Source organism: Tabrizicola thermarum, assembly GCF_003574395.1.
Classification (GTDB): domain Bacteria; phylum Pseudomonadota; class Alphaproteobacteria; order Rhodobacterales; family Rhodobacteraceae; genus Tabrizicola; species Tabrizicola thermarum.
In genome coordinates this window covers 1-55398 of sequence record NZ_QMJY01000078.1, presented here as the reverse complement: position 1 = coordinate 55398, position 55398 = coordinate 1, and the positions used below count along the sequence as shown (strand labels likewise).

The 55398-nt window shown below is 66.9% G+C and carries 60 protein-coding genes (1 of these 60 only partly in view); 26 read left to right on the top strand and 34 right to left on the bottom strand.

Annotation, left to right across the window (positions count from 1 at the left end; all coding sequences use genetic code 11):
• The 6 genes in view from D5084_RS12495 to D5084_RS12470 are tightly spaced (at most 47 nt apart) and all read left to right on the top strand, a layout consistent with a single transcriptional unit that may run on beyond the window.
• Positions 1–1174, top strand: the 3' portion of a protein-coding gene (locus D5084_RS12495) for a sensor histidine kinase (RefSeq protein ID WP_128515825.1). It extends 521 nt beyond the left edge of the window; the window shows 1174 of its 1695 coding nt (coding positions 522–1695); the start codon falls outside the window, past its left edge; it ends in the stop codon at positions 1172–1174.
• Positions 1171–1599 carry an HPr kinase/phosphorylase gene (locus D5084_RS12490; protein WP_128515824.1) on the top strand — a complete coding sequence of 143 codons (429 nt, stop codon included), beginning with the start codon at positions 1171–1173 and terminating at the stop codon, positions 1597–1599. Before D5084_RS12495 ends, D5084_RS12490 begins: the two co-directional genes overlap by 4 nt.
• Positions 1600–1619: 20 nt before the next feature.
• On the top strand, positions 1620–2531 hold the full coding sequence (gene rapZ, locus D5084_RS12485) for an RNase adapter RapZ (RefSeq protein WP_128515823.1): 912 nt from the start codon (positions 1620–1622) through the stop codon (positions 2529–2531).
• Entirely contained in the window at positions 2528–2923 is a 396-nt protein-coding gene (locus tag D5084_RS12480) for a PTS sugar transporter subunit IIA (RefSeq protein WP_128515822.1), read from the top strand. Before rapZ ends, D5084_RS12480 begins: the two co-directional genes overlap by 4 nt.
• A gap of 9 nt (positions 2924–2932) precedes the next feature.
• On the top strand, positions 2933–3202 hold the full coding sequence (locus D5084_RS12475) for an HPr family phosphocarrier protein (protein WP_128515821.1): 270 nt from the start codon (positions 2933–2935) through the stop codon (positions 3200–3202).
• A 47-nt stretch (positions 3203–3249) separates the two neighbouring features.
• Positions 3250–4134: a lysophospholipid acyltransferase family protein gene (locus D5084_RS12470; RefSeq protein ID WP_238382637.1), complete on the top strand. Its 885-nt coding sequence runs from the start codon at positions 3250–3252 to the stop codon at positions 4132–4134.
• A gap of 24 nt (positions 4135–4158) precedes the next feature.
• On the opposite strand, the gene D5084_RS12465 is transcribed toward D5084_RS12470, so the two are convergent.
• Entirely contained in the window at positions 4159–5034 is an 876-nt protein-coding gene (locus tag D5084_RS12465) for a 3-hydroxybutyryl-CoA dehydrogenase (RefSeq protein ID WP_128515820.1), read from the bottom strand.
• A 160-nt stretch (positions 5035–5194) separates the two neighbouring features.
• Between D5084_RS12465 and D5084_RS12460 the strand changes: the two genes are divergently transcribed.
• A complete protein-coding gene (locus D5084_RS12460; protein WP_128515819.1) occupies positions 5195–6049 on the top strand; it encodes a DUF6473 family protein in 855 nt (284 codons plus the stop codon).
• A gap of 36 nt (positions 6050–6085) precedes the next feature.
• Here the strand turns inward: D5084_RS12460 and D5084_RS12455 are convergent, their stop codons facing one another.
• The 5 genes from D5084_RS12455 to D5084_RS12435 form a co-directional block, all read right to left on the bottom strand.
• Entirely contained in the window at positions 6086–7012 is a 927-nt protein-coding gene (locus D5084_RS12455) for an electron transfer flavoprotein subunit alpha/FixB family protein (RefSeq protein WP_128515818.1), read from the bottom strand.
• A 1-nt stretch (position 7013) separates the two neighbouring features.
• Positions 7014–7775: an electron transfer flavoprotein subunit beta/FixA family protein gene (locus D5084_RS12450; protein WP_128515817.1), complete on the bottom strand. Its 762-nt coding sequence runs from the start codon at positions 7773–7775 to the stop codon at positions 7014–7016.
• Between the two features lie 148 nt (positions 7776–7923).
• The gene (locus D5084_RS12445; protein ID WP_128515816.1) at positions 7924–8496 is read right to left on the bottom strand and encodes a cob(I)yrinic acid a,c-diamide adenosyltransferase; all 573 of its coding nucleotides are present in this window, start codon (positions 8494–8496) and stop codon (positions 7924–7926) included.
• Positions 8497–8498: 2 nt separating this feature from the next.
• Positions 8499–8705, bottom strand: a complete 207-nt coding sequence (locus D5084_RS12440; protein ID WP_128515815.1) for a twin transmembrane helix small protein — start codon at positions 8703–8705, stop codon at positions 8499–8501.
• A gap of 90 nt (positions 8706–8795) precedes the next feature.
• Positions 8796–9542 carry a class II aldolase and adducin N-terminal domain-containing protein gene (locus tag D5084_RS12435; RefSeq protein WP_128515814.1) on the bottom strand — a complete coding sequence of 249 codons (747 nt, stop codon included), beginning with the start codon at positions 9540–9542 and terminating at the stop codon, positions 8796–8798.
• Between the two features lie 261 nt (positions 9543–9803).
• On the opposite strand from D5084_RS12435, the gene D5084_RS12430 reads away from it, so the two are divergent.
• Complete coding sequence (locus D5084_RS12430) at positions 9804–10235, top strand: hypothetical protein (protein WP_128515813.1); 432 nt, start codon at positions 9804–9806, stop codon at positions 10233–10235.
• 51 nt (positions 10236–10286) lie between these two features.
• On the opposite strand, the gene D5084_RS12425 is transcribed toward D5084_RS12430, so the two are convergent.
• A complete protein-coding gene (locus D5084_RS12425; RefSeq protein ID WP_103258321.1) occupies positions 10287–10493 on the bottom strand; it encodes a cold-shock protein in 207 nt (68 codons plus the stop codon).
• A 331-nt stretch (positions 10494–10824) separates the two neighbouring features.
• Here D5084_RS12425 and D5084_RS12420 point away from each other — a divergent pair, with 331 nt between their 5' ends.
• From D5084_RS12420 to D5084_RS12375, 10 genes are all read left to right on the top strand, one after another.
• Positions 10825–11415, top strand: coding sequence for a (d)CMP kinase (locus D5084_RS12420; RefSeq protein ID WP_128515812.1), 591 nt, complete (start codon positions 10825–10827; stop codon positions 11413–11415).
• Positions 11416–11449: 34 nt separating this feature from the next.
• Positions 11450–11986 (top strand): hypothetical protein, encoded by a 537-nt coding sequence (locus tag D5084_RS12415; protein WP_128515811.1) that lies wholly within the window; start codon positions 11450–11452, stop codon positions 11984–11986.
• A 175-nt stretch (positions 11987–12161) separates the two neighbouring features.
• On the top strand, positions 12162–13841 hold the full coding sequence (gene rpsA / locus D5084_RS12410; RefSeq protein ID WP_128515810.1) for a 30S ribosomal protein S1: 1680 nt from the start codon (positions 12162–12164) through the stop codon (positions 13839–13841).
• A 178-nt stretch (positions 13842–14019) separates the two neighbouring features.
• On the top strand, positions 14020–14301 hold the full coding sequence (gene ihfB / locus D5084_RS12405) for an integration host factor subunit beta (protein WP_128515809.1): 282 nt from the start codon (positions 14020–14022) through the stop codon (positions 14299–14301).
• 72 nt (positions 14302–14373) lie between these two features.
• A complete protein-coding gene (locus D5084_RS12400; protein ID WP_128515808.1) occupies positions 14374–14727 on the top strand; it encodes a LapA family protein in 354 nt (117 codons plus the stop codon).
• A complete protein-coding gene (locus D5084_RS12395; protein WP_128515807.1) occupies positions 14727–15395 on the top strand; it encodes a phosphoribosylanthranilate isomerase in 669 nt (222 codons plus the stop codon). The genes D5084_RS12400 and D5084_RS12395 overlap by 1 nt, the downstream gene beginning before the upstream one ends.
• A 124-nt stretch (positions 15396–15519) precedes the next feature.
• On the top strand, positions 15520–16752 hold the full coding sequence (trpB, locus tag D5084_RS12390) for a tryptophan synthase subunit beta (protein WP_128515806.1): 1233 nt from the start codon (positions 15520–15522) through the stop codon (positions 16750–16752).
• A gap of 252 nt (positions 16753–17004) precedes the next feature.
• On the top strand, positions 17005–17457 hold the full coding sequence (locus D5084_RS12385; protein WP_128515805.1) for a hypothetical protein: 453 nt from the start codon (positions 17005–17007) through the stop codon (positions 17455–17457).
• 90 nt (positions 17458–17547) lie between these two features.
• A complete protein-coding gene (locus D5084_RS12380) occupies positions 17548–17925 on the top strand; it encodes a hypothetical protein (RefSeq protein ID WP_128515804.1) in 378 nt (125 codons plus the stop codon).
• 27 nt (positions 17926–17952) lie between these two features.
• Positions 17953–18489: a helix-turn-helix transcriptional regulator gene (locus D5084_RS12375; RefSeq protein WP_128515803.1), complete on the top strand. Its 537-nt coding sequence runs from the start codon at positions 17953–17955 to the stop codon at positions 18487–18489.
• Here the strand turns inward: D5084_RS12375 and D5084_RS12370 are convergent.
• The 3 genes from D5084_RS12370 to D5084_RS12360 all read right to left on the bottom strand — a co-directional run bounded on the left by D5084_RS12370 (position 18478) and on the right by D5084_RS12360 (position 20240).
• A complete protein-coding gene (locus D5084_RS12370) occupies positions 18478–18870 on the bottom strand; it encodes a group III truncated hemoglobin (protein WP_128515802.1) in 393 nt (130 codons plus the stop codon). The genes D5084_RS12375 and D5084_RS12370 overlap by 12 nt on opposite strands.
• Before the next feature lie 83 nt (positions 18871–18953).
• On the bottom strand, positions 18954–19322 hold the full coding sequence (locus D5084_RS12365; RefSeq protein ID WP_128515801.1) for a DUF2237 family protein: 369 nt from the start codon (positions 19320–19322) through the stop codon (positions 18954–18956).
• Between the two features lie 108 nt (positions 19323–19430).
• Complete coding sequence (locus D5084_RS12360; protein WP_128515800.1) at positions 19431–20240, bottom strand: hypothetical protein; 810 nt, start codon at positions 20238–20240, stop codon at positions 19431–19433.
• A gap of 365 nt (positions 20241–20605) precedes the next feature.
• Between D5084_RS12360 and ileS the strand changes: the two genes are divergently transcribed.
• Positions 20606–23560 (top strand): isoleucine--tRNA ligase, encoded by a 2955-nt coding sequence (gene ileS / locus D5084_RS12355; protein ID WP_128515799.1) that lies wholly within the window; start codon positions 20606–20608, stop codon positions 23558–23560.
• Between the two features lie 63 nt (positions 23561–23623).
• Positions 23624–25138: an AMP-binding protein gene (locus D5084_RS12350; RefSeq protein ID WP_128515798.1), complete on the top strand. Its 1515-nt coding sequence runs from the start codon at positions 23624–23626 to the stop codon at positions 25136–25138.
• A 99-nt stretch (positions 25139–25237) separates the two neighbouring features.
• Here the strand turns inward: D5084_RS12350 and D5084_RS12345 are convergent, their stop codons facing one another.
• Complete coding sequence (locus D5084_RS12345) at positions 25238–25450, bottom strand: DUF1127 domain-containing protein (RefSeq protein ID WP_128515797.1); 213 nt, start codon at positions 25448–25450, stop codon at positions 25238–25240.
• Positions 25451–25552: 102 nt separating this feature from the next.
• On the opposite strand from D5084_RS12345, the gene D5084_RS12340 reads away from it, so the two are divergent.
• From D5084_RS12340 to D5084_RS12330, 3 genes are all read left to right on the top strand, one after another.
• Positions 25553–26422: a LysR family transcriptional regulator gene (locus D5084_RS12340; protein ID WP_128515796.1), complete on the top strand. Its 870-nt coding sequence runs from the start codon at positions 25553–25555 to the stop codon at positions 26420–26422.
• Positions 26419–26865 carry a methylated-DNA--[protein]-cysteine S-methyltransferase gene (locus tag D5084_RS12335; RefSeq protein ID WP_128515795.1) on the top strand — a complete coding sequence of 149 codons (447 nt, stop codon included), beginning with the start codon at positions 26419–26421 and terminating at the stop codon, positions 26863–26865. The genes D5084_RS12340 and D5084_RS12335 overlap by 4 nt, the downstream gene beginning before the upstream one ends.
• A 119-nt stretch (positions 26866–26984) precedes the next feature.
• Positions 26985–27821 carry an EamA family transporter gene (locus D5084_RS12330; RefSeq protein WP_128515794.1) on the top strand — a complete coding sequence of 279 codons (837 nt, stop codon included), beginning with the start codon at positions 26985–26987 and terminating at the stop codon, positions 27819–27821.
• Positions 27822–27829: 8 nt separating this feature from the next.
• Here the strand turns inward: D5084_RS12330 and D5084_RS12325 are convergent, their stop codons facing one another.
• The 4 genes from D5084_RS12325 to fsa form a co-directional block, all read right to left on the bottom strand.
• Positions 27830–28534 (bottom strand): CDP-alcohol phosphatidyltransferase family protein, encoded by a 705-nt coding sequence (locus tag D5084_RS12325; protein ID WP_128515793.1) that lies wholly within the window; start codon positions 28532–28534, stop codon positions 27830–27832.
• 67 nt (positions 28535–28601) lie between these two features.
• Entirely contained in the window at positions 28602–29540 is a 939-nt protein-coding gene (locus tag D5084_RS12320) for a tyrosine recombinase XerC (protein WP_238382636.1), read from the bottom strand.
• On the bottom strand, positions 29528–30226 hold the full coding sequence (locus tag D5084_RS12315; RefSeq protein WP_128515792.1) for a DUF484 family protein: 699 nt from the start codon (positions 30224–30226) through the stop codon (positions 29528–29530). Before D5084_RS12315 ends, D5084_RS12320 begins: the two co-directional genes overlap by 13 nt.
• Positions 30227–30413: 187 nt before the next feature.
• On the bottom strand, positions 30414–31067 hold the full coding sequence (gene fsa, locus D5084_RS12310) for a fructose-6-phosphate aldolase (RefSeq protein WP_128515791.1): 654 nt from the start codon (positions 31065–31067) through the stop codon (positions 30414–30416).
• A gap of 90 nt (positions 31068–31157) precedes the next feature.
• Here fsa and D5084_RS12305 point away from each other — a divergent pair, with 90 nt between their 5' ends.
• Positions 31158–33368, top strand: a complete 2211-nt coding sequence (locus D5084_RS12305; protein WP_128515790.1) for a primosomal protein N' — start codon at positions 31158–31160, stop codon at positions 33366–33368.
• Between the two features lie 31 nt (positions 33369–33399).
• On the opposite strand, the gene D5084_RS12300 is transcribed toward D5084_RS12305, so the two are convergent.
• The 4 genes from D5084_RS12300 to D5084_RS12285 are packed head-to-tail and all read right to left on the bottom strand — an operon-like array spanning position 33400 to position 37293.
• Entirely contained in the window at positions 33400–33756 is a 357-nt protein-coding gene (locus tag D5084_RS12300) for a hypothetical protein (RefSeq protein WP_128515789.1), read from the bottom strand.
• Positions 33757–33767: 11 nt separating this feature from the next.
• A complete protein-coding gene (locus tag D5084_RS12295) occupies positions 33768–35546 on the bottom strand; it encodes an SLC13 family permease (RefSeq protein WP_128515788.1) in 1779 nt (592 codons plus the stop codon).
• The gene (locus tag D5084_RS12290) at positions 35546–36484 is read right to left on the bottom strand and encodes a DMT family transporter (protein ID WP_238382635.1); all 939 of its coding nucleotides are present in this window, start codon (positions 36482–36484) and stop codon (positions 35546–35548) included. The genes D5084_RS12295 and D5084_RS12290 overlap by 1 nt, the downstream gene beginning before the upstream one ends.
• Positions 36481–37293, bottom strand: coding sequence for a TIGR00282 family metallophosphoesterase (locus D5084_RS12285; RefSeq protein WP_128515787.1), 813 nt, complete (start codon positions 37291–37293; stop codon positions 36481–36483). Before D5084_RS12285 ends, D5084_RS12290 begins: the two co-directional genes overlap by 4 nt.
• Positions 37294–37519: 226 nt before the next feature.
• Between D5084_RS12285 and D5084_RS12280 the strand changes: the two genes are divergently transcribed.
• Complete coding sequence (locus D5084_RS12280; RefSeq protein WP_128515786.1) at positions 37520–39907, top strand: ligase-associated DNA damage response DEXH box helicase; 2388 nt, start codon at positions 37520–37522, stop codon at positions 39905–39907.
• Between the two features lie 79 nt (positions 39908–39986).
• Positions 39987–40634 carry a ligase-associated DNA damage response endonuclease PdeM gene (gene pdeM, locus D5084_RS12275; RefSeq protein WP_128515785.1) on the top strand — a complete coding sequence of 216 codons (648 nt, stop codon included), beginning with the start codon at positions 39987–39989 and terminating at the stop codon, positions 40632–40634.
• Between the two features lie 18 nt (positions 40635–40652).
• On the opposite strand, the gene folD is transcribed toward pdeM, so the two are convergent.
• The 15 genes from folD to ybgC all read right to left on the bottom strand — a co-directional run bounded on the left by folD (position 40653) and on the right by ybgC (position 55251).
• Complete coding sequence (gene folD, locus D5084_RS12270; RefSeq protein ID WP_128515784.1) at positions 40653–41543, bottom strand: bifunctional methylenetetrahydrofolate dehydrogenase/methenyltetrahydrofolate cyclohydrolase FolD; 891 nt, start codon at positions 41541–41543, stop codon at positions 40653–40655.
• A 4-nt stretch (positions 41544–41547) separates the two neighbouring features.
• Positions 41548–41859 carry a chorismate mutase gene (locus tag D5084_RS12265; protein WP_128515783.1) on the bottom strand — a complete coding sequence of 104 codons (312 nt, stop codon included), beginning with the start codon at positions 41857–41859 and terminating at the stop codon, positions 41548–41550.
• Between the two features lie 60 nt (positions 41860–41919).
• Complete coding sequence (locus D5084_RS12260) at positions 41920–43596, bottom strand: formate--tetrahydrofolate ligase (protein WP_128515782.1); 1677 nt, start codon at positions 43594–43596, stop codon at positions 41920–41922.
• A gap of 177 nt (positions 43597–43773) precedes the next feature.
• The gene (locus tag D5084_RS12255; protein WP_128515781.1) at positions 43774–44361 is read right to left on the bottom strand and encodes an MOSC domain-containing protein; all 588 of its coding nucleotides are present in this window, start codon (positions 44359–44361) and stop codon (positions 43774–43776) included.
• Complete coding sequence (locus tag D5084_RS12250; RefSeq protein ID WP_354001224.1) at positions 44361–45128, bottom strand: methyltransferase domain-containing protein; 768 nt, start codon at positions 45126–45128, stop codon at positions 44361–44363. Before D5084_RS12250 ends, D5084_RS12255 begins: the two co-directional genes overlap by 1 nt.
• On the bottom strand, positions 45125–46102 hold the full coding sequence (locus D5084_RS12245) for a magnesium transporter CorA family protein (protein WP_128515779.1): 978 nt from the start codon (positions 46100–46102) through the stop codon (positions 45125–45127). Before D5084_RS12245 ends, D5084_RS12250 begins: the two co-directional genes overlap by 4 nt.
• Positions 46103–46201: 99 nt before the next feature.
• A complete protein-coding gene (ftsH, locus tag D5084_RS12240; protein WP_128515778.1) occupies positions 46202–48127 on the bottom strand; it encodes an ATP-dependent zinc metalloprotease FtsH in 1926 nt (641 codons plus the stop codon).
• 83 nt (positions 48128–48210) lie between these two features.
• A complete protein-coding gene (tilS, locus tag D5084_RS12235; RefSeq protein WP_238382634.1) occupies positions 48211–49410 on the bottom strand; it encodes a tRNA lysidine(34) synthetase TilS in 1200 nt (399 codons plus the stop codon).
• Positions 49401–50234 carry a tol-pal system protein YbgF gene (gene ybgF / locus D5084_RS12230; RefSeq protein ID WP_128515777.1) on the bottom strand — a complete coding sequence of 278 codons (834 nt, stop codon included), beginning with the start codon at positions 50232–50234 and terminating at the stop codon, positions 49401–49403. The genes tilS and ybgF overlap by 10 nt, the downstream gene beginning before the upstream one ends.
• 4 nt (positions 50235–50238) lie before the next feature.
• A complete protein-coding gene (pal, locus tag D5084_RS12225; RefSeq protein ID WP_128515776.1) occupies positions 50239–50769 on the bottom strand; it encodes a peptidoglycan-associated lipoprotein Pal in 531 nt (176 codons plus the stop codon).
• Positions 50770–50852: 83 nt separating this feature from the next.
• The gene (gene tolB / locus D5084_RS12220) at positions 50853–52184 is read right to left on the bottom strand and encodes a Tol-Pal system beta propeller repeat protein TolB (RefSeq protein ID WP_128515888.1); all 1332 of its coding nucleotides are present in this window, start codon (positions 52182–52184) and stop codon (positions 50853–50855) included.
• Positions 52185–52287: 103 nt separating this feature from the next.
• Positions 52288–53442, bottom strand: a complete 1155-nt coding sequence (locus D5084_RS18380) for a hypothetical protein (protein ID WP_155523135.1) — start codon at positions 53440–53442, stop codon at positions 52288–52290.
• Positions 53443–53447: 5 nt separating this feature from the next.
• A complete protein-coding gene (gene tolR / locus D5084_RS12205; protein ID WP_128515774.1) occupies positions 53448–53942 on the bottom strand; it encodes a protein TolR in 495 nt (164 codons plus the stop codon).
• A gap of 3 nt (positions 53943–53945) precedes the next feature.
• Positions 53946–54641 (bottom strand): protein TolQ, encoded by a 696-nt coding sequence (tolQ, locus tag D5084_RS12200; RefSeq protein WP_128515773.1) that lies wholly within the window; start codon positions 54639–54641, stop codon positions 53946–53948.
• 205 nt (positions 54642–54846) lie between these two features.
• On the bottom strand, positions 54847–55251 hold the full coding sequence (gene ybgC / locus D5084_RS12195; RefSeq protein ID WP_128515772.1) for a tol-pal system-associated acyl-CoA thioesterase: 405 nt from the start codon (positions 55249–55251) through the stop codon (positions 54847–54849).
• Positions 55252–55398 lie beyond the last annotated feature (147 nt).

Below are 55398 nucleotides of genomic sequence, written 5' to 3'. Positions count from 1 at the left end.
GTTCCGGCAGGGACAGCGGGACTGGACCGAGACCATTGATCCGGCCGACAATGCCCGCGCCGCCTTCGAGGGCGCGCGGGGAGGGGAGGTGGTGACCCGTGTCACGCGCAACGGCGAAGGCAGCATGTATTTCACTGTGGCGACGCCGATCACGGTCGACAACGACCTTGTGGGCGTGGTGGCGATCACCTCGAACAGCCAGGAGATCGACCGGCTGGTGCGCTATGAGCGCGAGCAGGTCTTGCAGATGTTCCTGCTGGCGGTGGTGCTGTCGATCAGCCTCAGCGTGATGCTGGCCTCGACCATCTCGAACCCGCTGTCGGACCTGGCCGCTGCCGCCGAAGTGGGCCGCGACCGCGACTCGCGCCGGGTGGCGCCGTCCCGGGTCCGCATCCCCGACCTTGCCGCGCGCCCCGACGAGATCGGGCGGCTGTCGGTGGCCATGCGGGGGATGGTCTCGGCGCTGTATGACCGGATCGACGCGAACGAGCAGTTTGCGGCGGATGTCGCGCATGAGATCAAGAACCCGCTGGCCAGCTTGCGGTCGGCGGTGGGCTCCTTGCGGTTCGTGAAGAAGGACGAACACCGCGACAAGCTGCTGGATGTGATCGAGCATGACGTGCGGCGTCTGGACCGGCTGGTCAGCGATATCTCGAACGCCTCGCGGCTGGATTCGGAGCTGGTGAAGGAGGAGGAGGAAGAGTTCAACCTGCTCAAGACCCTGTCCAACCTCTGCCAGTATCTGAGCCAGCAGGCGGGCGAGAAGGGGGTGGATTTCATCATCGACCTGCCGCCGGACCCGATCGTGATTCACGGGCTGGAGGCGCGGCTGGCGCAGGTCTTCGTGAACCTTGTCACCAACGCGATTTCGTTCTGCGAGGACGGCGATGCGGTCCGCGTCTGGGCGCGCAGGCGCGAGAACCGGGTGCTGATCGTGGTGGAAGACACCGGCCCGGGCATCCCGGAACAGGCGCTGACCAAGGTGTTCAAGCGGTTCTATTCCGAACGCCCGCAATCCGAGTTCGGCAAGCATTCCGGCCTTGGTCTGGCGATTTCCAAGCAGATCGTCGAGGCGCATGGCGGGGTGATCTGGGCCGAGAACATCCGCCCCACTGCCGCCGACCCGACCTCGGACCCGCTGGGCGCGCGGTTCGTCGTCGGTCTGCCGGTGTGACCACGGACAGCATCACCCTGCACGCAACCTGCGTGGCGGTCGAGACCCGGGGGCTCTTGATCCTTGGGCCTTCGGGGGCGGGGAAATCGTCGCTGGCGCTGCGGCTGATCGCGCTGGGCGCGGCGCTGGTGTCGGACGACCGGACCCGGGTGATGGCCGACGCCGGGCATCTGCGGGCCAGCTGTCCGAACCCGGATCTGACAGGCGTGATCGAGGCGCGGGGCGTGGGGCTTCTGCGCGTGCCGTCCGTGCGGTCAGCCGACATCGGCCTGGTGGCCGATCTGGGCCAGCCGGAGACCGAGCGCCTGCCGCCGCGCCGCACGGTCACGATTGCGGGAGTTCCCGTCGCCCTTGTGCTGCAAGTGCAGAATGACCATTTTCCAGACGCGCTGATGCTTTATCTTCGCCATGGACGTGAGGCATGACAGCCTCGGAACCCGACCCTATGCCCGACCTTTCGATGGATCATCACCTTGTCTTCGTGACCGGCCCTTCGGGTGCCGGGCGGACGACGGCTATCCGTGTGCTGGAGGACATGGGCTATGAGGGGATCGACAACATCCCGCTGTCGCTGGTCCCGCGTCTGGTCGAGGGGCCGCCGCTGGGCCGTCCCATCGCGCTGGGGCTGGACGTGCGCAACCGCGATTTCAACGCGACCGCGCTGATCGAGCTGATCGACAAGCTGACCCGCGACCCCAAGGTGGGGCTTGAGGTGCTGTATCTGGACTGTGCGCCCTCGGTGCTGATCCAGCGGTTTTCCGAAACCCGCCGCCGCCATCCGCTGGCCCCGGACGAGACCCCGGCCCAGGGGGTGGAGCGGGAGATCGACCTGCTGACGCCGATCCGGGTGCGGGCCGACCACCTTATCGACACGACCGAACTGACCCAGCACGACCTGAAGGCCGAGATCACCCGCCGCTTCGATGCGGGGACGGCGGGGCGGCTGTCGGTCTCGGTGCAGTCCTTCAGCTACAAGCGCGGGGTGCCGCGCGGGATGGACATGATCTTCGATTGCCGGTTCCTGGCGAATCCCCATTGGCAACCGGCGCTGCGCCCGCTGGATGGCCGCGATCCGGCGGTCGAAGCCTTTGTTCGCGCCGACCCGCGCTTTGCCGAATTCTTCCAGAAGGTGAGCGAACTCTTGCTGTTTCTTCTTCCGGCCCATCTGGACGAGGGCAAGGCGCATCTTGCCATCGGGTTCGGCTGTACCGGAGGGCAACATCGGTCGGTTGCCATGGCGGAAATGGTCGGTTCCGCGCTTGCGGAAGGCGGCTGGCCGGTGTCAAAACGACACCGGGAACTTGAACGCAAGGCCGCCGCGGGGCAGCCGGACGCAATGAAGGTATCACACGCGTGATCGGTATCGTGATCGTGGCGCATGGCGGACTGGCGCGGGAATACCTCTCGGCGGTGGAGCATGTCGTGGGCCGCCAGGACGGGGTCCGGGCGATTTCCATCGAGGACGACCATGACCGCAGCGCCAAGCAGGCGGAAATCTGCGCAGCCGCCGATGCCGTCGATCAGGGCCAGGGCGTGATCCTGGTGACGGACATGTTCGGCGGGTCGCCGTCCAACCTGTCGCTGCCGGCCTGTGCGGCCAGTGGCCGCCGGATTCTGTATGGCGCGAACCTGCCGATGCTTATCAAGCTTGCCAAGTCGCGCGACCTTGGTGTTCCTGAGGCTGTGGCGGCCGCACTGGATGCAGGCCGCAAGTATATCAACAGCCTGGACCTCGGCAGCGGGGCCTGAGGGACCAAGATGACCAGTCGTACCTTGCGGATCGTCAACGAAAAGGGCCTGCACGCCCGCGCCAGTGCCAAGTTCGTCGAAGTGGTCGAGGCGCATGACGCCCGGGCCACGGTGTCGAAGGACGGGATGGAGGTTTCGGGCGATTCGATCATGGGCCTGCTGATGCTGGGCGCATCGCGCGGAACCTCGATCGACGTGACCTGCTCGGGCGATGAGGCGGAGAAACTCGCCGATGCTCTGGAGGCGCTTGTTGCGGCGCGGTTCGGAGAGGATTATTGAGGCGGATGCCCTGACTCGTTCCGGGCAATGCCGGGGAAAGCCGCTTAGTGACAGAACAGAGCCAGATCGCCACCGAGACGCCCGTGTCTGCGGCCGGTCGGGGTGACCGCCAGTATGACATGCGGCGGCTGTCCTATGCGGGCACGTTCAAGAACCCGTTCAAGGCCGGAACCATCCGTGCGATCGAATGGCTGACCGCCAAGGTTCAGCTTCTGCGCCTGATCCGCAAGTTCGAGAAGTCCGGCGCGCCCTTCGGCTCGCCCTTCTGGCCCAAGGCGATCCGGCACATGGGGATCACGATCCAGACCCCGCCCGAAGAGATCGCGCTGATCCCGCCGACCGGCCCGCTGGTCGTGGTGTCGAACCACCCCTCGGGGCTGGTGGATGGCATGGTGCTGGCCGAGATGGTCAACCGCGTGCGGTCGGACTTCAAGATCCTGACCCGCAGCCTGCTGACCGGGATCCCCGAGGTCGAGGAGTTCATGATCCCCGTCCCCTTCCCGCACGAGGACAACGCCCGCGAGCTGGGCCTGCAGATGCGGGAACAGACGCTGGCGCATCTGAAGGCCGGGGGGGCCATCATCCTGTTCCCGGCCGGCAAGGTCGCGATGTCGGAAGGCTGGTGGGGCCCGGCGGTGGAGGGCGAGTGGAACGTCTTCACCCACAAGATCGTCAAGTCCACCGGGGCCACGATCCTGCCGATCTACTTCCCCGGCCAGAACAGCCGGCTCTTTCAGATCGCCAACCAGATTTCCGACACGCTGCGGCAGGGGTTGCTGCTGTATGAGATCAAGCGGTGCCTCTTCAAGCCCACGCGGCCCGTCATCGGCGCGCCGATCCCGGCGGAGGAGCTGAAGAAGTGGGAGGGGAACCCGCGCGGGTTCCTGGCCTGGCTGCGTGAGCATACGCTGGCGTTGAAGGACCGCGCGTAGGGCGCGCGACGGCACGCCATTGCCCTACCGTGTCGGCACCGGCACTTCGCCCCGGTAGTCGTAGAACCCCCGCTGCGTCTTGCGGCCCAGCCACCCCGCCTCGACATATTTCGTCAGCAGGGGACAGGGCCGGTATTTGGTATCCGCCAGCCCCTCGTGCAGCACGTTCATGATCGACAGGCAGGTGTCGAGCCCGATGAAATCCGCCAGTTCCAAGGGGCCCATCGGGTGGTTGGCGCCCAGCTTCATCGACTCGTCGATCGACTTCACGTTGCCCACGCCTTCGTAAAGGGTATAGACCGCCTCGTTGATCATCGGCATCAGGATGCGGTTGACGATGAAGCCCGGGAAATCCTCGGAGCTGGAGGCGGTCTTGCCCAGCTTGCGGACCACCTCGTGCAGCGTCTCCCAGGTCTCCTGATCGGTCGCGATGCCGCGGATCAGTTCGACCAGCTGCATCACCGGCACCGGGTTCATGAAGTGGAAGCCCATGAACTTTTCCGGCCGGTCGGTGCGGCTGGCCAGCCGGGTGATCGAGATCGACGAGGTGTTCGAGGTCAGGATCGTCGTCGGCTTCAGATGCGGGATCAGATCCTCGAAGATCGCCTGCTTCACCGTCTCGCGTTCGGTTGCGGCCTCGATGATGAGGTCGCACTGGCCAAGGTCCGCCAGTTTCAGCGTGGTCCGGATCCGCTCCATCGCCGCGCGCTTGTCGGCGGGCAGGACCTTGCCGCGCGCGACCTGGCGGTCGAGGTTCCTCTCGATGGTGGCCAGCGCCTTTTGCAGGCTTTCCTCCGAGATGTCGGTCATCAGCACATCGTATCCCGCCAGAGCGAAGACATGGGCGATGCCATTGCCCATCTGCCCGGCGCCCACGACGCCCACCAGCCTGATCTCCATTGCCCGAACCTCCATCTGTCGCCCCCGGTTATGCCCGGGCGATCCGGCCCGCGCAAGGACGGGCAAAATGCCGGGCCTTTTAGACAACCGCCCGATTTTAGCCATTCGGCAACCACTCTCGGCCACAGATTGCGACGGGTGACTGCAATCGGGTGGTGGGATGATGCATCATGATGCGGGCGCGGGGGCGCTTGACTATTTTCCGTGTCGCTATGGCGCGTCCCGGGCGGTGTTCCGGGGGCCGCAGCGCGAGCTGTCGCGTCCTTACGTCGCGGTGCTGGGCGGGTCGGCCAGCTTCGGCAGATATGTGGCCCAGCCCTGGCCCGCGCTGCTGGAGCGGGCGCTGGACTGTCCGGTGGTCAATCTTGCCGCGCAGAATGCGGGGCCGGACCTGTATCTGGGCGATCCGGCCACGCTGGAGATTGCCGCAGGCGCGGCGGTGGCCGTGGTCCAGATCACCGGGGCCGAAGGGATGAGCAATCCGCTTTACAGCGTTCATGCCCGACGGAATGACCGGTTCCTGGCCGCAACCCCGGCGCTGCGGGCGCTGTATCCGCAGGTCGACTTCACCGAGATCCATTTCACCCGGCACCTGCTGACGGCCCTGCGCCGCGCCGATCCGCTGCGCTTTGCCACGGTGCTGCGGGTGCTTCAGGACAACTGGGTCGACCGGATGCGCAGCCTTCTGGCGCAGCTGCCGGGGTCGCGGGTGCTGGTCTGGCTGTCCGAGACCCCGCCGCCGCCTTCTGCGACCGGGCCCGAGGCCGGGTTCGGCCCTTCGCTGGTCGACAGGCGGATGCTGGCGGCGGTGCAGGGCATGGCGACGCGCCTGGTCGAGATCGTGGCCTCACCCGCCGCGCTGACCGAAGGTGCGGCGGGGATGCTTTTTCCGCCGACCGAGGTAGAGCAGGCCCGCGCGCTGCCGGGGGCTGCCGTCCATGCCGAGGCGGCAGAGCGGCTTGCGCCGGAAATCGGGCGGCTGGTCGCCAAGGCAAAGGGGGCCACCCGGCGGTGACCCCCTCGTAGGGTGGGCAATACTGCCCACCTTGCCTTACAGCTTCTCGATCATCTCCGGCACGGCCTGGAACAGGTCGGCCACCAGCCCGTAATCGGCGACCTGGAAGATCGGCGCCTCTTCGTCCTTGTTGATCGCGACGATGACTTTCGAATCCTTCATCCCTGCCAGATGCTGGATCGCGCCCGAGATGCCGACTGCGACGTAGAGATCCGGCGCCACGACCTTGCCGGTCTGGCCGACCTGCCAGTCGTTCGGCGCATAGCCCGAGTCAACCGCCGCGCGGCTGGCGCCCACGGCGGCGTTCAGCTTGTCGGCCAGCTTTTCGATCAGCGCGAAGTCGGCCTGGCTGCCCACGCCGCGCCCGCCCGAGACGACGATGCCCGCGCTGGTCAGCTCGGGCCGGTCGGAGGAGGCCACCTTGTCCTCGACCCAGGCCGAGAGGCTGCCGTCCACGTTGGCCGAAACCTTCTCGACCGGCGCGTTGCCGCCCTTGCCCGCCGCGTCGAAGGTCGCGGTGCGGATCGTCAGGACCTTCTTCGCATCCGAAGTCTTGACCGTCTGGATCGCGTTGCCGGCATAGATCGGCCGGTCGAATGTCGCGGCGTCATGCACGGCGAGGACTTCCGAGATCACCATCACGTCGAGAAGGGCCGCCACGCGCGGCAGGACCGACTTTGCCAGCGCGCCCGAGGCGGCGGCGATGTGCTCGTAGTCGCCCGAAAGCGACACGATCAACGCGGCGGTGGGTTCGGCCAGACCATGGGCATAGGCCGCATCCTCGGCCAGAAGCACCTTGGCCACGCCGTCCAGCGTCGCGGCCTCGGCCGCAGCGGCGCCGGCGTCGGGACCGGCGACCAGCACCGTCACCGGGCCCAGCGATTTCACGGCGGTCAGCGCCTTGGCGACCTGGTCGGTCGCCAGTTTCCCGTCGACAACATCGGCAAGAAGAAGAACGGCCATCTCAGATCACCCCCGCTTCGTCTTTCAGTTTCCGGATCAGTTCATCGACCGAGCCGACCTTCACCCCCGCCTTGCGGCCCGCCGGTTCCACGGTCTTGACCACCGTCAGGCGCGGCGAGACGTCCACGCCATAGTCGGCGGGGGTCTTGGTGGCCAGCGGCTTGGCCTTGGCCTTCATGATGTTCGGCAGGCTGGCATAGCGCGGCTCGTTCAGCCGCAGATCGACGGTGATGATCGAGGGCAGCTTGACGGAAATCGTCTGCAACCCGCCATCCACCTCGCGCGTCACCTTGGCATGGTCGCCTTCGATGGCGATTTCCGAGGCGAAGGTGGCCTGGCTCCAGCCCAGAAGCGCGGCCAGCATCTGGCCCGTGGCGTTCATGTCGTTGTCGATCGCCTGCTTGCCGCAGAGGACGAGGCCCGGAGCCTCTTCCCTGACCACGGCGGCAAGGAGTTTGGCGACGGCCAGCGGCTCGATGTCCACATGCACGTTGTCGGTGGCCTCGATCAGGATCGCGCGGTCCGCGCCCATGGCCAGCGCGTTGCGCAGCGTCTCCTGCGCCTGCTTCACGCCGATCGAGACGACGACGACCTCGGTCGCGACGCCCTTTTCCTTCAGGCGGATGGCTTCCTCGACCGCGATCTCGTCGAAGGGGTTCATGCTCATCTTGACGTTGGCGAGGTCAACCCCCGACCCGTCCGCCTTCACCCGCACCTTCACGTTGTAGTCGATCACCCGCTTGACCGGGACCAGAACCTTCATGGGCCGCAACCTCCTCATCCACCGCGGCGCGAGGCCGCACAAGCTCTCGCCCCGCCTGTTACCGGAACGGGGGCGGTCGGAACAGACCAAATACGACAGGTAAGCGCGACGCGACGCCGCGTTTTGATCGTGCGAGGCGATCAGACTGTCAGCGCGTCAGACCGGGGACCCACAGCACGTCATCCTTGCCGTCGTTGTTGGCGATCCGGCCTGCGACGAAGAACCAGTCGGACAGGCGATTGAGGTAGCGCACCGCCTCGGGGTTCACATCCTCCATCGTGGCAAGTTCCACCACCAGCCGTTCGGCCCGGCGGCAGACGGTGCGGCAGAGATGCAACTGCGCCGCCAGCACCGAGCCGCCCGGCAGGATGAAAGACCGCAAGGGCGTGAGGCGGTCGTTCATCGCGTCGATTTCGCGTTCAAGCCGCGTCACCTGCCCCTCGATCATCCGCAGCGGCGTGTAGGACAGCGTGGCGTCCAGATGCCGGTCGGGGGTGCAGAGGTCGGCGCCAAGGTCGAACAGGTCGTTCGAGATGCGCGTCAGGGCCTCGGCCATCTCTCCGGTCGCGTGGAGCCGCGCGAGGCCGACGGTTGCGTTGGTTTCGTCCACGGTGCCGTAGGCGCTGACCCGCAGCGAGTGCTTGGCGACCCGCGCGCCATTGCCCAAGGCGGTTTCCCCGGCATCGCCGGTCTTGGTGTAGATCTTGGACAGGACGACCATGCCTACTGCCCCCGCGCCCGCAGCCAGGCGAAGGCCACGATCAGCACCACCGCCACGAACTGCACGCCCAGCCGCCAGCGCATGATCCGGTTGGCGTTGCGCCTGTTGAACTCACCGCCGCGGGCGAAGGTGGCGATGCCGAACAGCAGGATGCCAAGCACGACCAGGCAGGCAATGCCGGCGAAGATGAACAGCGGATCGGAAAACATGAAGCACTCCCTTTGGTCCTGATCTAGGGTAAGGGCGGGGAAAAGCGAAGACGATTTTCCGACGCAGGCGGGGGCGACCGGCGGCCGCGGTCAGTCGGCGTAGCCGGGATCCTCGGCGTCAAGGATCGCGCGCAATTCCCGCAGATGGGCTTCGGCAAACCCGGGATAGCTTTCCCACTCGCGCGCGGTCTTTTCGGCAATCTCGTCGGACAGGACGCGCAGGGGGCGGCCGGTCTGGAGCGCGCGGATGTAGGTCTCGGCCGCGCGTTCGAAGTAGTAGAGGCGGTTGAAGGTCTCGGCCACGGTCCGCCCGATGACCAGAACGCCATGGTTGCCCATGACCATCGTGGTGATCTTCGGATCGGCAAGCAGTTGCGCGCAGCGGGCGCCTTCCTCCTCGAAGGCCATGCCGCCATACCGGTCGTCGATGACCATGCGGCCGTGGAACATCGCGGTGTTCTGGTCGATGGCAGGCAGGCGCGAGTCGGCGAGGCTGGCCAGGACCGTGGCGTGAATGGAATGGACATGCATCACGCAAGCCGCATGGGGGCAGGCGCGGTGGATCGCACCGTGCAGGCCCCAGGCCGTAGGGTCTGGCGCGTCGGGGCGCGACATTGTTCGGGGATCGTTGGCGTCGATCTCGACCAGCGAGGACGCGGTGATCCGGCTGAAGTGCCGCCCGTTCGGGTTGATGAGGAATCGGGTGCCCTCGGGGTTCACCGCCAGCGAAAAGTGGTTGGCCACCGCTTCGTGCAGATTCAGCCGCACGGTCCAGCGAAAGGCCGCTGCCAGGTCCCGCCGAAGGTCCAGGTCCGTCATGTTCAGGTGAAGGTTCATCGCCGCCCCCGCTTCAAATCAAGGTAATCCCCCTTGGAAGGGGCTGCTTTTCGGTCTGGAATAGGTTAACAACATCAGGATCGGTTTCCCAGCCGGCAAGAGCGTAGCGCCTGCAATCGAGTGCGGAAGACGGTCCGGGCAGTCGCCGACTCTGGCGTGAATGTGGCGGTCTTTCTGTGGAATTCCTGCAAGTTTCCTTTATTCGGGCGAAAGCTCTCCGCATTGTTGGTGTTATTGGCATAAGGTAGTGGAGGAGTGCGCGTGCAGACATTCATTCAGACCGACCGCCAGAAGGTTGCCTCTCACACCCTGGGTGTGCGGGTGATGGTGTTGACGGATCAGGGCGACGGGCTCATCTGCCAGAGGCTTGCGGCCTATGGCAGCCTGGTCGAAGCTTCGGACGATCTTGACGAAGCGGTCAACGCCATCCTGGAAGATCGGGTCGGCTACGATCTTTTCGTGATGGAGTGCGATGCCTTTGGCGGGATTTCAGGCGCGGAAAAGGCGATTGCGGCCCTGATCGCCGGCGATGCGAAGATGCGGGTCATGCTGGTCAGCCGGGAGTTCGACGTTCCCGCCTATCCCCTGGGGCGCCGCACGGCGGTCTGCCTGCCCGAGGATGTGTCCGAAGCCAGCTTCCGCATCGGCTTCGATCATGTGCTGCGCGATCGGGCAGCGGTCATGATGAACTGAGAAAGGCCGGGGGCAGAGCGCCGCCCCCGTCCGATGGTCGTCGACCCGGCCTTACGCCAGCGCCAGATTCGTCGCGGATTCGCGTCCGTCGCGGCCGGCTTCGATGTCGAAGGTGACCGGCTGGCCGTCCTTCAGGCTGCGCAGGCCCGCACGCTCCAGCGCGGTGATGTGGACAAACACGTCCTTCTTGCCGCCTTCCGGGGCGATGAAGCCGTAGCCTTTGGTTTCATTGAACCATTTCACGGTGCCCTTGGCCATCGTGAAGTCTCCATTTCAGTCGTACCGCCCGCGGGATGCGGCGGCTTGGCCCCGTCAGCTGTAGTCGATTGCTGTGGCCGATGGTCGGAGACAGTGGTCGAATAGATAACGTCGCATCATAAACATAGGCAATTCCGCCGCCGAATCCAAGCGGAAATCTTGGGATTCTGACCGGAGCCGCGTGAGGCGTGCAATGATTTCAACGGCTTGAAAATCCTCTGGTCGATCCGCCGATCCGGCCCCGGTGCAAATCACCCTTTTCGGCTTGCTCTTTTCCAAATACTCCCGCCGGAGGCATCAGGCGTGGAAGACGGGCGCAGGGACGGGAAAGATGATCTTCACGGTGGCAATCGACGGGCCGGCGGCTGCGGGAAAGGGCACGATCTCGCGCGCGGTGGCCGCCCGGTTCGGGTTCCGGCACCTGGACACGGGGCTGCTGTATCGGGCTGTGGGGGCAAAGGGCGGCGATCCCGTCGCGGCGGCGCGCGCGCTGACGGCCGAGGATCTGGCGCGGGATGACCTGCGCACGCTGGAGGCCGGGCAGGCCGCCAGCCGCGTCGCCGCCATCCCAGAGGTGCGCGAGGCTCTGGTCGCGTTCCAGCGCCGCTTTGCCCGGTCAGAGGGCGGCGCGGTGCTGGACGGGCGCGACATCGGCACGGTGATCTGCCCGGAGGCCGAGGTGAAGCTCTATGTCACCGCCAGCCCCGAGGTGCGGGCGCATCGCCGCTGGCTGGAAGTGGGCGGCGACGAGGCGCAGGTGCTGGCCGAGGTCCTGGAACGCGATGCCCGCGACATGGGCCGGGCGGATGCTCCGCTGCGGGCCGCGGACGATGCCGTGGTGATCGACACCACTGCGCTGGGGATCGATGAGGCGGTGGAGGCGGCCTGTGCCGTCGTAAGGGCCCGGTTCCGGCCGGAGTGAGTCCCGTCCGGCGCGGCTTGCGGGGCAAGGGGCGATGGGTCAGTCTGGATCCGGGGAAGATCAGGAGGATCGCACGGTGGCGCTGGCCGGTCTGAGGGAAATGCTGTCGGGAGCCCTGCGCGACCGGGTGGCCGCTGCCGGAGTGCTTCTGGTGGCGGGAGTCCTGTTGCTGATGGCCCTGGTGCTGGCGGTGGCCGCCCTTGTCACGATCATTGCGGCTTACCTTGGAACCGTCCGGGCCTTGCTGGCGGTTGCCGGGGGACTGGTCGTGCTTGCGCTGCTGCTCGTCTGGATCACCTCGGCCCGCAATCGCCGCGCGGCCGAGATCAGGGCGACGACACGGGCCTTGTGGGCTGCGACGGCGGTGAACGCGGCCAGTTCGATCCTGCGCGGCGGAGCGAAAGGGCATGACGACGGGAGCGGGACGAGTGGCGGGACGCATCGCTCGGCCTTTCTGATCGCCGGGGGGCTGGCGCTGATGCTGCTTGCGTTTCTGGTGCCCGGCGGCGGCGGCAAGGGGGACGACACGGGGCCCGAGGACCCGGAGACCGGGCCGGATGACCCGGCCTGAGGCCTTTCCGGCAGGCTTTCCCTTGCTCTGGGGCGGCTTTCCCACTATAGCGCCTGCATCCTGAAAGATGCGAAGCCTCCGGTTTCCCGGGCGGCAGCGTTTTTTCACTGATGACCAAGACCGGCGGAGCCAACCGCCTGGCCAGAGAAAACACGAGAAAAGGAAACTGATCCATATGTGCGCCAAAGCAAGCATGGAAGACTTCGAAGCCCTGCTGAAGGAGAGCTTCGAGATCGACACCCCCGAAGAGGGCACTGTCGTCAAGGGCAAGGTCATCGCCATCGAGGCGGGCCAGGCCATCATCGATGTCGGCTACAAGATGGAAGGCCGCATCGACCTGAAGGAATTCGCGAACCCCGGCGAGGCTCCGAACGTCAATGTGGGCGACACGGTCGAGGTCTATCTCGAGCGGGTCGAGAATGCCCGCGGCGAAGCCCAGATCAGCCGTGAAAAGGCCCGCCGCGAGGAAGCCTGGGACCGTCTGGAAAAAGCCTATGCCGCCGAGCAGCGCGTCGAGGGCGCGATCTTCGGCCGCGTCAAGGGTGGCTTCACGGTCGACCTCGGGGGCGCCGTGGCGTTCCTGCCCGGCAGCCAGGTCGACGTCCGCCCGGTGCGTGATGCCGGCCCGCTGATGGGCATGAAGCAGCCGTTCCAGATCCTGAAGATGGACCGTCGCCGCGGCAACATCGTCGTCTCGCGCCGCGCGATCCTGGAAGAGTCCCGCGCGGAACAGCGCGCCGAAGTCATCGGCAACCTGACCGAGGGTCAGGTGGTGGACGGCGTGGTCAAGAACATCACCGAATACGGGGCCTTCGTGGACCTGGGCGGTGTGGACGGCTTGCTGCACGTCACCGACATGGCCTGGCGCCGCGTCAACCACCCGTCGGAAATCCTGTCGATCGGCGAGACCGTCAAGGTTCAGGTCATCAAGATCAACAAGGAAACCCACCGCATCAGCCTGGGCATGAAACAGCTTCAGTCCGATCCGTGGGATGCAGTCGAGAAGATGTATCCCATCGGTTCGGTCCACAAGGGCCGCGTCACCAACATCACCGACTACGGCGCCTTCGTGGAGCTGGAAGCGGGGGTCGAGGGCCTGGTTCACGTCTCGGAAATGTCCTGGACCAAGAAGAACGTGCACCCCGGCAAGATCGTTTCCACCTCGCAGGAGGTTGACGTCATGGTGCTGGAAATCGACAGCGCCAAGCGTCGGGTGTCCCTGGGCCTCAAGCAGACCCAGCGCAACCCGTGGGAAGTCTTTGCCGAGAACCATCCGATCGGCTCGGCCATCGAGGGCGAAGTCAAGAACATCACCGAATTCGGTCTGTTCATCGGGCTGGAGAACGACATCGACGGCATGGTCCACCTTTCGGACCTGTCCTGGGACCAGCGCGGCGAAGAAGCGATCCAGAACTACCGCAAGGGCGACGTGGTGCAAGCCGCCGTCACCGAAGTGGATGTCGAGAAGGAACGCATCTCGCTTTCGATCAAGGCGCTGGGCGACGACACCTTCTCGGATGCGGTGGACGGCGTGAAGCGCGGCGCGGTGATCACCGTGACCGTGACGGCGATCGAGGATGGCGGGATCGAGGTCGAATACAACGGCCAGAAATCCTTCATCCGCCGGTCGGACCTGTCGCGTGACCGCGCCGACCAGCGGCCGGAGCGGTTCCAGGTCGGGGACAAGGTCGATGTCCGCGTGACCAACATCGACCCGAAGACCCGCAAGCTGGGTCTGTCGATCAAGGCCCGCGAGATCGCCGAAGAGAAGGAAGCGGTCGAACAGTATGGCTCGTCCGATTCGGGCGCCTCGCTGGGCGACATCCTTGGCGCGGCCCTGAAGGACCGCAGCTGAGCCAGGGTCGACCGAACCTGCGATTGAACGGCAAGGCCCCGCGTAGCCCGCGGGGCCTTTTCCTTGGTGCCAAGTCCCCGTTTTTGTTTGTCATGAGGCAAATCCTGTCGCTATAGTCACGCAAGAACAAGCACGTGGCGGTCGCTGCCAATCGGCCGGACCACAGGGGGGACAACGGATGATCCGTTCGGAACTGATCCAGAAGATCGCGGATGAGAACCCGCATTTGACCCAGCGTCACGTCGAGCGGATCGTGAACACGGTCTTCGAGGAAATCATCGAGGCTCTGTCCAGGGGCGACCGGGTCGAGCTGCGCGGTTTCGGTGCGTTTTCGGTCAAGGCGCGCGACGCACGCGTCGGGCGCAACCCCCGGACCGGCGAAGCGGTCAAGGTTGACGACAAGAAGGTGCCCTTCTTCAAGACCGGCAAGCTTCTGCGCGACCGGCTGAACGGCAAGTAGTTCCACCCGCGCTTGCGCTTCGGGGCTGCGGCGCCGATACTCGGGACGAAACCAGGAAGGGTTGCGTTCCGCATGATCCGTTATCTTCGCCTGCTGTTGCTGGGGCTTCTTGGCCTCGGGCTTCTGACTGTCGCGCTGGCCAATCGGGCGCCGGTCACCGTGCAGCTTCTGCCTGCCGATCTTGCGGCGCTGACCGGGCTGACCTGGGCAATGGACCTGCCGCTGTTCGTGGTGATCTTCGGCGGGATCATCGCGGGGGTGCTGATCGGCTTTGTCTGGGAATGGTTCCGCGAACATGGCCACCGCGCGGCGGCCAGCCGGAAGACACGGGAAGTCGCCCGGCTGGAGCGGGAACTGGCCGTGCTGAAGGACGCAACCTCCGTCCCGCAGCAGGACGAGGTTCTGGCGCTTCTGGACAAGCGCTGATGCGCGAGGTCCGGGTCAAGATCTGCGGGCTGAAGACGCCCGAGGACGTGGCTGCGGTGGCAAAGGCCGGGGCGGCCTATGCCGGGTTCAACTTCTTTGCCAGATCGCCGCGTCATGTCTCGCCCGGGGAGGCGCGCGCGCTGGCGCTGATCGCCCCCGAGGGGTTGTGCAAGGTGGCGCTGGTGGTCGATGCCGATGACGCCGCGCTGGATGCCATCGTGGAGGCGGTGCCGCTGGACATGCTGCAACTGCACGGCCGTGAAACGCCGGCCCGCGTGGCCGAGATCAAGGCGCGTTACGGCTTGCCCGTGATGAAGGTGATCGGGGTGGCGGTCGAGGCGGACCTTGCGCCGCTGCTGGATTACCAGCTGGTCGCCGACCAGATCCTGGTCGATGCCAAGGCTCCGAAGGATGCGGTGCTGCCGGGCGGCAACGGGCTGACCTTCGACTGGCGGCTTCTGGTGGGGCGCAAGTGGCTGAAGCCCTGGATGCTGGCCGGGGGTCTGACGCCCGAGAATGTGGGGCAGGCGATCCAGCGGACGGGCGCGCGGCAGGTCGATGTGGCAAGCGGTGTCGAAAGCGCCCCGGGCGTGAAGGATGCGGGCAGGATCGCGGCCTTCGTCGAGGCGGCGCAGGGCGTCAGGGGGGGCGTGCCGATCCTGCGGTAGCGCGATGTCTTCGAAGACATCGCACCGGAGCCTTTGAAAGCTCCGGGCCGGAGTTTTCGAAAACTCCGGCTTTTCCCGGCGGGCCGATGGCGCTACATGCCTTGGGGAACAACGGGGGTGCGCCATGGCCGAGGACGGGTTGAACAGCTTCATGACGGGGCCGGATGAGCAGGGCCGCTTCGGCCTGTTCGGCGGGCGGTTCGTCAGTGAAACGCTGATGCCGCTGATCCTGGAGCTGGAAGAGCGGTACGAACATGCCAAGACCGACCCCAGCTTCTGGGCCGAGATGGACGATCTCTGGAAGCATTATGTGGGCCGGCCGTCTCCGCTGTATTTCGCGCCGCGGCTGACCGAGCATCTGGGCGGCGCCAAGGTCTACATGAAGCGCGACGAGCTGAACCACACCGGCGCGCACAAGATCAACAACGTGCTGGGCCAGATCATCCTGGCCCGCCGGATGGGCAAGACGCGGATCATCGCGGAAACCGGCGCGGGCCAGCATGGGGTGGCGACGGCCACGGTCTGCGCCAAGTTCGGGCTGAAATGCGTGGTCTACATGGGCGCGCATGACGTGGAACGCCAGGCGCCGAACGTGTTCCGGATGAAACTGCTGGGGGCCGAGGTGATCCCGGTGACCTCGGGGCGCGGCACGCTGAAGGATGCGATGAACGACGCGCTGCGCGACTGGGTCACGAATGTGCGCGACACCTTCTACTGCATCGGCACGGTGGCGGGGCCGCATCCCTATCCGGCCATGGTGCGCGACTTCCAGTCGATCATCGGCAAGGAGGTCCGCTGGCAACTGGCCGAGCAGGAGGGCGAGGGCCGTCTGCCCGACGTGGTGGTCGCGGCCATCGGCGGCGGCTCGAATGCGATGGGGCTGTTCTATCCGTTCCTCGACGACCCTTCGGTGCGGATCGTGGGTGTCGAGGCGGGCGGCAAGGGCGTGGACGACCGGATGGAACACTGCGCCTCGCTGACCGGCGGGCGTCCGGGGGTGCTGCACGGCAACCGGACCTATCTGTTGCAGGATGCCGACGGTCAGATCCTTGAGGGCTTCTCGATCAGCGCCGGGCTGGATTACCCCGGCATCGGGCCGGAGCACGCCTGGCTGCACGATGTGGGCCGGGCGGAATATGTCAGCATCACCGATGCCGAGGCGCTGGAGGCGTTCCAGCTGTGCTGCCGCCTTGAGGGAATCATCCCGGCGCTGGAGCCGAGCCACGCCCTGGCTCAGGTGATGAAGCTGGCGCCGACCCTGCCGAAGGACCGGATCATCGTGATGAACATGTGCGGGCGGGGCGACAAGGACATTTTCACCGTGGCCAGGCACCTGGGCGTTCAGATGAAGGTCTGACCCGACCCGCAGCTGACGGCTTTCGGGACCCCGGCACCCCGCCGCGGGTCCCTTTTTCTTGGCGGGCCTTGCGAGGGGCCGCCTAAACTCAGGTTTATCCGTCCAAACTTTCAGCTTAGGCGACCCGGTTTAAACCCTGGGCCAATGGCCAGTGGGCGGTCCTGCCGGTCTTCTGGGTGCAGGCACTGACGGTGGCAATGAAACCAGCCCGTGCCAGACAAGCACCAGACAAGCAATCGAAGGAGCTAGAGAATGAAACTGAAAGCCAAGCTGCTGTGCTACAGCGCCGCGATCCTGATGACGACCAGCGTGGCCTTTGCCGCAATCGACGGCAATGCACTGGCCGACGACTATCTGGCGCAGGGCTATACTTTCGCCGAGGTCAAGGTCGGCCCGACCCAGACCAAGGTCGAGGCCATCAAGGGCGACATGAAGGTCGAGGTGATCTACGACAACGAGACTGCGGAGATCCTCAAGAGCGAGCAGAAGAGCGTGGAGAGTGACGATGCAAGCCGTGTGGGCAAGCAGGTGGGCACCGTCAATCGCGATTTCGAAGGCTCGGATGACGAGGGACGCGACAAGCACGATGAAGGCGATGATGACCATGACGGCAAGGGCCGTGGTGGCGACGACGATCACGGCGACGATCATGGCGGTGACAGTGATGGCCATGACGACAACGACAATGGAAGTGACGACGACTGACCCCCTGTCAGGTCGCACAAGCGAGGGCCCCGGTCTTGCCGGGGCCTTCCGTGTGGAACATAGTGGGCGGGCGATGATCGGGGTGACGACATGAAACGGCGTGCGTTCCTGTGCGGACTTGCCGCAGGCATTGTCCTTGCGTCGCCGGCGCTTGCGGCAGATGTCGTCAAAAGCATCATCCGGCAGCTGAGAAAGCTGGGTTTCAGCGAGATCGCGCAAGAGCGCACGCTTCTGGGCCGGATCCGTATTACCGCAGCGCGCCAGGATGGCCGTCGGGAAATCATCGTCAATCCGAACACCGGCGAGATCCTGCGTGACCTCTGGATCCCCGATTCGGGCCAGGGCGGCGCGCTGACCATCATCGACGACCGGGAGCGACGATCGGATCGCGACAAAGGCGATGACGGCGATGACCATGACGACGACCGGGACGACGACAAGAGTGACAAGGGTGGTGACGATGACTGACCCTGCCTGCCGCTTCCGGTTCCCTGCGTGAAACGGGCGGCCCCCTTTCTGGCGATCTTCCTGATCCAGGCGCTGTGCGCCTTCTTTTTCGTGTCCGACATCCTGTCGTCAGTGATCGGACTGCGCAGCACGCCGATCAGCTGGGAAATGCGCGAGGCGATGGAGATCGGCGCTGCGGTCGGGTTGGTCCTAGGCGTGATTGTCGGCGGTCTGATGCTGCGCCGCGCGCTGAAGGAACGGCATCGGGCCGAGGAACAGTTGCGCCGTGCCTCGGGCGCCTTTGCCGACCTGCTGGCCGAACGCTTCGAGGAATGGGGCCTGACGCCATCGGAAAAGGACGTGGCGCTGTTCGCGATCAAGGGCCTGTCCACGGCCGAGATCGCGCAGTTGCGCTCCACCAGCGAGGGCACGGTCAAGGCCCAGACCAACGCGATCTACCGCAAGGCGGGCGTGACCGGGCGGCCGCAGCTTCTGTCGCTGTTCATCGAGGATCTGATGCGCGACGACGGCGCGATCCGGCCGATGCCAGAGCCGGAGCGGAAGGTCGCCGTTTCAGCGAAGTGACGGCGGCGCCCCCCGGTCCCCCTGCATCCCGAACATCAACCCGCGCCCGATCCGATGGGCGAGGGCCGACCATGCTGCGGCGGTCTCTGGCGGCAGTTCCAGCCGCAGCACGCTGTCGAAAAGGCCGAGCCAGACGTCGAACATCCCCAGCCGGACATTGCCGGCGGCGCGATGGACGGCCAGCGGGTTGCCGTCGTAACCCCTCTCATGCAGGATCGCGTTGCGCCAGAAGCGGGTGATCTTCGCCTCGTGCGCGGGCCAGTCGGTCACATGCTTAGCGAAGACCGGACCGAGGCCGGGATGGTCGCGGACGCAGGCGTAGAAGGTCGCCACGACGCGGGCGATCTGGTCTTCACTGACATCGAAACGGGGCGGGATCATCGGGCGTGATTGTCGTCGCACTGGCCTGTGGTCCTTGCCGGTGTCGCGCGGGCAGGCGCCGAAGTCCATCCAGGCGAGGAAGGTCAATCGGTGGCGTATTGCCGCAGGATGTTCAGCGGGACGATGCCGAGAGTGGCCTGATGCGTCGCGGCCAGCCGGACCTTCGGGGCCGCCCCTTCCTGATGCGCCTGAAGGAAGCGCGAGGCGCAGAGGCACCATTGGTCGCCCGGCTTCAGCCCCGGAAAGCCGTATTCGGGGCGCGGGGTGGACAGGTCGTTGCCAAGGTATTTCGACAGGGCCAGGAACTCGGCCGTCATCAGGGCGCAGACGGTGTGCAGGCCGCGGTCCATCGGGCCGGTGTTGCAGCAGCCGTCGCGGAAGAAGCCCGTCACCGGATCGGTGGAGCAGGGTTGGAGGGGCTGGCCGAGGACGTTGAGGGACGGCAGTTTCATGCGGTCAGGATGGCAGGTCGGGGGGCGGCTGTCCAGCAATGTCCGGGCGTGCCGAGTCAAATGAAATCAGAGCGTTGGTTGTGCCATTCAAGGGGCTTCACGGGATCGCTAGCGACAGTCCACCCCGTAGTCCGCCACGACGGGGAAGCTGCCGTCCTCGCCGAACTCACCCATCGTGGTCACGGCAAGGCTGCCCGCAGGCCCGGCATAGGCATAGCCGCAGAAGCCGAAGCCGGTGCCGGAACAGACGTCCACTTCGGGCACGCCGCGCGCGGCGATCTCGGCATCAAGGCCCATGCTTTCGGACCGGTCGCCCTGAAAGGGCACCGGCTGCCAGCCTGCCTCTGCCAGCCTCTTGCGCGCGACGTCGATGGGCAGGCCGTAGATCAGCGGCACTTCGGCGGTGCCGTGGCACACAGGCTCGGTTGCGGCGAGGGGGACAACGGTGATTCCGCCTGCCGTCGGCTGGATGTCGGCCAGGGGTTCCGGCAGGTAGTCGCCGGACCAGAGGCGCAGACCGCTGTCGGCGAAGGGGGCGATGAAGCCGATCGGCAGTTCTTCGGCGTTTCTGGCGTAGATCAGCGCGGTCAGCTTGTCGCCTGCGAAGAAGCCGACATTGCCGTCTCGGCGCAGGCAGGTGCCCGAAGTGCCCTGAAGGAAGCTGCCGACGAAGCTGACGGCGGTGAGGGTGCCGAATGGGACCTCGCCGGTCACGGTCCAGCCTTGCGCCTGCACCGCCCGTCCGGCAGCGGTTTCGGGCTGGCTGGCCAGGTGGCTGCAATACGCGGCGTCGCCCCGGTCTGCGGGTGCGGGGGGCAGGCGGTCGAGTGTGACGATGTCAAGGCCGGGGATCCGCGAGGCAAGCTCGGCCCTGGCGGAGGTGGCGGCAAGGGCAAGGGCGATGAGGGCAAGGCGCATGAGGGGCTCCGGTCTGGCGTTGCGCAGAGGGAAGCGCGGGAGGGACGGCTTGTCCAGTCAGGAGCGGCAGACCCGACGGGACGGGTTCCGGACCGGGCGCTGCCGCGCAAGCCCCCTGTCTCGTCGTCGGCTGATGGGGGCGCTGCCCCCAATCCCCCGGAGTATTTCCGAAAAGAGCAAGCCTATCCGGGAGGGCCGGGCTGGACCGTTCCGCGGCCTTTGACTATAAGGCCCGCCATGCGGATGGGCTGGGTCATTCGGTCACGAATTACTTGCCCGGCGGGCTGAGGCCCGACCGGGTTTATCGTCTTGCCGATGGCCCTGTCCGGGCCGACCTGCCCCTGATCCTTTGAGGTTCCCCTGCGATGTGCGCCGATACCGCCGCCCCTGTCGACTACCGCGAGACCGTTTTCCTGCCCGAGACCGCCTTTCCGATGCGGGCGGGTCTGCCTCAGCGCGAGCCGGAGTGGCTGGCGCGGTGGGAGAGGATCGGGGTCTATGACCGGCTGCGGGAACGCGCTGCGGGCCGCGCGCCCTTCGTGCTGCATGATGGCCCTCCTTACGCCAACGGGCACCTGCACATCGGCCATGCGCTGAACAAGGTGCTGAAGGACATGGTGGTGCGCAGCCAGCAGATGATGGGCCGCGATGCCCGCTATGTGCCGGGCTGGGACTGCCACGGGTTGCCGATCGAGTGGAAGATCGAAGAGCAGTATCGCGCCAAGGGGCTGAACAAGGACGATGTGGACACCGTGGCCTTCCGGCAGGAATGCCGCCGGTTCGCGGAAGGCTGGATCGACGTTCAGCGCGAGGAATTCAAACGGCTGGGCGTCACGGGGAAGTGGGACAAGCCCTACCTGACGATGGACTACCACGCCGAGGCGGTGATCGCGGACGAGTTCATGAAGTTCGTGATGAACGGGAGCCTCTATCAGGGGTCGAAGCCTGTAATGTGGTCTCCGGTGGAGAAGACCGCGCTGGCCGAGGCGGAGGTGGAGTATCACGACCATACCAGCCATCAGGTCTGGGTGCGATTTCCAATCGTTGGTGTGAAGAATCTTGTTGTTCACGCGTCTGCGGGTCGGAATGCCAGTGATGACAGTCTCTTCAAGAAGGTTCGCGAAGCCAGCATCGTGATCTGGACGACTACGCCGTGGACGATCCCGCAGAACCGCGCTGTTGCATACAACGAAGATCACATCTTTGCGGTCTGCGAAGTTGAAGAAGTTGCCGAAGGAAGTGCCGCGCGCGTTGGCGAGGTCGTCGTAATCAACACTGATCTGGCCGATTCCGTTATGGGATCAGCCAAAGTTACAAAGTTCAGAAGGCTTTGCGAACTTTGGAAGGATGGTGTCGAAGGCATGACCCTCGCCCACCCCTTCCGCGGCATCGAAGGTGGCAACGGCGAGTGGGACTATGACGTCCCCATGCTCCCCGGCGATCATGTCACCGACGATGCCGGCACGGGGTTCGTGCATACGGCGCCCAGCCACGGCGACGACGACTATCAGCTGGGCGTGAAGTTCGGCCTGCCCATGACCTACAACGTCGAGGCGGACGGGTCCTATCGGGCGGACCTGCCGCTCTTCGGCGGGCAGCACATCATCACGCCGGATGGCAAGGAGGGGCCGGCGAACGTGTCGGTCATCAAGCAGCTGGCCTATGCGGGGGCGCTGTTTGCCAAGGGCAAGTTCAAGCACCAGTATCCGCATAGCTGGCGCTCGAAAGCCCCGGTCATCTACCGCAACACGCCGCAGTGGTTCGTGGCCATCGACAAGACGCTGGATGACGGCATGTCCACCTATGGTGACACGATCCGCAAGCGGGCGCTGAACTCGATCAACCAGCTGGTCGAATGGACCCCGGCGACCGGCCGCAACCGGCTCCATTCGATGATCGAGGCGCGCCCCGACTGGGTGCTGAGCCGCCAGCGCGCCTGGGGCGTGCCGCTGACCTGTTTCGTGAAGAAGGGCGCGCGGCCGGACGCGCCGGACTTCCTGCTGAAGAACGCCGAGGTCAACGCGCGGATCAGGGCAGCCTTCGAGGCGGAAGGCGCCGATGTGTGGTATGTGCAAGGATTCAAGGAAAAGGTGCTGCAAGGCATCGTGAATCCGCAGGATTATGAACAGGTCTTCGACGTGCTGGATGTCTGGTTCGATAGCGGCTCGACCCATGCCTTCGTCCTGCGCGACCGCGAGGACGGCAGCCCGGACGGGATCGCGGACCTCTATCTGGAAGGCACCGACCAGCATCGCGGCTGGTTCCATTCCTCGATGCTGCAAGCCTGCGGCACCAAGGGGCGGGCGCCCTATCGCGGCGTGCTGACCCACGGCTTCACGCTGGACGAGAAGGGCATGAAGATGTCCAAGTCGCTCGGCAACACGGTGGCCCCGCAAGAGGTGATCGGCGAATACGGGGCCGACATCCTGCGGCTCTGGGTGGCGCAGTCGGACTACACCGTGGACCTGCGCATCGGGAAGGAGATCCTGAAAGGCGTCGCCGACAGCTATCGCCGCCTGCGCAACACCATGCGGTATATGCTGGGGGCTTTGGCGGGGTTCAGCGAGGCGGAGCGGGTGGAGCCTGCCGCGATGCCGGAGCTGGAGCGCTGGGTGCTGCATCGCCTTGCCGAACTCGACGCACAGGTGCGTGAGGGCTATGCGAAATACGACTTCCAGGGCGTGTTCCAGAAGCTGTTCGCCTTCTGCACCACGGACCTGTCCTCGCTCTATTTCGACATCCGCAAGGACGCGCTGTATTGCGACGCGCCCTCGTCCTTGCGGCGGCGGTCCTGCCGGACGGTGATGGACATCCTGTTCCATCGCTTGACCACCTGGCTTGCGCCGGTGCTGGTCTTCACGATGGAAGAAGTCTGGCTGGAACGGTTCCCCGGGGATGACTCCTCCGTCCATCTGGTCGATTTCCCCGAGACCCCGGCCGACTGGCGGGACGAGGCGCTGGCGGCGAAATGGGACCGGCTGCGCGATGTGCGCCGCGTGGTGACCGGGGCGCTGGAAGTGCAGCGGACGGCGAAGGTGATCGGCTCCAGCCTGGAGGCCGCGCCGGTGGTGTTCCTGGAACGGGATGATCTTGGCATGGATGCCGAGAGCTTTGCCGAACTGTGCATCACGTCTGGCCTGAAGCTGACAACCGGCGCGCCGACAACGGATGCCTTTGTCCTGCCCGAGGTGCCAGGCGTTGCCGTCCGGTTCGAACCCGCCAGCGGCCAGAAATGCGAGCGCTGCTGGAAAGTGCTGCCCGACGTCGGCACGCACAGGCACCCCGGCACCTGCCAGCGCTGCAACGACGCCTTGGGCTGACGCTCGGGGTTGAAACTTCTCCGCCGAAACCGTGGTATCCTCCCCTGAAAAGGGGAGGATGTCATGATCCACGCAAGTCCGTTTCCGCCGATCGCTCTGACCGGCGAAAGCATCACCGAACGAATATTCCGCGGTCTGGTGGGTGACCCCGACCGGGTGGTGCTGATCGACGGACCCTCGGGCCGCGAGATGACGGCCGGGGCGCTGGAAGCGGGCATCCGGCGGCTGGCCGGTGGCCTGAAGGCGCGGGGGATCGGCAAGGGCGACGTGGTTGCGATCCTGGCGCCGAACTGCCCGGAATATGCAGTGGTATTCCACGGGGTCGCCTTTGCGGGTGCCACGGTCACGACGATCAACCCGACCTACACCGCGCCCGAGGTGAGCCATCAGCTGACGGATTCCGGCGCGCGGCTTCTGGTCACGGTCCCGGCGTTCCTGGAAACCGCGCGGGCGGCCTTTGCCGGGGAGATCGTGGTCATCGGCGAGGCCGAGGGGGCGACGTCTCTGACCGCGCTGATGGGCGAGCCGCTGGCACAGCAGGTCCCCATCGACGCGGCGCGGGACGTGGTGGTGCTGCCCTATTCCAGCGGCACCACGGGTCTGCCCAAGGGCGTGCGGCTGTCGCACCGGAACCTGGTGGCGAACGTGGACCAGTGCCTTGCGGTGATCGGCTGCAATCCGGGTGAATGGTCGGTGGGGTTCCTGCCCTTCTTCCATATCTACGGCCAGACCGTGCTGATGAACATGCACCTTGCCGCCGGGGCGGGGGTGGTGACGATGCCCCGGTTCGACTTGCAGCAGTTCCTGACGCTGGCGGCGAAGTATCGGACGCCCACGCTTTATTCCGCCCCGCCTGTCGCGGTGGCCTTGGCAAAACATCCGATGGTGGCCGAGTTCGACCTGTCCTGCGTCGAGCGGTTCTTCTCGGGCGCGGCGCCCCTGGGCGGGGATGTCGGCGATGCGGTGGCCGGGCGGATCGGCTGTCTGTCGGTGCAGGGCTACGGCATGACCGAGATGAGCCCGGTCAGCCATGCAACCCCAAGGGGGCAGGCGCGCAAGGGCTCGGTCGGGGTGACGCTGCCCTCGACCGAATGCCGGATCGTGGTGGACGGGCGCGACGCGGGGCCGGGCGAGGCGGGGGAGCTTTGGGTGCGGGGGCCGCAGGTGATGCTGGGCTACCACAATCGGCCCGAGGCGACGGCAGAGACTCTGGTGGATGGCTGGCTGCGGACCGGCGATCTGGCCGAGGTTGACGCGGAGGGCTGGGTCTATATCCGCGACCGGCTGAAGGAACTTATCAAGGTCAAGGGCTTCCAGGTGGCCCCTGCCGAGGTGGAGGCGGTGCTGCTGACCTGCCCGATGGTCAGGGACGCGGCCGTGCGGGGCGTGCTGGACGACGAGGCCGGGGAAGTGCCGGTGGCCTTCGTGGTGCCCGCCGAAGGGGCCGAGGAGGCCGCGATCCGGGCGCATCTGGCAGAGCAGCTGGCGCATTACAAGCTGCCGAAGCGGATCACCTTCATCGAGGCGATCCCGAAATCGGCCTCGGGCAAGATCCTGCGGCGGATGCTGCCGGTCTGACGGCTCGTCGAAGCCCTTCGGGCACTCCTGGCAGGGGCGACGAGGAAGGGGCAGACGGGAAAAATCTTCGCCGGGTGTCCCCGGACGCCCGGCGAAGAGTCAGGCCGACTTCACGGGGAGACCGCGGGGCGTCGGCGTCGAATGATAGCGCAGCGTACCGGCCGGAGCGTTGAACAGCCCTTCTCCCCGGCGCAACGCAACAAGATCGTCGCGGGTCAGACCGATGTCGTCCAGAAGGTGGTCATCCTCGCGTTCCAGCAGGAACGCGGTCGACCGGCGCAGCTGCAGAAGGGCGAAGAGGCGGGCAAACATCTTGTGATCTCCTGTGCTTGAGACCCGAAGATAGGGGCGGGTTTGACATTTCACAAACGAATAGGTTTGATAGGGGGCATAAGCCAGACTCATGGATTTGGTATGCAGCCGCTTGACAGCGACCTGATGCGCAGCTTCCTCGCGGTCGCGGATTCCGGGTCTGTCACGGCGGCGGCGGCGCGGCTGTTCCGCACGCAGTCGGCGGTCAGCCTTCAGATCAAGCGGCTGGAGCAAAGCCTTGGTCAGCCTCTGTTCGAACGCCAGGCGCGGGGGGTGGTCCTGACCCCTCGCGGCCAGCAGCTGGTCCCCTATGCGCGTCGTGTGGTGGCCCTGCTGGACGAGGCGGCGGTGGCACTGCGGGAAAAGCCGCTGGTCGGGCCGGTGCGGGTGGGCATTTCGGACGAATATTCCGGCACGGTGCTGCCCCGGGCGCTGGCGGCCTTCGACGAACGGCACGAAGGGGTGCAGGTGTCCGTCCGGGTGGACCATTCGACGGCCCAGATCGCGGCGCTGGAGGCGGACGAGATCGACCTCGCGGTGATCTACGACTGGGAATATGTGCAGGAGGGCGAGGTTCTCTGCATCGACCCGACGGTCTGGGTGACCTCGCTGACCCATGCCCAGCACCTGCGCCGCCCGGTGCCGGTGGCGGTCTATTTCCAGTCGGAGTGGAGCCGGAACTATGTCGAGGGGTCGCTGGACCGGCTGGGCATGGACTGGCGCGTGGCCTGGGCCTGCGACATGGCCGGGGGGTTCCGGGTGGCGGTGACGAACGGGATGGCGATTGCGCCCCTGTCGCGCAGCACGATCCCGGCGGGCTGCCGGGAACTGACGACCGAGGACGGGTTTCCCATCGTGGACAACGCGCGGGTGGTCTTGCGGCGGAACCCGCGCGGAACCTCTCCGGCGGTCGAAGGCATGGCCGAGGTGCTGCGGGCAGCCTTCGCGCCCTTGCGGGAGGGGGCGCGATGATCCGGGCGGGGATCACGGGGCCGTTCGGGCCTGTCACGCTGGTCGAACGGGACGGGCTGCTGGTCGGTCTGGAATGGCGCTTGCCGGAGACCCCGGGGAAGAGCGACCTGCTCGCCGAGGCGCTGGCCCAGCTTGCGGCGTATTTCGAAGGGCGGCTGGCACGGTTCGACCTGCCGTTGGACTGGGGAACGGGGCTGAACGAAGGCGTTCGGCGGGCGATGGCGGACATCCCGTATGGCGAGACGCGAACCTACGGGCAGATCGCCCGGATCGTCGGTGCCCCGGCGCAGGCGGTGGGGCAGGCCTGCGGGGCGAACCCGTTGCCGATCCTCATCCCCTGCCACCGGGTGACGGGAACCGACTGGTTCGGCGGGTTCTCGGCCCCGGGCGGGGTCGAGACGAAGGCGGCCCTCCTGCAGCACGAAGGGGCGCTGCTGATCTGAGCAGCAGGGTCCGGGCAGGCCAGGCCTATCGAATGACCGGCTCTGGACCTATCGCCCTGCTTGCCTGCGCGCGTGCCGGGGCTTAGGCCTGCCTGTAACGGTTTCATGACGGGTGCTTCGTGACCCTAGGCGTCTTTCTGGCCGTCCTTGGCGCGGCCTTCCTTCACGCGCTGTGGAATGCGCTGATAAAGCTGGGGACCTCGAAGGTCGGCGGGATGGTGATCCTGTCGATTGTCGAGGTGCCCATCGGCCTGACCGTGGCGATGCTGACCCCGGCGATCGACCCTGCGGCGGTGCCCTGGGTGATCGCGGCGGGCTGCACCCACTTCGCCTACAAGTTCTTCCTGACCTATGCCTACGACCGGGGCGACCTGAGCCGGGTTTACCCCATCGCCCGCGGCGCGGCCCCGATGGCGGTGGCGCTGTTCGGCGCAGTTTTTCTGGCCGATGCGGTCAGCGCACAGGAATATCTGGCGATTGCCGTTCTGGCGGGGGGCATCCTGCTGATGGCGCGGGGCGTCTTCACCAGCGGCGAGGACCGCAAGCTGCTGCCCTTTGCCCTGGGCAGCGCCCTGGCCACGGCCACCTACACGCTGATCGACGGGACGGGGGCGCGGGTCTCGGGCTCGGCTGCGGCCTATGTGGCCTGGGTCTTCGTGGCGGACGGGACGTTCTTCACGCTTGGGATGCTCGCCCTGCGCGGCTGGGACGTGATCCCGCGGAACTGGCACGCCTGGCGGATGGGGGCCTTCGCCTCGGCGGCCAGCTATGGCGCCTATGCGGTGTCGATCTGGGCGATGACCCTGGCGCCCATTGCCGTCGTGGCGGCCCTGCGCGAGACCTCGATCCTGTTTGCGGTGCTGATCGGCTGGCTGGCCTTCGGCGAGAGGATGGGCGCGGAAAAGGCCGTGGCGGCGCTGGTCATCGTCGCCGGCGTGATGCTGACGCGGCTTTGAGCCGAGGGTCAGCGCACCCGACGGATGCCCTCGGGGATGATCTGCTGCGCGATCCCGGCCAGCATCAGATACATCGAGGTCAGCACCAGAAGCCACTTCGCCACCGGCCCCTCGTTGAAATCCCACCAGGCAGCCCAGGCGGCCAGCGCGATCCAGGCGATGCAGACCGCCAGCGAAATCTCGTACCATCGGCTGGTGCGGACCGGGTGGATGAACTTGAGATTGGTGAACATCGTGACGGTCAGGAGGATCACCACAAGAAGGATGACCGCCTCGCCCGGCTTCGTTGCGAAAAGGACCAGCACCACCATGTTCCAGCAGGCCGGAAAGCCCGCGAAACTCTTGTCCTTGGTCTTCATCCGCGTATCGGCGAAATAGACCACCGAGCCGTAGCAGATCACGATGATCGCGAGCCACCCGGTCCAGCCGGGCAGAAGGCCGGACTGGAACAGCGCGAAGGCCGGGATGAAGACATAGGTCAGATAGTCCACGATCAGGTCCATCAGGACACCGTCATAGGTCGGCCAGTTCTTCCGTACGTCGAACCTTCGGGCCAGCGGGCCGTCGATCCCGTCCACGATCAGCGCGACGACCAGCCAGAGGAACATCAGGCTCCAGTTTTCCTGCACGGCTGCAAGCATGGCGAACATCGCCAACACCGCGCCCGAGGCGGTGAGCAGATGGACCGAGAGGGCTTTCATGCGCGGGTTCATGGGCAGTTGATGGCCGATTATCGCAAAGGGTGCAACCAAAAGGCCGCTTCGGGACCTGGCTTCGGGCTCAGGCGCGGGGATGCGCCCGTTCGTAGACCTCCATCAGCCGGGCAGCGTCAACGGCGGTATAGGCCTGGGTTGTCGAAAGTGAGGCATGGCCAAGAAGCTCCTGGATCGCGCGCAGGTCGCCGCCTGCCGACAGAAGATGGGTGGCAAAGCTGTGGCGCAGCGCGTGCGGCGTTGCCGTGGCAGGCAGGCCCAGGCGCAGGCGGGCGCGCTCCATCGCGGACTGGATCAGCCGGGGATTGACCGCCCCGCCCCGCGCGCCGCGAAAGAGCGGGCCATCGGCGGCGAGGTCGAAGGGGCAGAGGGCGACATAGGCGGCAACCGCCCTGGCCGCGGCGGGAATCACCGGGACGAGGCGGGTCTTCCCGCCCTTGCCGGTGATGCGCAGGGTCGGCGGCAGGGGGTGGTCGGCCCCGGTCAGGGCGAGCGCCTCCGAGATGCGCAGGCCAAGACCGTAAAGCAGCGTCACAATCGCCGTGTCGCGGGCAGCGATCCAGTCTTCGCGGGCGTCCGAGCCGATCTCGGCCAGAATTTCCGAGGCTCCAGATTCACTTAGCGGCCGAGGCAGCTTGCGGCGGAACTTCGGCGCTCGGGCCGACAGGACCGTGGTGGCGTCCGTGCCGCTGCGATCGGCGGCCCAGGCGGTAAAGCCTTTCACGGCCGAAAGGGCGCGCGCCAGGGATCGGGCCGAAAGGCCTCGACCGCGCTCCTCGGCCATCCAGGCGCGGAGGTCGGACTGGCTTGCCGCTGTCACCGCAGCCATGCCGGAGGCCCCGCCGTGATGCGCCGAGAGGAACCTCAGATAGCGCGTGACGTCGCGGCGATAGGCGTCCAGCGTGTTGGCCGCCACCCCGTGCAGCGCGGCGAGCTGCGACAGCCATTGCGTCAGCGCAGCCCCCAGGGCGGGGGCCAGGAAGGGATCGGCGGTCAGCCCAGCCACCGCCGCATCGCCCGTTCGAAGACCCCGGCGAAAAACGCCAGAAGGTCGGTGCCGTGGGTCGATTTGAACTGGCTCGGATCCTCGGAGGCGAAGACCAGCATCCCCGGCAACCGGCCCGGACCGAGGTCCAGCTTCATCAGCGCCTCGGACTGGATCTCCTCGGCGCGGGGGCCGTAAAACCCGGCCGCAAGCCCCGTCACCGACCGCAGCACGACCGAACGGCCGGGGCCATTTCGCCCGTTTGTCAGATAGTTAGCAACAAAACCACGCGGCACGACGGTCAGGACATCCCCAAGGCGGCGGAGGGTGGGGTCGGTATCGCTGTCTTCCTGCAGGCTTTCCAGCACCAGCCGCACATGGTCGACCCGCAGGGTCTGGGCGACCTCTCCGGCCAGCGCGGCCATGAAGGCCTCGAAGTTGGTCGGCTCCAGCAATTGCAGGACGGCGCGGTGCACCTGATTGGTCCCGGCGAGGTTTTCATAGGCCGCCGCGATGACCGAGCGGTGGGTGTCCTCCAGCCGGTCCAGCCGGGATTCCAGCCGCTGCATGGCGATGCCGCGCAGATCGACGATGTTCTCGCCCATCGCGCGTTCGTTCGCGGCGACCAGCGCGTTCATCACGTCGCGGTCGTCCAGCAGGCGTTCCGGTTCGGCAAGGATGCGGTCGCGCAGGTCGGGTTCGATCATCGGGCAAGCCAGCAGTTCGGACGGTTCGGGCAGGAGTATAGGTCAGCCGCAAAGCCCTTGGCGACAGGATTGACATACAACGGCGTATGGGACCGGCAGGGATGCAACACTTCACCACAGGTCCCGGCGATGCGGCGACGCAAGGCGGGCGGCGGTGCACCGGGCGCCCGCCCGGGGTCGATCCGGGCTACAGGATCTTCTGCCCCGTCTTGGCCCAGTCCTTCAGGAACTGGTCGAGACCCTTGTCGGTCAGCACATGGCTCGCCAGCGCCTTGATGACTGCCGGGGGGGCGGTGACGACGTCGGCTCCGATCATCGCGCAGTCCTTGACGTGGTTGGCGCTGCGGATCGATGCCGCGAGGATCTGCGTCTGGAAGTCGTAGTTGTCATAGATCGTGCGGATGTCGCCGATCAGGTCCAGCCCGTCGAGGTTGATGTCGTCGAGCCGCCCGATGAAGGGAGAGATGAACGTCGCCCCCGCCTTGGCGGCCAGCAGCGCCTGGTTGGCCGAGAAGCAGAGGGTGACGTTGACCATGAAGCCCTCACCCGACAGGACCTTGCAGGTCTTGAGCCCGTCCCAGGTCAGCGGAACCTTGACGGCGATGTTCGGGGCGATGGCAGCCAGCTTGCGGCCCTCGGCGATCATTTCTTCGGCCTTGGTCGCCACGACTTCGGCGGACACCGGGCCGGAGACGAAGGAGCAGATCTCTTTCGTCACCTCAAGGATGTCGCGGCCGGATTTCAGGATCAGCGACGGGTTGGTGGTGACGCCGTCCACCATGCCGAGGTCGTGCAGCTCGCGGATGGCGTCGACGTCGGCGGTGTCGATGAAGAATTTCATGGGCCTCTCCAGTATTCGGGCGGGGGTGGTTGCGGGGGGTGCAACGCGGGGGTTGAATGCTCTCGGGCCGGGGTTTAGCCCAAACGGCGGATGAGCGAAAGGTTTCAGGTGGTGGAGCGGGTCTATCGGGCGGGCGATCTGGTGGGCGTGCTGACGACGGAACCTTTGGGCCGCGTGCTGGACTATCGGGCGCCCGAAGGCGGCTGCGGGGACGGGGATTTCGTCGAGGTGCCGCTGGGGCCGCGGCGCGTGCTGGGCGTGGTCTGGGGGCCGGGGCGGGGGGATTTCGATCCTGCGCGGATCAGGCCGGTGAACCGGGTGCTGGACGCCCGGCCGATGCGGGCAGAGCTGCGGTCTTTCCTGACCCGGGCGGCGGAATACACGCTGACGCCGCTGCCGGCGATGCTGCGGCTGGCGACGCGGACGCCGGGGCTGGGCGAGCCTGCCTCCATGCGGCGGGTGTATCGGCTGGCGGGGCCGGTGCCGAACCAGTTGACCGAGGCCCGGCACCGGGTGGTGGAGGCGTTGCGGGCGTTCGGAGGTCTGCCGGTCACGCTGGGGGAACTGGTCGAGGCGGCGGCCTGTGGGGCAAGCGTCGTGAAGGGGCTGGTCAAGCTGGGCGTGGTGGCCGAGGAGGATGCGCCGCGCGACACGCCCTATCCGCGGTTGCAGGCGGCAAAGGGGATGCGTCTGGAGGGCGATCAGGTCGCGGCAGGGGACGCTCTGGTCGCGGATGTGGCGCGGGGGGCCTATGCGGCGACGCTGCTGAAGGGGGTGACGGGGTCGGGGAAGACCGAGGTCTATCTGGAGGCGGTGGCGGAATGTCTGCGCCAGGGGCGGCAGGCACTGGTGCTCTTGCCCGAGATCGCGCTGACGGCGGAGTTCCTGACACGGGTGGAGGCCCGGTTCGGAGCGAAGCCGGCGGAGTGGCACTCGGGCGTCACCATGACGGAACGGCGGCGGCTCTGGCGGATGGTCTCCGAAGGCGGCGCGGAGCTGGTGGTGGGGGCGCGGTCGGCGCTTTTCCTGCCGTTCCGGGACCTCGGCCTCATCGTCGTCGATGAGGAGCACGACACGTCCTACAAGCAGGAGGAGGGGGTTCTCTACAACGCGCGGGACATGGCGGTGCTGCGGGCGGCGATCTGCGGGTGTCCGGTGGTGCTGGCATCCGCCACGCCGTCGCTGGAGACCTGGGCCAATGTCGAGGCGGGGAAGTATCGGCGGCTTGATCTGGGGTCTCGGTATGGCGCGGCGGAGATGCCGGAGATGCGGGCGATCGACATGCGGGCCGAGAAGCTGCCGGGGGATCGGTGGATTTCGGAGACCCTGGCCGGGAAGGTGCGGGACGTGGTCGCGCGGGGTGAACAGGCGCTCTTGTTCCTCAACCGTCGGGGCTTTGCGCCGGTGACCTTGTGCCGGGCCTGCGGGCATCAGGTGGGTTGCGACCACTGCGACGCGCGGATGGTGGAGCATCGGTTCCAGAAGCGGCTCGTCTGCCACCAGTGCGGGGCTACAAAGCCGGTGCCCGTGGCTTGTCCCTCTTGCGGGGTGGAGGGCCGGATGGCCGCCGTGGGGCCGGGGGTGGAGCGGCTGGCCGAGGAAGTGGCGGTGCGGTTCCCCGACGCGCGGGTGGCGGTGCTGTCGTCGGACCTGTTCGGGTCGGCCCGGGCGCTGAAGGAGAAGATCGCCGAGATTTCGGCGGGCGGGGCGGACATCATCATCGGCACGCAGATCGTGGCCAAGGGGCACAACTTTCCCTTGCTGACGCTGGTGGGGGTGATCGACGCCGATCTGGGTTTGCAGGGGTCCGACCTGCGGGCTGCGGAGCGGACGTTCCAGCTGATGCGGCAGGTAGCGGGCCGGGCGGGGCGGACGGCAGAGCGGAAGGGCGAGGCCTGGCTCCAGACCCACCAGCCGGAGCATCCGGTGATCCGGGCGATCCTTGGCGGGGATGAGGAGGCGTTCTGGCGGGCCGAGGCGGCGGAGCGGCGGGCCTCCGGCGTGCCGCCTTATGGGCGGATGGCGGGGATCATTCTGTCCTCGACCGACGTGGCGCAGGTGTTCGACTTCGGGGGCGAGCTGGCGCGGCGGATTGAGCCTCTGCGGCGGATCGGGGCGGAGGTCTGGGGGCCTGCTCCGGCACCCATCGCACGGGTCCGGGGGCGGCATCGGGTGCGGCTTCTGGTGAAGGCAGAGAAGGGGGCGCCGTTGCAGGCGGCGATTGCGGAGTGGCTGGCGCAGTTCAAGCTGCCGAGGGATTTGCGGCTTGCGGTGGATATTGATCCGCAGAGTTTCTTGTGAGGCAAGGTGCGCTGTAGCGCACCCTACGCCGTCAATCGTCGACCGGCGGGGGCGAGACGAAGACGTGGTCGCGGCCCGTGGCGTCGGTGATGATGACCTCGGCCATCGGGGGGACGGTGCCTTCGGCGCCCAGGGCCTCGGTCAGGCCGGTGAAAAGCTGGCGAAGAAGGTTGGGGTTGGTGACCTCGCGCACGGAATAGCCGAAGCCGGGGCCGCAGTCTGCGAACCGGCCAGAGCCGCCTTCGGCCCGCCAGTTGGCGCGACAAGTGGTGCCGTCGGCGAGGGTGAGGGTCAGCACCTCGGACGACAGGCGGGCGGCTTGCGGCACCGGGGGTTGGCCTGCGGCGACGCAGCCGGCGAGCAGGGCGACGAGGGCGAGGCGGCGCATGGGATTTCCTTTCACAGCGGCCAGATCAGCGGGATCAGGGCGCAGACCACCAGCATCGTGACGATGTTCAGCGGGATGCCGACGCGGGCGAAGTCCGAGAACTTGTAGCCGCCCGGCCCGTAGACCATCATGTTGGTCTGATAGCCCACCGGGGTCGCAAAGGCGAGGGTGGCGGAGAACATCACCGCGACGACGAAGGGGCGGGGGTCGTGGCCCAGCTTCTCGGCCAGCTCGATGGCGACGGGGGTGTAGATCACGGCGACGGCGTTGTTCGACAGGAACTCGGTCAGGACAAGGCCGATGAAGTAGACGGCCAAGATCAGCGCGAAGGGGCCGAGATTGGCCATCCAGGGCGAGACGGCGGCGACGATCATTTCGACCGCGCCGGAATTGTCCAGGCCTTCGCCCACGGCGAGCATGGCGAAGATCATCGCCAGAAGGCGGCCGTCGATGAAGGAGAAGGCCTCGTCGCTGTCGACGCAGCGGGTGATGAGGATGCCCGCAACGGCGATGAGCGCGAGGGGCAGGATCGGGGCGACGTCCAGGGCCGAGAGCGTGACGATCAGCGCAAGCGCGGCCAGCGCGATGGGGGCCTTGGACCGACGGAAGGCCATGACGCGGGGGCGGTTCACGTCCAGCAGGTTCATTTCGGCGGCGAGGCGCTGGATGTCCTCGATGGTGCCTTCGAGGAGAAGCGTGTCGCCGACCCGCACGATCAGGTCGTCCAGCTGGCGGCCGATGTTCTGGTTGTGGCGGTGGACGGCCAGCACATAGACGCCATAGCGGCGGCGCAGGCGCAGGTCGCCCAGCCGGTGCCCCTCCATCCGGCAGCCGGGGCCGATCAGGACCTCGACCGTCTCGGTATTCACCGAGGACAGCTTGTCGACGAGATGCACGTCCTTGCGTTCGTGCAGGCCCATGAGCTCGGTCATCTCGGTGCGCAGGACGACGCGGTCGCCGGCTTGCAGCGTCACCGGGGCAAGATCGCGGCGCAGCGAGGCGTCGCCGCGCAGCACGTCGATCACCCGGACGCCGTCGCGCTTGAAGATGTCGATGTCCAGCACCGGCTGGCCGATGAGCGGAGAGTCCTCGGGCACGGCGACCTCGGTGAAGAACTTCATCCTGCGCTTTTCGGACAGCAGCACCCCCATCGACTGTCGCACCGGCAGGAGGCGGTCGCCGAAGAGCGCAAGGAAGGCCCCCCCGGCCAGCGTCACCGCGATGCCAAGCGGCGCGATCTCGAACAGGCCGAAGTGGTCCAGCCCGCGGCCCGCCGCGACCCCGTCCACCAGAAGGTTGGTCGAGGTGCCGATCAGGGTGATCATGCCGCCCAGCACGGTCATGTAGCTGAGCGGGATCAGCAGCTTGGACGGCGCGGTGCCGATCCTGATCGACAGCTGGATGACCACGGGGATCATCACGGCCACAAGCGGCGTGTTGTTCATGAAGGCCGAGGCGACGGCAACGGTGCCGATCAGAACCACCACGGTTAGCTTGGGGCGGTCGCCGGCATGGCGGGTGATGGCGGCCACCACGGCCTCGACCGCGCCGGTGCGCACGAGGCCGCCCATGACAAGGAACATTATCGCGATGGTCCAGGGCGCGGGGTTGGCCAGGATCGAGGTCGCCTCCTTCACCGGCAGGACGCCCAGGATCAGCATCAGCGCGGCGCCGCCGATGGCTGTCACCTCGACCGGGGTCTTCTCCTGCATGAACAGGGCGAACATCACCGTCAGAATGGCAAGAGCCACCCAGGGTTCCGCCTCTGCCGGGATCGCAATGCCGAACATCAGCCCTCCACCGTCGTTTGCCGCGCCCGCGGCTGCACCAGGGCCACCCCGGTCAGCATCACCGCCACGGCCAGCCAGACCGTGGCACTGGGCCGTTCGCCCAGAAGCACCATCGCCCAGATCATTCCCGCAGCCGTCACCAGATAGCTGGACTGCGCCGCAAAGACACCGCCCGCCGTGGCCGCAAGCCAGACGTAGCTGGCGTACAAAAGCGCGTGCAGGGCCGAGGACAGCGCCAGCGCAAGGTCATCGCGGCCCAGGGGCCAGGGCGAATAGCCCTGGTCAAGGGCCAGCATCAGCGGGATGCAGAGGATCAGGCCCATCAGGCTTGCGCCCAGCATCGCCTGAAGCGCGTCCATGCCCAGCGTGCCGCGATGCGCGACATAGGTCGCCTCCATCGCGTAGAACAGCGGACCGATCAGCGCCACCGGCAGCCAGGCCAGCATCGCGGGCTCGGGCAAGGCCGCGCCGGGCGCCGCAAGCAGCCCGACGCCCAGCAGCCCCATCGCCAGACCGACCAGCCGCAGGGTAGAGAAACGGTCCATCCCCAGCGCCAGCGCCATGGGGAAGGCAAGCATCGGGATCATCGCAATCACGATCGACATGATGCCCGAGGGCAGATGCACCACGGAGGCATAGAAGGTCCCGTTCGGGATCACCGTGCCCAGCACCGCCACGATGACGTAGAACCGCAAGGCAGGCGCGGTCATGAGCATCCCCTTGCGCCGCACCAGGGCAATCGCCCCCAGGACGAGGACCATGACCACCTGCTGCCAGAAGATCAGCCCGAAAGGCGCGTGGCCCGTTTCGGTCGCGATCTTGCCCAGGGGATGGGTGGAGCCCCAGCCGATCCCCAGCCACAGCAGCACCGCGACAAAGACCCAACGCCGCGGCTTGCCCCTGCCCGGAACCGGCACGGCAACGGCCAGATCGCTCACGGGGTGGACTCCTGCAACTTGCCGCCGACGCGGATCATCCGCGCCCTGGTCGCAAGGCCGGTCCTGTCATCGGTCTCGACATAGACCCCGGACAGGGTCGCCTCGCCGCCCGCCGGCTCGAACCGGCCCTTCGGCATCCCGGTCAGGAAACGGCGAAGCGGTTCCAGCTTCTCCATCCCGATCACGCTGTCATAGTCGCCGCACATGCCTGCATCCGACTGATAGGCCGTGCCCTTGGCCAGGATCATCGTGTCGGCGGTCGGCACATGGGTATGGGTGCCCACGACAAGGCTGGCCATCCCGTCGCACCAGTGGCCCATGCCCATCTTCTCGGACGTCGCCTCGGCATGGAAATCCACGATCGCCGCCTGCACCACACCGCCCAGAGTATGCTGCTTCAGCACTGTCTCCAGCGCGCTGAACGGATCGTCGAAGGGCCGCTTCATGAACACCTGGCCCAGGGCCTGCGTCACCAGGACCTTGCGGCCCTGGGTCGCCTCGAACACCTTGAAGCCCCGGCCCGGCGCCACCTTGGAGAAATTCAGCGGCCGCACGATCCGCGGCTCGGCTTCGATGAAACTCAGCATGTCCTTCTGGTCGAAGGCGTGGTCGCCCAGCGTCAGGCAATCCGCCCCCGCCGCCAGCAGCTCTTTGGCATGGTCGGCCGTCAACCCCGCGCCCTGGCTTGCGTTCTCGCCGTTGACCACGACAAAATCCAGACCCCAGGCCGCGCGGAGCCCCGGCAGCCGGGTGGTCACCGCCGTCCGGCCCGACCGGCCCACGACATCGCCCAGGAAAAGCAGTCTCATGGCCCCGGATTAGGCGGGCGTTCGGGTTCCGGCAAGCGGAATGACGCAGCCGCCGCTGAAAAAGCGCTGCAATTCCGGCGGCATCGCAAAGGCCGGAACAACCGCCCGCGGGGCAAGGGGACCGATGGAAATCCTCCGCCAGGGCAAGGGCGCCCCGCCTGGCCGAATCGTTGCCCGCTCTCGCGTCCCTGTTTCCCTGATCGCCGCATCGGGCTATCTAGGCCGCATGATGACGCTGCCTCCCGCCCTTTCCCGCTGGTTCGCCGCCAAGGGCTGGACGTTGCACCCCCACCAGCAGGAGATGCTGGCCCGGGCCGCCGACCCCGCCACGCTTCTGATCGCGCCCACGGGGGGCGGCAAGACGCTGGCCGGCTTCCTGCCCACCCTGGCCGAACTGGGGGAGACTCCGCCCGCCGGACTGCATACCCTGTATGTCTCGCCGCTGAAGGCGCTGACCGCCGACATCCGCCGCAATCTGGGCACCCCCATCGACGGCGCGGGGCTGAAGATCCGGGTCGAGGACCGGACCGGCGACACCTCCTACACCCAGCGCCGCCGCCAGCGCGCCGATCCGCCACATATCCTGCTGACCACGCCGGAAAGCCTTGCGCTTCTTCTGTCCTACGAGGACGCCCCAAGGATTTTCCAGGGTCTGCAACGGGTCGTCATCGACGAGATCCACGCGCTGGCCGAAAGCAAACGCGGCGACCAGCTGGTCCTTCAGATCGCCCGCCTCCAGTCTCTGAACCCCGGGCTTCGCCGCATCGGCCTTTCGGCCACGGTGGAAAACCCGGCCGCGCTGGCCCGCTTCCTCGCGCCCCGGACCACGATCCTTGCGGCCGACCCCGGCCCCGACCCCGACATTTCCATGCTGGAAACCGACGAAGCCCCCCCGTGGAGCGGTGGCGGCGGTCGTTACGCCATCCCCGCGATCCTGAACCAGATCGCGCGCCATCGGACCACCCTCATCTTCCACAACACCCGCGCGCAGGCCGAGCTTTTCTTCCACGACCTCTGGCTGGCCAATACCGAGGACCTGCCGATCGGCATCCATCACGGCTCGCTTTCCCGCGAACAGCGCGAGAGGGTGGAACAGGCGATGACGGCAGGCGCCTTGCGGGCCGTCGTCTGCACCGGCTCGCTCGACCTCGGGATCGACTGGGGCGATGTCGATCTGGTGATCCAGGTCGGCGCGCCAAGGAACGTGAAACGCCTGGTGCAACGGATCGGCCGCGCGAACCACCGCTACAACGCGCCATCGAAGGCGCTGCTGGTGCCCGCCAACCGCTTCGAAGTGGTGGAGTGTCAGGCCGCCCTCGACGCCGTCCGCGCCCATGCGCTGGACGGCGAACCGCGAGGGCCGGGGCCGAGGGATGTCCTGTGCCAGCACATCCTTGCCACCGCCTGCGCCGGCCCCTTCGACGCCGACGCGCTTTACGCCGAAGTCACCACCGCCGGGCCCTATGCCCATCTCTCCCGCGCAGACTTCGACGCATGCCTCGATTTCGTGGCCACCGGAGGCTACGCGCTGAAAGCCTACGACCGTTGGCAGCGTCTGAAAAAGACGGGCGGAAAATGGCACCTGCGCGACCCCCGCGCCGCGACGCTGATCCGGCAGAACCTCGGCACGATCATCGACATCGAAACCCTGAAGGTCCGCCTTCGCAACCACGGCACCCCGCTGGGCGAGGTCGAGGAAAGTTTCGCCGCCACCCTTACCCCCGGCGACACTTTCCTGATCGGCGGCCAGATCGTCCGCTACGAAGGCCTGCGCGAGATGACGGTGGAGGTCTCGCGCAGCCCCGGCCGCGATCCGAAAGTGGCCGTGTTCAACGGCACCAAATTCGCCACCTCGACCCTGCTTGCCGACCGTATCCTTGACATCTTCCAAAGGGACAGCTGGCCCGACCTTCCCGCCCACACCTCTTGGTGGCTGGCGAAACAACGCGAGGTTTCCCGCCTTCCCGACCCCCACTCGCTTCTTCTGGAATCCTTCCCCCACGACGGGCGCGAACACCTTGTCATCTACGGTTTCGCGGGGCGCAACGCCCAACAGACCCTCGGCCTCCTCGTCACGAAACAGATGGAGCAACAAGGCCTTGGCCCCCTTGGCTTCGTCGCCACCGACTATGCCACGCTGATCTGGGGCCTCGACCCCGTGACCGATCCTGCCCCCCTCTTCGACCTCGCCACCCTCCGCAACGGCCTCGACACCTGGCTTGCCGGGAACGCGGTGATGAAACGCACCTTCCGGTCCACCGCCATCATCGCGGGCCTGATCGAACGCAGCCACCAGGGCCGCCGCAAGACCGGGCGGCAGGCCACCTTCTCGACCGACATCCTCTACGACACGCTGCGCCGCTACGACCCGGACCACCTTCTGTTGCAGATCACCCGGGAAGAGGCGCTGCGCGGCCTGATCGACTTCTCGCGCATCGAGGCCATGCTTGCCCGCATCCAGGGCCGCATCGACCTCAGGCGCCTCTCCCGCGTCACCCCGCTCGCCGCGCCCCTGTTCTTCGAGCCCGGCCGCATCCCCGTCCACGGCGAAGGCCGCGACCGGCTGGCCAGCGCGCAGGCCCAGGCCCTGATGGAAGCCGCGGGCCTGGCCTGAGCCATTGCTCTTTTTCCAAATACTCCCGCCGGAGGCAGGACGCTTGCCACAGGCGCGGCGCTGGGGCATCCAGCACCCCATGCACCACGCGCTTTTCTTCCACGGCGAAACGCTGCACCTGATGCCCAGCGGCGCCCTGTTCTGGCCCGCCCGCAAGCTGCTGACGGTCTCCGACCTGCACCTGGGCAAGTCCGAACGCCTTGCCCGGCGCGGGGGCACGCTGTTGCCGCCCTACGAGACACAAGCCACGCTGGAGAAACTCGACCGCGACCTGGAGGCGACAGGGGCGGAGACGGTCATCTGCCTTGGCGACAGTTTCGACGACCTTGCGGCGTTTGACCGGATCGAGGACAGCGCGCGGCTCTGGCTGGCGCGGCTGATGGCGGGGCGCGACTGGACCTGGATCACCGGCAACCACGACCCGGGGCCGATCGAGATCGGCGGCACGCACCGGGCCGAGGTGCACCTTGCCCCCTTCACCTTCCGCCATATCGCCAAGCCGCAGGAAACGGCCGAGATTTCAGGCCATTACCATCCGAAGGCCCGCCTGGCTGGCCAGTCGAAGCCTTGCTTCCTGGCCGACAGGAACCGCCTGATCCTTCCCGCCTACGGGGTCTATACCGGCGGCCTGCGGTCGCATGATGCCACGCTCACCGCGCTCATGGACCGGGACGCCCTGGCCATCCTGACCGGCCCGCGCGCCCTGGCGATCCCGATGCCCCGGTAGGATGCGCGACCGCGCGAGCTATGCCGTCAATCCCTCCGGCTCTGCCAGACCATGGGCCCGGCAGCAGGCCGTCAGCGTATTGGCCAGCAGGCAGGCAATTGTCATCGGCCCCACGCCCCCGGGCACCGGAGTGATCGCCCCCGCCACCGCCGCCGCGCTTTCATAATGTACGTCGCCGACGAGTTTCGCCTTGCCGTCGCGTTCGATCCGGTTGATGCCCACGTCGATCACCGTCGCCCCCGGGCGCACCATGTCGCCGGTGATCATCTCGGGCCGGCCCACGGCGGCGACCAGGATGTCGGCACGGCGGCAGACCTCGGCCAGGTCCCGGGTCCGGCTGTGCGCGATGGTCACGGTGCAGCTGTCGCCCAGCAGAAGCTGCGCCATCGGCTTGCCCACGATGTTCGACCGCCCCACCACCACGGCGTTCAGGCCCGACAGCTTGCCATGGTGATCGCGCAGCATCATCAGACAGCCCAGGGGCGTGCAGGGCACCATCGCCTTCTGCCCGGTCCCCAGCAGGCCGACGTTCGAAATGTGGAAACCGTCCACATCCTTCGCCGGGTTGATCCGGTTGATGACAAGCTCGGCGTTCAGATGGCCGGGCAGCGGCAATTGCACAAGAATCCCGTGCACCCTGGGGTCGGCATTCAGCTGGTCGATCAGCGCCAGAAGCTCGGCCTCGCTGGTCGCGGCATCCAGCCGATGTTCGAAAGAGGCCATTCCGACCTCGATGGTCGAGGCGTGCTTGTTGCGGACATAGACCTGGCTTGCCGGGTCCTCGCCCACCAGCACCACGGCCAGTCCTGGCGTCAGCCCGTTCTCTTCCTTCAGCCGCGCCACATGCTCGGCAACCTGCGCCCGCACCCTGGCCGCAAAGGCCTTGCCGTCGATCACCTTGGCCGTCATTCCCTCATCCCTTCCGCAAGCTGTCCGGCCCGAGGCGGCTTTCCTCGCGCGCGATGGACCAGTCGATCAACCGCCGCCAGAGCTTTTCCACCAGATCGGGCGGCAGCCCGTAGGTGGCGGCATGGCGGCGGACATTTCCCACCACTTCCTCGACGCGAGCCTCGATCCGGGCCGGCAGATCCACCTCGGCCTTGATCTCGGCCGCGCGGTCGATATAGCCCGCGCGTTCCGCGAACAGCCTGACGAGGTCTTCATCGAGCCGGTCGATCTCGGCCCTGATCTCGGCCATCGTGGTGCAGTCGTCGGGCTTTCGCATCTTTGTCTCCCCTGGGCGGCTTCCCCGGAGATAAGGGGAAGCCTGCCCAAGGGCAACGCGTCAGAACAGCCCTTCGACCTGGCCCTGATCGTTCAGTCGGATCACCTCGGCCGAGGGCACCTTGGGCAGGCCCGGCATCGTCATGATCTCGCCGCAGATCGCCACGATGAACCCGGCGCCTGCCGAAAGCCGCACTTCGCGGACCGGCACCGTGTGGCCGGTGGGGGCGCCGCGGACGGTCGGGTCGGTGGTGAAGGAGTACTGGGTCTTGGCCACGCAGATCGGCAGATGGCCGTAGCCGGCGGCTTCCCAGGCCTTCAACTGGTCGCGGATCGACTTGTCGGCGATCACGTCGTCGGCATGGTAGATCCGCTTGGCAATGGTTTGCAGCTTCTGGAACAGCGGCATCTCGTCGGGGTAAAGCGGCGCGAAATTCGCGGCCCCGGATTCGGCCAGTTGCACCACCTTGTGCGCCAGATCCTCGATCCCCGCGCTGCCCATCGCCCAGTGCTTGCAGAGGATCGCCTCGGCCCCCTGTTCGGCGACGTAGGCCTTCACGGCGGCGATTTCCGCATCGGTGTCGCTGTAGAAGTGGTTGATCGCCACTACGACCGGCACGCCGAAGCTCTTCACGTTGGCGATGTGGCGGCCAAGGTTCGGGCAGCCCTTCTTCACCGCCTCGACATTCTCGGTGCCAAGGTCGGCCTTGGCGACGCCACCGTTCATCTTCATAGCGCGGACGGTCGCCACGATCACCGCCGCCGCCGGCTTCAGCCCGGCCTTGCGGCACTTGATGTCAAAGAACTTCTCGGCGCCGAGGTCAGCGCCGAATCCGGCTTCGGTGACGACATAGTCCCCCAGCTTCAGCGCGGTCCTGGTCGCGATCACGCTGTTGCAGCCGTGGGCGATGTTGGCGAAGGGGCCGCCATGGACGAAGGCCGGGTTGTTCTCCAGCGTCTGCACCAGGTTCGGCTGCATCGCGTCTTTCAAGAGCACGGTCATCGCGCCGTCGGCCTTGAGGTCGCGGCAATAGATCGGCTTCTTCTCGCGGGTGTAGGCAACGACGATGTCGCCCAACCGCTTTTGAAGGTCTTCCAGGTCGTTCGACAGGCACAGGATCGCCATGACTTCCGAGGCCACGGTGATGTCGAACCCCGTCTGGCGCGGGAAGCCGTTGGCGACGCCGCCAAGGTTCACCACGATGTCGCGCAGCGCGCGATCGTTCATGTCCATCACACGGCGCCAGACGATGCGGCGTTCGTCGATCTGAAGCTCGTTGCCCCAGTAGATGTGGTTGTCGATCATCGCGGCCAGAAGGTTGTGCGCGGATGTGATCGCGTGGAAGTCGCCGGTGAAGTGAAGGTTCATCTCCTCCATCGGCACGACCTGCGCCATCCCGCCGCCCGCAGCGCCGCCCTTCATCCCGAAGTTCGGGCCAAGCGAGGCCTCGCGGATGCAGATCACCGCCTTCTTGCCGATCCGGTTCAGCCCGTCGCCCAGACCCACGGTGGTCGTGGTCTTGCCTTCGCCCGCAGGCGTCGGGTTGATCGCGGTGACGAGGATCAGCTTGCCGTCGGGTTTGCCGGCAAGGCCCTTGATGAACTCCTGGCTGACCTTGGCCTTGTCGTGGCCGTAGGGCAGCAGGTGTTCGGACGGAATGCCCAGCTTGGCCCCGATCTCCATGATCGGCTTCTTCTTCGCTTCGCGCGCAATCTCGATGTCGGTCTTGAAGGCCATGTGCGTCTCCCGGGGGGCAGAGTGTTCCGTTTGCGACGTGATACCGGGCGGAATGCCCTTGTCGAAGGCGGATTCCGACCTAAACCCCGCCAAATTCGCCAGTCCGTGTTTCCGATACGAAACCGCGGCCAGCGGCGGCGAAATTTTCATGGCGTTTAACTAATTTTCCGTTGCGTTTCAGCCGGGCTGCCATGCCCGCTGCGCCGGGATATGCAGGCGGACCTCGTCACCCAGCCGCAGCGTGCCCTCGCGTTCCACCCAGGCCGTCACACCCCGCTTGCCCTCTGCCGCGCGCTTGAAGCCCTTGCCCTGGCCGGGAAGCGCCTTGTCGATGGTCACGGCGGGCTCCTGGCAGGGCAGGTTCTCCATGTCCACCACCAGGGTCACCCCGTCCGGCCCCTGCAAGCGGCTGGAGGGCGGCAGGTGGGTCAGGTCGGGGATGCCCTCCAGCACCACGGACGCCCCGACCCAGGCATAGCTGATCGCGGGCAGGCCCATGCCGCGGGCGACCTCGGCCATTTCCTCGGCGCTGACCACGCAGAGCTGGCGGACGTTGCGGATTTCGGTGCCCTTCGGATGCTGCTTGACCACGCGCGAGCAGGACGGCCGCGTCAGCCCGGCATGGACCTCGCCGTCATAGCCCGCGAAGGTCAGCGGCATCGCGTCCAGCGGGGCAGAGGTGATGACCAGTTTCTCGACCGGCACCGGCTGGTAGCCCAGCCAGACGACGCGGGCGATGTGGTCGGTGGGGATCAGTGCGGGCATCAGGAACGCTCCAGGACGAAGAAGACGCGGGTGAAGGGGAAGAGGACGCGGCCATCGGGCAGGGGGCGGTAGGCGAAGGCCAGGACTTCGTCATAGGCGGCAACGAAGGCGCGCCGCTCTTCGGGGGTCAGGTCCCTGACATAGGGCCGCATCGCGGTGCTTTCGGTGAAGGCGCGGACGGGATGGCCCTCGGCCACGGGGTCAAGCATGTGCAGGTAATCCGTGCTCCAGGCATTGACCCGGCCCAGGGGCAGCAGCATCCGCGCATAGTCCCCGGCCGCCATGACCGGAGAGGGTTCGACCTTGATCCGGTCAGGGAACAGCGTCTCGGCCACCTCGCGCAGCATCCGGTGCGACCGTGCGCCGCCCTGTCGGGGCATCTGCACCGCCAGCACCCCGCCCGGGGCCAGCTGCGCGGCAAGGCGCGGGATCAGCGTGGTATGGTCCGGCACCCAGTTCAGCGCGGCGTTGGCATAGATCAGCGCAGGCGCCGTGTCGGGCTGCCAGTCGACGATGTCTGCCAGGTCCAGCCGCTCGTAGCAGCGCCGGAGCGCGGCATTGGCCAGCATGGCCTCGGACGCATCCACCCCCACCAGGCTGCGCGCCGGATGGCGCGACAGAAGCGCCGGGCCGACCGCCCCGTCGCCGCAGCCAAGGTCCACGATGTCGCCGCGCGGCAGGTCCGGCACCTGAGCCAGAAGGTCCAGCGCAGGCCGCAGCCTCAAATCGCGGAAGGCGCCGTAGCGCGCCGGGTCCCAGTCGGTCACAGCCACTTCTTCCAGCGGAAGAACAACCAGGGCACCACGGCCGAAACCACCATCATCCCCAGCGCCATCGGATAGCCCCAGGTCCAGGACAGTTCCGGCATATGTTCGAAGTTCATCCCGTAGATGCTGGCGATCAGGGTGGGGGGCAGGAAGACGAAGGCCACGACCGAGAAGATCTTGATGACGTCCGACTGGCGGATGTTGATGACCCCCAGCGTCGCGTCCAGAAGAAAGCGCACCTTGTCGGCCTGCGCCACCGCGACTTCGCGCAAGCTGCGGATGTCCTGAAGCAGGGTCTTGGTCTGGGTGTGCGTGGCCTGCGACATGCCCAGCGGCGAATGGTTTCCCTTGTCGACCGCCAGATAGCCGACCAGCCGGACCAGCGTGCCCAGGCTTTCGTTGACCTTGGCATTCACATCCTCGGCCAGGCCGATCCTGCGCAGGACGTCAGAAAGGTCCTCTGCTCTGCCCTTCATCCGGTCGGGGGAAAACAGCGACCGGGACAGCGCGTCATGCTTGCGCGCCTCGCCTTCCAGGATGTCGGCCAGCCGGTCCACCATGGATTCCATCAGGCCCAGAAGCGCGTCGACCCCGCAACGGATCGGCGTGTCGTGGCGCGAGGCCCATTCGACGAAATAGTCGAACGAGCCGGGATGGTGGTAATGCACGCTGACCAGACGGTCGGGCAGGACGACAAAGGTGACGGGGCCGATCTCGATGACACCGGCGGCATTGGTGGCCACGACCTGCGCAGTCAGGAACAGCGCGCCGTCCTCGCGGTAGATGCGGGAGGAAACCTCGATCTCCTGCATGTCCTCGCGGGTCGGGATGTCGATCCCCAGCGCGGCCTCGACCGCGTCTTCCTCGGCCGCCGTGGGGGCCTCGAGGTCGATCCAGATCGCATCGGGCAGGTGCTGGTGGTTGTCGGCGAGCCTGGCGAGCCGGTTGCCCTGCGAAACAAAAGCTGTAATCACGCCTGCTCTCCCGTCTTGCCGGCCCGCAGCTTAACGGGCGAAGATCACAAGCCCAAGGCCCCGACGCTGCGGGGCCTTGGGCTGTGTCCCGGGCGGCGATCAGAGCGGCGCCGGTTCCGGTTCGGGCCCGGTCTTCTTCGGACGCCCCCGGGTCTTGGGGATTGCCGCGACCGAGGCGGTGCCCCCGCCCGACGGCGGCGTGTCGGCGCTGTCGTCGCCACCCAGCGGCTCGCCCGCGATGACCTTGCGGATCTCGTCGCCGGTCAGGGTTTCGTATTCCAAGAGCCCCTTGGCCAGCCGTTCCCATTCCTCGTTCTTCTCGATCAGGATGCGGCGGGCGGTTTCATAGCCTTCGTCGATCAGGCGCTTCACTTCCTGTTCGATCAGGCGCTTGGTCTCGGCGCTGACCGAAAAGCCTGCGGTGTTGCCGGTATAGCCGTCCGCCGCCTCGGCATAGTCGACGTTGCCGACGACATCCGACATCCCCCAGCGCAGGACCATCGCGCGGGCCAGGGCCGAGGCCTGCTGGATATCGCCCGAAGGCCCGTTCGACACCGAATCCTCGCCCCATTTCAGGACTTCGGCGGCCTTCCCGGCCATGGTCATCGCGATGCGCTGCTTGCACTGGTCGCGGTGCCAGTTCAGGCGGTCCATCTCGGGCAGGCTCATCACCATGCCAAGCGCGCCGCCGCGCGGGATGATCGTCGCCTTGTAGACCGGATCGCATTTCGGCAGGGACATGCCGACGATGGCATGGCCGGCCTCGTGATAGGCGGTCATTTCCTTCTGGTCCTGGGTCAGGACCATGCTGCGACGTTCCGCGCCCATCATGACCTTGTCCTTGGCCGATTCGAAATCGACCATGGTGACGAACCGACGCCCGGCCCGCGCGGCCATCAGCGCGGCCTCGTTCACCAGGTTCATCAGGTCGGCACCAGAGAACCCCGGCGAGCCGCGCGCGATGGTGCGCAGGTCCACGTCCGGCCCCAGGGGCACCTTGCGGGCGTGGACCGAAAGGATCTTCTCGCGCCCCTTGATGTCGGGGTTCGGGACGTGGATCTGGCGGTCAAAACGGCCGGGGCGCAGCAGCGCAGGGTCCAGCACGTCCTTGCGGTTGGTGGCGGCGATGATGATGACACCCTCGTTCGCCTCGAACCCGTCCATTTCCACCAGCAGCTGGTTCAGCGTCTGTTCGCGTTCGTCGTTCCCGCCGCCGATGCCCACGCCGCGCGCACGGCCCACGGCGTCGATCTCGTCGATGAAGACGATGCAGGGCGCGTTCTTCTTGGCTTGTTCGAACATGTCGCGGACACGGGAGGCGCCGACGCCGACGAACATTTCCACGAAATCCGAACCCGAAATGGTGAAGAACGGCACGCCCGCCTCACCCGCGATGGCGCGGGCGAGGAGCGTCTTACCCGTGCCCGGAGGGCCGACCAGCAGCGCGCCTTTCGGGATCTTGCCGCCCAAGCGACTGAATTTCTGCGGATTTCTCAGAAACTCGACGATTTCCTCAAGCTCTTCCTTGGCCTCGTCGATGCCCGCCACGTCGTCGAAGGTCACGCGACCCTGCTTTTCGGTCAGCAGCTTCGCGCGGGATTTCCCGAACCCCATGGCCCCGCCGCGCCCGCCGCCCTGCATCCGGTTCATGAAGTAGATCCAGACGCCGATCAGCAGCAGGAAGGGCAGGAAGGACAGCAGAACCGAGACGAAGCCCGATTGCGCCTGCGGTTCGGCCTGGACCTCGACGCCCTTGGCGATCAGGTCACGCGACAGGTTGTCGGTCACGATGTCGCCCGGCGGCTTGATCGTCACATAGCTGTTGCCGTCCTTGCCGATGACGACGATCCTTTCGCCGTCCAGCACGACCTTCGAGACCTGCCCGGCGCCGACCCGTTCGATGAAGTCGGAGTAGGTCAGCGAGCGGGACGACATCGTCGTCTGGTTGCCCGAGAACAACTGGAACAGCGCCATGACCAGAATCAGCAGCACGACCCAGAACGCGATATTGCGTGCATTACCCAAGGTAAGGGATCTCCTGAATGCGCCTTCTCCCCCCATGGGGCCAAAGCGGCTTTGGGCTTAAGATAAACCTTTGGGGGCCGGGTTCAATCCACTAGTCCCAAAAGGTGGAACGGTCGGTCCAGTTTCGCCTGCCAACCGGCCGACAGTCCTGCAAGCGGGGCGGCCAGCAGACGGTCCCGGTCCCAGACGCCGGGGGTGGTGAGCAGCACCTCGCGCGGCAGGCCGGTCCGGCGCCAGTCGGGAACCTGACGCAGCCCCTCGGCCCCGAGCGCCCTGACCCGGGCCTCGGGTCCCGTCACCCGCCATCGCCGGTCCCAAAGCTGGCCGACGGCGACCTCTTGGCCCAAGGCGCGCGGCTCGCGCATCAGCCAGCCGCCCCGCGCGCGGCACCCCGCCAGCGTCGCATCGCGCCCCCTGGCCATGGCCTCCAGCAGCCGCAAGACCTCGGCGGCGCGCGGGGCGTAGTCGGCGGCCGAAAGCCACACAAGCCCCGCGACGACCACCTGCCGCTGCACTTCGGCGGGTTCGGTCCATAGCCCCCCGGCGATCCGCAAGGCTCCGGCTTCAGCGACAACATGCCGCGCCGCAGCCTCGGCGACCTGCGCCATGAGCGCCGCCCGGACCGAGGCGAGATGGCCTGCCACCCCGGCCAGCCGGTCGGCGGTTAGTCCAAGCGGCGCAAGGGCAGCAAGCGCCTTGCGGGCCTTGATGCGGGTAAAGCGATCGTTGTCGTTGGTCGGATCGTCAATCCAGCCGATCCCCTCGGCCCGCAGCCAGTCGCGCAAGTCCTCGCGCCCGACGGCAAGCAGGGGACGCAGAAAGCGGATGCCGTCCGCCTCGAAAGCCGGGCGCATCCCGGACAGCCCGGCCAGTCCCGCGGCCCGCGCCAGGCCCATCAGGACCGTCTCGGCCTGATCGTCGCGGGTATGGCCCAGCGCGACGGTGCGGATTGCCCGCGACCTCGCCCAATCGCCGATCAGCGTCAGCCGCGCCCGCCGTGCGGCGTCCATCAGGTTGCCGCTGACCGGGCCGTGGTCCCAGACCCGCACCTCGTGCCGGACCCCGAGCGTCCGGCAGTTTGCCCCCACCGACGCCGCCTCGGCCGCGCTTTCGGGGCGGAGGCGGTGGTCCACTGTCACCGCCTCGACCGCCAGCCCGGCGCGCAGGCACAGATGCAGAAGGGCGGTGGAATCCCCACCGCCCGAAAATGCTATTCCGATGGTTTCGCCGTCGGGCAGGCCGTCGCGGATCAGCCGGACCAGCCGGTCGCCGTCTACTGGCACTTGAACCCCTGCATGGCCACAGTCGCCTGGGTTGCCGCCATGCTGCCGGGAAAGCGGGTGCCGACTTCGGCCAGGGTCACGCAAGCCTCGGGCACCTGACCCAGCGCGCCTAGACCCTCGCCCAGTTTCAGCAGGGCATCCGGCGCAAACGGACCTTCCGGCGCGGCGGAAAACGCATCCAGATAGGCCCGCGCCGCATTGCCGGTATCGCCCATCTTGGACAGCGCCTCGCCGCGCAGGAAATGCGCCTCGGGGACTAGCGGCCCGCCAGGATAGGATTGGGCATAGGTCGCAAAGAGCGCCGCAGCACCGGGAAAGTCACCTTGACCGAGCACCTCCTTGGCCCGGTCGAAGTCTGCCTGTTCTGCTACAGCCAATTCGGCCCCGCCCGTCGCCGGGGCCGTCCCCACTTTGCTGGCGGCCAAAGCCGGGGCCGCGCCGCCACCGGCATCGCCCAGGGTCGGCGTCGCGCCCAGGTTCGCCGGATCGCAGCCCTCGGTCACTTCGCACAGCCGGTATTCCAGATCGCCGATCCGGTTGGTGCCATCCGCCACCACCCGGTTCAGCTTCAGCTCCACTGCCTCGGTGCGCGCGTTCAGGCGGGCAAGCTCGGCCTCGATGGCATCCATCCGTTGCAGGGCATCGCCCCCCGCAGCCCCCGAGGCCGCGGCCCCGGACGAGATCAGCTCGGCCTTGAGCGCGTTGAACTCTGCCGCAAGCGCGCCAAGCTCGGCGCGGATGTCGGCCAGGGTCTGCGTGCGGTCCTGGGCGTGGCCCAGAACCGGCATGACGCAAAGGGCAAGGGCAAGGCCAAGCCGACGCATCGGGTCAGACCCCTGCGCCCGCCGAAAGCACCGTCACCGCGCGGCGGTTCTTGGCATAGCAGGCCTCGGCCGAGCAGACCTCGATCGGGCGTTCCTTGCCGTAGCTGATGGTGCGCAGACGACCCGGGGCGACACCCTGGCTGATGAGGAAGTTCTGCACCGCCGCCGCGCGTTTGGCCCCGAGGTTGAGGTTGTATTCCCGCGTGCCCTGTTCGTCGGCATGGCCTTCGATGATCGCGGCATAGCCGGGGTTCTGGTTCAGCCACTGGGCCTGGGCGGTCAGGATCTGACGGGCCTCGGGCGACAGGGTCGACTGGTCGACGGCAAACAGCACCCGATCGCCGACGCGTTGGTTGAAATAGGCGATCGAGGTCGGGTTGTTCGGATCGCCAAGGCCCGTGGTGTCGATCCCGCCCCCGGCACCGCCTGCGCCACCGGGGCCGCCCGCGCCACCCTGGCCATAGCGGTCGGGGTTGTTGCAGGCCGCAAGGCCAAGAACGGCGATCAGGAGAAGCGACTTCGCAGCAAGGCTCATTGGGGGGCATCCTTCTTGTTGGCTCGATTGGGGGCGAGAGTATCAGCTTTGCGCCGCCGTGTGAATCGGCGGCGCGTCACTTTTCAGGGCAAAAGCGGCGACCAGGCAGGGTCGGAGGCCGGACCGTCCGTCGGGATCTGCTTGAGATTGCGTCCCGTGATGTCGACCGACCAGAGCGAGGTCTGCCCGCCCGCGCCCGCGGTTTCGCGGGTGAACATCAGCACGCGCCCGTTCGGGGCCCAGGTCGGGCCCTCGTCCAGGAAGGACGCGGTCAGCAGGCGTTCTTCCGACCCGTCGGTGCGCATGACGCCGATGTGGAAGCGGCCCGCGTTCTGCTTGGTGAAGGCGATGTAGTCGCCGCGCGGGCTCCAGACCGGGGTGCCATAGCGTCCCTCGCCGCCGGAAATCCGGGTGCCCTCGCCACCGCTTGCGGGCATGACATAGATCTGCTGCACACCGGTCCGGTCGCTTTCGAAGACGATCTGGCTGCCGTCCGGGCTGAAGCTGGGGGCGGTCTCGATCGAGGGCGAATTGGTCAGCTGGGTCAGGCGTCCCGAGTTCAGGTCCAGCAGGTAGATGTCGCTGTTGCCGCCGCGTTCCAGGCTGAAGACCACGGTCCGGCCATCGGGCGAAAAGCGCGGGGCAAAGGTCATCGTGCCCGGCTGCTCCTCCAGCGCGCGGCGGCGCAGCGTGGCCACATCCATCAGCGTGATGCGCGGAAAGCCGGTCTCGAAGCTGGTGTAGACGATCTGGTCGCCTTGCGGCGAAAAGCGCGGGGCAAGCACGATTGACGACGAGTCGGTCAGATAGGCCACATTCGCGCCGTCGTAGTCCATCACGGCCAGTCGCTTCAGCCGGGCGTTCTTCGGGCCGCTTTCGCTGACAAACACCACCCGGCTGTCGAAATAGCCGCCCTCGCCGGTGATCTTGGAATAGATCACGTCCGCCACCTTGTGCGCCATCCGCCGCCAGCCGTCTGTCGTCCCGGCGAATTGCAGCGCGGCGCCGTCCAGCGTGGTGCCGTTGAAGACGTCATAGGCGCGGAACTTCACCGTGATCCGGTCGCCCGCGACGCTGACCGCCCCGGTGACAAGGACCTGGGCGTTGATCGCCTTCCAGTCCTCGAAGGCGATCCCGCCGTCAAAGCTGGTGATCCGGCTGATATGCGCCTCTTCGCCGATGTTGCGGAAGAAGCCGGTCCCTTCCAGGTCCGAGATCACCACGCGGCTGATTTCCCGGGCGTAATCCCGTGCGCCGCCCTCGTCGATGAAGGTGGGCACGGCGATGGGCATCGGTTCGATCACGCCGGGCCCGATCACGATGCGCGGCGGGCTGGATTGCGCCAGGACCGGGGCGGCCATCAGGGACAGGGCCCCGAAGGCAAGTGCAAGCACCGTGCGGAAATAGGGTCTCATGGGTCTGGTCATCGGCCTCATGCTCCGTTCTTCTGGTTGTCCTTGCCCGCCGTGGCGACGGGAGAGAAGGGGAATTTCCCCGATTTGGTTCCCTGCAGTCCGGTCATCTTACCCGCATCCCATTGGCATCGAAGACCAGGTCAAGCACGCGCCAGGTGTCGAACTTGCCGGGAGGCAGCGGAATCCCGCCTTCCTGATGGGTCCGGTTCACCGCCCGCTGCGCGATGCGGAACAGGTTGTCCACCGCGGCCTGCGTCGGCCCGCTCGAATCGATCAGCTCGAAACTCAACGGCCGCCCGCTTTCGTCGAAACTGACCCGGATCACCACCATCGAGCTCATCACGTCGGTCGAGGCAGCCCCGAGGTTCCAGCGCCGCGCGATGGCCGAGGAGATGTCGCCCATCTCGCCCCCGGTAAGCGGCGGGCCCTGCGGCCGGTTCTGCCCGCCTGTCGCCGCGGGAGTTTCCACCGGCTCTGCCGCAGCCTCGCCAAGAAGCGCGTCGATCGCCGCCTGCGTGTCGGCATCGTCGACCGGCTGCACCTGCAACTCGGTGGACTGCGCGACCTCGGCGGGCCTGGGATCCGGTTCGGGATCCGGCTTCGCGGCGCGCTCCGGGCGTGACCTGGGGCGGATCGAGGTCTGCATCCCGGTCTCGGCCGTGTCCTGCGCATTCGCTTCGGTCCGGGTCACGTCGCCGGTATCGCGGGCCACGGTTTCCTCGGTCGGTTTCTGGTCGATCACCTGATCGGCGGCAGGGTCCTCGGCCACGGCAGGTTGCGGCGTGTCCGAGGTCCGGGCATCGGTCTCGGGCTGGACGGGGTCGGGCGCGATGATGTCCGCAGCCTCAGGCACGGGCTGGATATCAAGCGATTCCGACGGCAGCACCTGTTCGGTTTCGGCCTGCGGCAGATCGTTCGGCGCGGGCGCAGGGTCGGGAAGCGGCTCGGGCACCGGCAGGGGGTCGGGTTCCGGCGCGGGCTGGGGTTCCGGTGCAGGCTCGGGCACCGGCTCGGGCGGCGGCGTGACCTCTTCGGGGCGGGCCTGCGGGCGCAGCGGGGCGGTCTCTTGCGCGGGTGTCGCGGTGGCTGCGGCCTGTAGCGCGTTGAACTCCTCCGCGCTTATCATCGAGACCGAGGTCACGATCACCTCTTGCGGCGGTGCAGCGGAGAACAGCCAGTCGCCGACCAGCACCCACAGGATCAACCCTGCGTGCCCGATCGCCGATACAACCGTTCCCGTCTGGAACCGCGTTTCCATCCGCCTCAGCCGCCGCTGCTATCGCCATTGGACGTAGCCCCCGCGCCGAAACCTGGCCCGTCGCCATCGGTGACAAGCCCGATCTCGTTGAACCCGCCCGCATTCAGCGCGCCCATGACCTGCGCCACCCGGACATAGGGGATCGACCCGTCGGCGCGCAGGAAGATCTTCTTCGATTTCCGCTCGGCCGCGATGGCCGTCAGCTTCGGGATCATCTCGGCATCCGCGACCTCGGTCGTCTGGATCGCCAGCCGCCCGTCGGCGGTGATCGTCACGGTCAGCGGCTCTTCCTGTTCGGTGGGCAAGGCCGCCGCCGCCGTCTTCGGCAGTTCGACCGGAACCCCCACGGTCAGCATCGGTGCCGCCACCATGAAGATGATCAGCAGCACCAGCATCACGTCGACCATCGGCGTGATGTTGATCTCATGCATCGCCGCTGCGCGCCCGCCGCGCCGGCGCCGCCCTCCGCCGCCTGACGACCCCGAGACACCCATGCCCATGGCTTACGAATCCAGCTGGCGCGACAGGATCGTCGCGAATTCGTCGGCAAAGGCCTCATAGCCCCCGACCACCCGGTCGATGTCGGCACTCAGCTTGTTGTAGAAGACCGCCGCCGGGATGGCCGCGACCAGACCGACGCCGGTCGCCAGCAGCGCCTCGGCGATGCCGGGGGCAACGACCGCAAGGCTGGTGTTCTGGCTGATCGCGATCTGTTCGAAGCTGTGCTTGATCCCCCAGACCGTGCCGAACAGACCGATGAAGGTCGCGGTAGACCCGGTGGTGGCCAGGAAACTGAGGCCGCGGTTCATGACCTCGGCCTCGCGGGCGATGGCCACGTTCATCGCGCGGTCGATCCGGCTTTGCGCCCCGGCGATCAGCCCGCCGTCCTGCTTGTGGCTGCGGCGCCATTCCAGCATGCCGGCCGCGAAGATCCTTTCCGACTGACCCTGCGGGTCCGGCCCGATCCGTTCGAAAAGCTCGTCCAGCGGCTCGCCCGACCAGAAGGCGCGATCGAAGATCGACGCCTCACCCTTGGCCTGCCGCAGCATGATGTGCTTCTGGATGATGATCGCCCATGACCAGAAGGACATGACGAACAGCGTCAACATGACGAGCTTCACCGTCAGGGTCGCGCGCGCAAAAAGGGCGAACATGGAGAAATCGATCTCCTGCGCCATCGCAAGGGTGCTGGGTTCCATACGCCTGCTCTTGTTGATCGGGCCGTTGATCGGCTCCGTTAGCAATGATTCTAGCAAGAGTGCAGGGGGAAAGCCAACACAACTCTGTCAGGGGGCAGGCTTTCGCCGCCGGATGACGGCATTCGTCATGCTCGGCGCGCCCTGTCTTGCGATGTCGTCCTGTCGTCGTACGCGGTCCGACGAAGGCATGGCCCTGTGCTCGGGATCAGTGCAACGGCCCCGACAACCGCGCCCGCACCTCTGCGGGAAGCCGCGCGGCATGGCCGTCCTCGGTCAGGCAGACCAGCGTCACGATCGAGGCGAACAGCCGTTCTCCGTCGCGCAGGACGACCTGCTCCAGCACGATCCGCGCGCCGCCCAGCGTTTGCAGCCGGGTCTCGACCACAAGGTCGTCGGCGAATTTCGCGGGCCGCAGATAATCGGCCTCCACCCGGCGGACGGCAAAGACGATCCCGTCCCGTTCCCTCAACGCGATCTGGTCGATGCCCAGCGCGGCGACCCATTCGGTCCGGGCGCGTTCGATGAACTTCAGGTAATTGGCGTAATAGACGATCCCGGCAAGATCGGTGTCCTCGTAATAGACGCGGGTCGTGAACTGATGCGGGCTCATGCGCTCTCCCCTGCGGCTTTCGGGCAGGCTAGGCGGTCGGGGACGAGGCGGCAAGTGGTTGATAAATCTTCACCTCTAGAATGGAGCGCAACAGCTGAGGTTGGGATGGGGTTTGGGATGGATCGGCGGGGGTTGCATCTGGATGGT

Excerpts from the sequence above, each read along its gene's own strand:
- rapZ (WP_128515823.1), top strand. The coding sequence starts at position 1,620 with ATGCCCGACCTTTCGATGGATCATCACCTTGTCTTCGTGACCGGCCCT.
- D5084_RS12475 (WP_128515821.1), top strand. The coding sequence starts at position 2,933 with ATGACCAGTCGTACCTTGCGGATCGTCAACGAAAAGGGCCTGCACGCC.
- D5084_RS12465 (WP_128515820.1), bottom strand. The coding sequence starts at position 5,034 with ATGGAGATCAGGCTGGTGGGCGTCGTGGGCGCCGGGCAGATGGGCAAT.
- D5084_RS12460 (WP_128515819.1), top strand. The coding sequence starts at position 5,195 with ATGATGCATCATGATGCGGGCGCGGGGGCGCTTGACTATTTTCCGTGT.
- D5084_RS12455 (WP_128515818.1), bottom strand. The coding sequence starts at position 7,012 with ATGGCCGTTCTTCTTCTTGCCGATGTTGTCGACGGGAAACTGGCGACC.
- D5084_RS12450 (WP_128515817.1), bottom strand. The coding sequence starts at position 7,775 with ATGAAGGTTCTGGTCCCGGTCAAGCGGGTGATCGACTACAACGTGAAG.
- D5084_RS12445 (WP_128515816.1), bottom strand. The coding sequence starts at position 8,496 with ATGGTCGTCCTGTCCAAGATCTACACCAAGACCGGCGATGCCGGGGAA.
- D5084_RS12440 (WP_128515815.1), bottom strand. The coding sequence starts at position 8,705 with ATGTTTTCCGATCCGCTGTTCATCTTCGCCGGCATTGCCTGCCTGGTC.
- D5084_RS12435 (WP_128515814.1), bottom strand. The coding sequence starts at position 9,542 with ATGAACCTTCACCTGAACATGACGGACCTGGACCTTCGGCGGGACCTG.
- D5084_RS12425 (WP_103258321.1), bottom strand. The coding sequence starts at position 10,493 with ATGGCCAAGGGCACCGTGAAATGGTTCAATGAAACCAAAGGCTACGGC.
- D5084_RS12420 (WP_128515812.1), top strand. The coding sequence starts at position 10,825 with ATGATCTTCACGGTGGCAATCGACGGGCCGGCGGCTGCGGGAAAGGGC.
- D5084_RS12415 (WP_128515811.1), top strand. The coding sequence starts at position 11,450 with ATGGGTCAGTCTGGATCCGGGGAAGATCAGGAGGATCGCACGGTGGCG.
- rpsA (WP_128515810.1), top strand. The coding sequence starts at position 12,162 with ATGTGCGCCAAAGCAAGCATGGAAGACTTCGAAGCCCTGCTGAAGGAG.
- ihfB (WP_128515809.1), top strand. The coding sequence starts at position 14,020 with ATGATCCGTTCGGAACTGATCCAGAAGATCGCGGATGAGAACCCGCAT.
- D5084_RS12400 (WP_128515808.1), top strand. The coding sequence starts at position 14,374 with ATGATCCGTTATCTTCGCCTGCTGTTGCTGGGGCTTCTTGGCCTCGGG.
- D5084_RS12395 (WP_128515807.1), top strand. The coding sequence starts at position 14,727 with ATGCGCGAGGTCCGGGTCAAGATCTGCGGGCTGAAGACGCCCGAGGAC.
- trpB (WP_128515806.1), top strand. The coding sequence starts at position 15,520 with ATGGCCGAGGACGGGTTGAACAGCTTCATGACGGGGCCGGATGAGCAG.
- D5084_RS12385 (WP_128515805.1), top strand. The coding sequence starts at position 17,005 with ATGAAACTGAAAGCCAAGCTGCTGTGCTACAGCGCCGCGATCCTGATG.
- D5084_RS12380 (WP_128515804.1), top strand. The coding sequence starts at position 17,548 with ATGAAACGGCGTGCGTTCCTGTGCGGACTTGCCGCAGGCATTGTCCTT.
- D5084_RS12370 (WP_128515802.1), bottom strand. The coding sequence starts at position 18,870 with ATGATCCCGCCCCGTTTCGATGTCAGTGAAGACCAGATCGCCCGCGTC.
- D5084_RS12365 (WP_128515801.1), bottom strand. The coding sequence starts at position 19,322 with ATGAAACTGCCGTCCCTCAACGTCCTCGGCCAGCCCCTCCAACCCTGC.
- D5084_RS12360 (WP_128515800.1), bottom strand. The coding sequence starts at position 20,240 with ATGCGCCTTGCCCTCATCGCCCTTGCCCTTGCCGCCACCTCCGCCAGG.
- ileS (WP_128515799.1), top strand. The coding sequence starts at position 20,606 with ATGTGCGCCGATACCGCCGCCCCTGTCGACTACCGCGAGACCGTTTTC.
- D5084_RS12350 (WP_128515798.1), top strand. The coding sequence starts at position 23,624 with ATGATCCACGCAAGTCCGTTTCCGCCGATCGCTCTGACCGGCGAAAGC.
- D5084_RS12345 (WP_128515797.1), bottom strand. The coding sequence starts at position 25,450 with ATGTTTGCCCGCCTCTTCGCCCTTCTGCAGCTGCGCCGGTCGACCGCG.
- D5084_RS12340 (WP_128515796.1), top strand. The coding sequence starts at position 25,553 with ATGCAGCCGCTTGACAGCGACCTGATGCGCAGCTTCCTCGCGGTCGCG.
- D5084_RS12335 (WP_128515795.1), top strand. The coding sequence starts at position 26,419 with ATGATCCGGGCGGGGATCACGGGGCCGTTCGGGCCTGTCACGCTGGTC.
- D5084_RS12325 (WP_128515793.1), bottom strand. The coding sequence starts at position 28,534 with ATGAACCCGCGCATGAAAGCCCTCTCGGTCCATCTGCTCACCGCCTCG.
- D5084_RS12315 (WP_128515792.1), bottom strand. The coding sequence starts at position 30,226 with ATGATCGAACCCGACCTGCGCGACCGCATCCTTGCCGAACCGGAACGC.
- fsa (WP_128515791.1), bottom strand. The coding sequence starts at position 31,067 with ATGAAATTCTTCATCGACACCGCCGACGTCGACGCCATCCGCGAGCTG.
- D5084_RS12305 (WP_128515790.1), top strand. The coding sequence starts at position 31,158 with ATGAGCGAAAGGTTTCAGGTGGTGGAGCGGGTCTATCGGGCGGGCGAT.
- D5084_RS12300 (WP_128515789.1), bottom strand. The coding sequence starts at position 33,756 with ATGCGCCGCCTCGCCCTCGTCGCCCTGCTCGCCGGCTGCGTCGCCGCA.
- D5084_RS12295 (WP_128515788.1), bottom strand. The coding sequence starts at position 35,546 with ATGTTCGGCATTGCGATCCCGGCAGAGGCGGAACCCTGGGTGGCTCTT.
- D5084_RS12285 (WP_128515787.1), bottom strand. The coding sequence starts at position 37,293 with ATGAGACTGCTTTTCCTGGGCGATGTCGTGGGCCGGTCGGGCCGGACG.
- D5084_RS12280 (WP_128515786.1), top strand. The coding sequence starts at position 37,520 with ATGATGACGCTGCCTCCCGCCCTTTCCCGCTGGTTCGCCGCCAAGGGC.
- pdeM (WP_128515785.1), top strand. The coding sequence starts at position 39,987 with ATGCACCACGCGCTTTTCTTCCACGGCGAAACGCTGCACCTGATGCCC.
- folD (WP_128515784.1), bottom strand. The coding sequence starts at position 41,543 with ATGACGGCCAAGGTGATCGACGGCAAGGCCTTTGCGGCCAGGGTGCGG.
- D5084_RS12265 (WP_128515783.1), bottom strand. The coding sequence starts at position 41,859 with ATGCGAAAGCCCGACGACTGCACCACGATGGCCGAGATCAGGGCCGAG.
- D5084_RS12260 (WP_128515782.1), bottom strand. The coding sequence starts at position 43,596 with ATGGCCTTCAAGACCGACATCGAGATTGCGCGCGAAGCGAAGAAGAAG.
- D5084_RS12255 (WP_128515781.1), bottom strand. The coding sequence starts at position 44,361 with ATGCCCGCACTGATCCCCACCGACCACATCGCCCGCGTCGTCTGGCTG.
- ybgF (WP_128515777.1), bottom strand. The coding sequence starts at position 50,234 with ATGCGTCGGCTTGGCCTTGCCCTTGCCCTTTGCGTCATGCCGGTTCTG.
- pal (WP_128515776.1), bottom strand. The coding sequence starts at position 50,769 with ATGAGCCTTGCTGCGAAGTCGCTTCTCCTGATCGCCGTTCTTGGCCTT.
- tolB (WP_128515888.1), bottom strand. The coding sequence starts at position 52,184 with ATGAGACCCTATTTCCGCACGGTGCTTGCACTTGCCTTCGGGGCCCTG.
- D5084_RS18380 (WP_155523135.1), bottom strand. The coding sequence starts at position 53,442 with ATGGAAACGCGGTTCCAGACGGGAACGGTTGTATCGGCGATCGGGCAC.
- tolR (WP_128515774.1), bottom strand. The coding sequence starts at position 53,942 with ATGGGCATGGGTGTCTCGGGGTCGTCAGGCGGCGGAGGGCGGCGCCGG.
- tolQ (WP_128515773.1), bottom strand. The coding sequence starts at position 54,641 with ATGGAACCCAGCACCCTTGCGATGGCGCAGGAGATCGATTTCTCCATG.
- ybgC (WP_128515772.1), bottom strand. The coding sequence starts at position 55,251 with ATGAGCCCGCATCAGTTCACGACCCGCGTCTATTACGAGGACACCGAT.